Here is a 56,694-nt window from a genome sequence, read left to right as displayed (position 1 = left end):
GCATCATCACCCCAGGCCTTGGTCAGGGAGAACCACGTGTACATGGCAGCCCACGCGATGATCGCGGCGTAGTAGATGGCGATGACGAAGCAGATCAACACCTGCCACCAGCCAATTGGTTCGGCCGCGCGGTGCAGGCGCCGGTAGGCCAGCGGGGCCGACCCGCGGAAGCGGTGGCCAATTGAATAATCCAGGAAGAGCAGCGGGATGCCGGCACACAGCAGCGCCACGAGGTAGGGGATCAGGAACGCCCCGCCGCCGTTTTCATAGGCGATGTACGGGAAGCGCCAAATGTTGCCCAAGCCGACGGCGGAGCCGATCGCTGAGAGAATAAAGAGTTTTCGCGAGGAGAAAGTTTCTCGACGGGCCGGAGCAGCTGTTCCACCCCGGCCGGCGGGTGATGTTGTCATTAGGCCACATTAGCCAAACTGTCCAGCTAATGGAGAGCTTGTGCCATTATGTGGACGGCCACGCCGAGTTGCAAGCTGCAGGAATCCCTACCCCCTGCGGATACTTCTGCTTCTGCGCACCATTTGCCCTGAATGTGCCGCCACTGCCGCAGCTGCGGCACATCCGACCTTAACGGTGCGCAGAAGTCCACATGTGCATGCGCTACATGTGCACGTGCAGCCTGCGCGCAGCCTCGGAGATGGATCCCGACAGGGACGGGTACACGGTGAAGGTGTTCGCGACGTCGTCCACGTGCAGGTTGTGGGTCACAGCCAGGGCGATCGGGAAGATCAGCTCGCAGGCACCGGCGCCGACCACCACTCCGCCAATGACGGTTCCCGACCCCTTGCGGGCAATGATCTTGATGAAACCGTCGTCGTCGTTGCGCATCTTGGCCCGGGCGTTTGTCTTCAGCGAGAGCTTGATGACGTCGCCCTGGTACTTCCCGGTAGCCAGGTCAGCCTCGGATACTCCAACCGACGCAATTTGGGGGGAAGTGAAAATATTGGACGAGACCTGATGGAGCTTGAGCGGGTGGACGCCGTCCCCGCCCAGGTGGGCCACGGCGATGCGCCCCTGCATTGCTGCAACGGAGGCCAGCGCAAACACACCGGTGCAATCCCCTGCCGCATAAATGTTGGGGGCGCTGGTGCGGGAGACGCCGTCGACCTTAATGTGGCCGCTGGGGGTAACCTCGACGCCGGCCTTTTCCAGGCCAATGTCGGTGGTGTTCGGGATGGACCCCACACAGACCAGGCAGTGCGTGCCGGTGACGGTGCTGCCGTCGCTCAAGGTGACGATGACGCCGTTCTCCGTGCGCTTGACGGCCTCGGCGCGGGAACGGGAGAGCACGCGCAGGCCGCGGCGGGCAAAGACGTCCTCGAGCACGGCGGCGGCGTCGGAGTCTTCGCCGGGGAGCACCTGGTCGCGGCTGGAGATGAGGGTGACCTTGGAGCCGAGGCCGTTGTAGGCGGAGGCGAACTCGGCTCCGGTGACGCCCGAGCCCACCACGATGAGTTCTTCGGGCAGCTCGTCAAGATCGTAGATCTGCGTCCAGTTCAAGATGCGTTCGCCGTCGGGCTGGGCTGTTGCCAGCTCGCGCGGGTGGGCGCCGACGGCAATCAGGATGGCGTCGGCCTTGACGATTTCCGTGGATTCGCCGCGGTCCACTTCGATGGTGCGGCTGTCCAGCAGACGTCCCGTGCCGATGATAATTTTCACGCCCAGGGCTTCAAGGCCCCGGCGGATGTCGGTGGACTGTTCGCGGGCCAGATGCATGACGCGTTCGTTGATGTGCAACAAGTCGGCCTTCATGGCCTCCTTGGGGTTGCCGTCGGGGGCCTTGAAGTTCACGCCCAGCTCGGTGGAGTCGGCGCTGCGGTTCATGGCCTCGCTTGTGGCAATGAGCGTCTTGGACGGGACCACATCAGTCAGGACGGCGGCACCACCCACCCCGGAGCGTTCAACGATGGTCACCTGGGCGCCCATCGAGGCTGCCACGAGTGCGGCTTCATAACCGCCGGGGCCACCGCCGAGGATCGCAAGGCTGGGAAGGGCAAAGGGCTTGGAGGCATCTTGTTCGCTGGTCACAGTTGTTCATTCTTGCCTATCTATTACGGCACACCAAGTTCCAGCTGTTTCGCGGCCCCTGTGGAGCGCCTTGTGCGGGGCGGTTCCGGTGCGCACTTACCACGGGCAGGTATGTTGGTGGCATGAGCGATTTAAACACTTTTCCGGCCGGGGACCCCACCGCCCTGGCAGCGTCGGCGGCCGCATTCCTGGCCAAGGCAACCGGCGTCGCCCGGCACGACTTGGCCTTGGTGCTGGGATCAGGGTGGGGCGGTGCGGCAGGGCTGATCGGTGAAACCACGGCCGTGGTTCCGGCCGAGGACGTGCCCGGCTTCAGCGCGCCGTCGGTCCCGGGGCATGTGGCCACCATCAGCTCGGTGCGCACGCCCGACGGCAGGAACGTGCTGGTGTTGGGCGCCCGCACGCACTTTTACGAGGGCAAGGGCGTTCGGGCCGTGGCCCACGGCGTCCGCACGGCAGCTGCCGCCGGCGCCAAAACGGTGGTGCTGACCAATGGCTGCGGCGGCCTGAACCGGGACTGGGAACCGGGCACTCCCGTGCTGATCAGCGACCACATCAACTTGACGGCGGCCTCCCCGCTCGAGGGCGCCACCTTTGTGGACCTGACGGATTTGTATTCATCCCGGCTGCGGAATCTTGCCCTGGAGGTCGATCCCACGCTGGCGCAGGGCGTGTACGCGCAGTTCACCGGCCCGCATTATGAAACCCCGGCAGAGGTGCAGTACGCCAAGCGAATCGGCGCCGACCTGGTGGGCATGTCCACCGCCTTGGAAGCCATCGCCGCCCGGTCTGCCGGAATGGAGGTCTTTGGCATGTCGCTGGTGACGAACCTGGCCGCCGGCATCAGCGCCGAGCCGCTCTCGCACCAGGAGGTCCTGGCCGCCGGAGCCGCCGCGGGTCCGCGCATCTCGGCGCTGCTGGCGGACATCATCGCGAAGATCTAGCCGCCGCCGGGAATGCCCCAGTTTGGAGAAATCCGGGCTGGGGCATTCTTGTATCCGCACACATGTTCACTGACACCGTATGGTGGCATACTGGAGGCAGGAGGAGCCATGGCAGAGAAATTCATCGGAACAGCGGAACACGCCGGGCAGCGTGTGCGTGAACGCCGGGCCGAACTTGGCCTCAACCAGACACAACTAGGACAGCTGGCAGGGGTCAGTCGCAAATTTGTCTCCGATCTGGAGTTGGGACACCCGCGCGCGGAATTCGGCAAGGTTCTGGATGTGTTGCGTGCTGCGGGCTTGGAACTTTCAATGCTCACAACGCGACGGCCGCCGGAGAAGTACGTCGTCGATCTCAAGACCCATGTCAGCCGCGTCAACACCCACTCAAAGCTGAAGGAAATCAAGGCAATCCAGTCTGCAAGGAAGAGCGGAGAAGGAGCTCAGGGTCCTCTTCGATGAAGTGCCAATGGGCATTCTCACACAAACCTACGGCGGGCAGACTCAGTTCCAGTACAACTCCAGCTGGCTCGATGACACCACCTCGACACCCATGTCCCTGTCGCTGCCAATCGCAGAACAACCCTACAGAGGTGCCCGGCTGGAGAACTTCCTCTGGGCCTAGCTGCCCGACAACGACGACGTCATCCAGCGGTGGGCCAAGAACTTCCAGGTCTCTCCACGCAATACTTTCGGACTTCTTCAACACGTGCGCCGGGACGTCGCCGGTGCCATCAGCTTTGTCCCCATGCATGACGATGAGAACCGCTGGTCCGAAGGCAGCCTGGAAAACATAACGGATCAAGAAATCGGACTCCGTGTAGGATCCCAAGTTGTCTGTCACCGGCGGATCGCTCCGACCTGCGTCGATGCTCAACGCTGGATCTGCGGAATTCTCAAATTCGTGTCACTTTCCTACGAGGCGCATCATCGTTGGTGAAGACGCGCCATTCAGTTCCACGTGCGATAACCAAATCAACTGGGGTCAGGCGGTATTGGCGAGCATCGGGCCAACGCTTGTCGGAGTCAGAAGAACGGACCCGTGGAAGGCGGAAATTCTGTCCCGTATAAGGTTACCCAGCGGAACATGGCAGGCTGACATGGGTGCAAACCGAGTTTGCTCCCTAAACGCACCACCGACCGACCGGCTTACAGGACTCCCGTTGGACCCCCAGTTTGGACTGCTTTCTAACCCCGTCACGAAGATCCGTGAGGGCGCTGACCAGGGACCTCACCTCCGCGATCTTCACTTTGGGCCTAGAAAAGGCACGCCGTCCACTTATCGTTTTGGTAGCTTATACACGAGCGCCTCGTCTCAAGTACTCAACATGGTCTGAATATGGCTGCGACACACCGATTCGACCCATGAGAAAGCAACGCCGCATGTGCGTGTCTTTGTGGATGGCCCCCGTTGGCAGTCCAACATACCCAAGCAAGTTCGTGGTTAGCGCATCGGATATATCTAGCAATGGAAAGATCATTGAGGTCAGCAGTACTGGCCAGGGACCGTCCAGTCCGTTTGATAGCCACCTACATGAATGGGTAGCTCCGGAGTTCATTTTCCAACTGAAGTCGATATCAGGCGTGTACTTCAAGCTGAGATCGGTGGTCTTGAGATCTACATTCGAGATTTTGTCCTCGCAGCGAACGTTCTGAACCTGCCCGGTGCTGTCGTTTACCTTCACCGTTAAGCCAATGCTGCGGAACAGCGCAATGGCACCTTCACGCGACGTTCTAACTCTTTGTAGGTCCCCGGTGCTGTCTCCCAAAGCGTCTTTCAAAGTTAGAAGAACTGGGATTCCACCTTGGATGCCGGCCAGAAAGTCGGCCGCTGATCTCGCCAGACGTTCCTGAGATGAGATCTGCGGATCCACAAGGGAACAAACTCGCAGTGCCGCATCATGAATCGCTCTAACGCAGTTCATGGTGGGAAGGGCAAGCATCTGATCGCTCGATAAGAGCGCAAGGATTCCCTGGAGATACTCCTCGATGGACTGTAGAAGGGTGGCTACAGATTGGGCAGCAGCTGTATAAGCTCCTTGGGTTAGCTCTACATGTTCGGTTTGAGCGGCCCAGGTTCGATCCTTGGCTGCCGGCGAGTCCCCGAGCGGATTAGCGAAACTGGTAAGCACCTCACCAGATAGTTTTGCAAGGTCGTGACTCTGCTGGTTGAGTATTCGCTTTACGAGAAGGTCTACGTCAGGTACTTGGAATCGCATGATCCAAACCTACGTGAATGCGGGAGCGGCAAAGCCTATGGACAGTCACGGCAAATGCAGAGCCCTACCCGACTCCCCTGACCGTTCGGTAAAGAATCCTCCTGCCGGAAACCATAGGCTGCGCCAATCTGTAGCGTATGCCGTTACCCGGCTGGAACATCCACCAGGCCTTTTCTGTTTGTGCCCTCCATGCTCGCGTGATGGGCTCTGGTGACACGAAATTGAGAACGGTGACACGCTAGTGACACGAAACTGAGAATAGTGACATCCAAAACGAGAACCTACACCTCAAGGACCTGTTACGCGTCGCATAGTTTGGGGAGCATTGGTCATTGTGGGTGACGATGCAGGCTGCTGCGGTTCGTGCTTCGTTGGCGGCGTCAGCGTGACCACCAGATCCGCTATTCCCGCCGGCGCCTCGACTATTTCAGTAGCCAGGTTGGCACAGTGATTTTGCCCGTCTGGCCGGTGGCGGGCTGAAACTTCCGTTCCGGGTGCTGCCGGTTCCACACGAACTGGCCCCTTCCCCGTTGTGGGCATGGTAGGCAAGAGTCATTGACATGAGCTTTTGGCCGAGGAAATGGAGCGGACTCGATGCTGGTCGTGGGCAGCCCCGAGCAGACCGATACAGCTTTGCTGGCAGGCGAAATACCCTGCCCTCACTGTTCGGTTCCACTGCGCCCCCACGGGCACGCCCGGCAGCGGACCGTGCGTGGCTTGGGTCGGGAGCGGCTGACCGTGCGGCCGCGACGGGCCCGCTGTTCCGGCTGCAGACGCACCCAAGTCCTGTTGCCGGCCGCGTTGGCCCTACGACGGGCAGATGCTGTGGAGGTTATCGGAACCGCACTGGCCGCCAAGGCTGCCGGCAGCGGCCACCGCACGATCGCCGCGAACTTGGACCGGCCCGTCTCGACGGTGCGGCGCTGGCTGCGCCGGGTCCCGGAGAAGCACGTCCACTGGCTGCACAAGCAGGCAGTAAAGCACGCATTTAGCCTCAAGCCAGAGATGCTGGCTGGCCCGAAGCCGTGGCCGAGCCTGCTCGGCTGGAGCCTGAACATCCTGGCAGGCGCCGCACTGGCCTTCAACCATCGGGCAAGAATGGAGCTGCCACCGTGGACCGTGATCGGGTACTTCACACGAGGTAACCTACTCAGCCCACCCCTGCGCAACTAAAAAACGGAGCATTCCTGCTTTGCCATGCCCTGGACCAAACGTCACCATGACGACGACACTGAAATCTATTCACAAACACCCGCCAGCGTTGACGATCGCCACGTCACCATGACGACCAAACCTGCCAATCCCATCGTCACCCAAGGCGACGCTGCCATCGTCAAACACCGCGCTCCATAACAGGACCCCACGGAGAAGGCCTACTTCATCTGCCACACCCCCGAGAACGTCACCGTGATCGAGCTGGCACGGGTCGCCGGGGCCCGCTGGGCCATTGAGGAAACCTTCCAAACCTCCAAGGGCGAAACCGGCCTCGACCACTACCAGGTGCGCCAATACACCGGCTGGTACCGGCACATCACCCTGTCCATGTTCGCCCACGCCTTTCTCAGCGTCATCCGCTCTAAAAAGGGGGTCCAAACCCAGGTGCCCAGCAACTGGTAAGGCTCTCACTGCCCGAAATCAGGCACCTCATCACCCGAATCGCCTGGCACCGGCAGCCGGACCCACACCACGTGATCCGCTGCTCACTCTGGCGACGAAAACACCAACACCGCGCCCAACAATGCCATTACAAAGCCCGCGGCCACATCCTACAAAAACGACTGTAGTACTAGAAGCCACCCCCGCGTCCCACCTCGCTCCCGTGCTTGGTGCCGAACGAAACTAGAGGGATCCTGCCTGGACTGTGTCCTTGTCCTGGTCTCTGAGATATCCGGGAATGGGGGTTTTGTAGTCGCCCATAATCCTCCGGTATTCAGTCTGGCTATCGGGGCCTTCGCCGTCGCAGACGATCAATCGAATCCCGTCAAGGTCTTCGACACCCTTGGCGTTGAAGAAATCAACAGCGTTCTGATTGCAACGGCTGTAGCGGCCAGAGGCATCGTAGATCGAGGTGATTGCCTCGGTGGGAGTGAAGCGTCCGCCGCCTTCGCAGCGTCCCGCTATCGTGTCGATGCGACCCTCGCTCCAACGGGTGAAGGCTCGCTCCAAGGCAACAGATTGCTGCACCTCAATATCCAGAAGGGTTACCGCAGAGTAGTCATACAGGGCCAGCATCTTCGCATAGCGTGGCGGGAGCCCTTCCCACGACAAAGTTCCCTGAATGACCACATTCTCTTTGCGCTCCAGGCATCGCTTGATCATCAGATCAGCCAAGGCAACGCTCTCGTTGTGTACCAGGGATGAGAGCTCGTTCATCATGATGGGGTGGCCATCGGCAAGGTTGGCCGTGAGGAAATCGTCAAAGCGCCCGTCCCTGAGGGCAGCTTTCAGAAGCCTGATCTTGATCTCATCGGCGTCAATTTCTCTCCACCCGTCAGCAAGATGCATCTCATCAATGTGCGTTGACTTCCCCGCCCCGGGTGGCCCAGCCGTCACGACGACAGTGGCAAACCCCTCCTTTTGGATAAGCTTCTCTCCCTCGGAAAGTAGCTCATCCAGGAGTGCCCGTTGGAACCGGAGCCGTTCCCCCGGCAAATCCAGCGGTCGATCCGTTCGCTGGGTAGCTCGCGGAGAGTTTCCGTGGAGGGAACCGCCCTCTGAGGTCATCCAGGCTAGCTGGTCGTGAACATGCTGGAGCACTTCACGGTTCACGAAGAGGCTACGCTTCGCTGAACCGCCTGAAGGATCTCCTGGTAGTCCTCCATGTCAATGAGATCCCGGTGAAAAGCATCAACGATCTCATCCCAGCTTCCTCCAGTCAACGCGCCTTCAGGGTTGTTCGGCTCGGCATCTTGGGTGAAGGTGTATTGCCAGTTTTTGAGCTTTTCAAGCATCACATCGTGAGCGATCTTCTCGGCATGAAAATCAAGAATGACCTCCCGGGGCGTCTCATCAAGGAGCTCCGGAAAATTTTTGATCTTTCGAAGGATCCGTGAGACTTCCGCCTGTGAAATTTGAAGGCGTTGCGCGATCTCTTCCTGATACAAGCCGGCAGCACGTGCAGCTGCGCAACCGCGCAACAGATCGATCCGATTCAACTCCCGGTCAGCATAGATTCTGGCCAGCTCATCTTGAATGGTTTCCATTGTCATCTCCTCCTAACGCTTGCCATATACATTTCGTATATACGCCACGTTACTGCAGTCACACCCCACTGAACAGGGGTTAGGAACGACGGAAATCTCACACCAAAACTGGAGGCCGTCGCCCTCCCTGCCTCGACCTTCTAGAATTGAGCCGAGTAGACAGGAACCAGGTCCCGCGTGACCAAGATGTGCACTGGAACGGTGGCCCTCACATGAGGATTGCGAAGACCGACTCAATTGCAGGCTTGCCCGCCACCGTTGTCAGGGGCTTCCTCAGACGGGTCAAAAATGCGGACTTCGATGAAGAATGGGCACTCACGCTTCTGGACGCCCCTGACGAAGAACCTGCCGTGGTCGTCCTGGGGCTGCTCGAAGCCCAGGGATACATCGAGCGAACCGGCGCCTCACATAAGGGAACCCCCTGGTGGAGGACTACGATCCTTGGCAATGCCCTGGCCATGGCCAGCTTTGGGAGACCCATCTCCCGAAAGACCGCAGAGAGATTGGTGTCGAAAATGCTGGAGCGGGCCCGGCTCTACAACTCCGATCTCACCAGGCCGTACTACGTTCAACGGTTGAGGATCTTTGGCAGCTATCTGGACAAGACAATCGACCCGCTGGGTGATGTCGATGTTGAGCTCGTCATCGGACACCGTGTGACAGACCCCCAGACGCTCCTGCAGTACGCAGCGGACAGCGGTCGAACGTTCCCAACTTTCATGGACCAGCTGATGTGGCCTCAAAAGGAAATCGTGCAAACCTTGCGCAATCGCTCAGCTTCCATCAACATCACCCTGGAGGACATCGAACTGATCACTGATCGAGTTGAGACCTTCTACGAAGCCGGCTCCACCAGCTCGGGCCCATCGCCCCGCAGCGGGTCCACCGGATAGAACTCCAAGGCTTCCGCAATGGGCGTGGCTGCAGCCACCGCGGCATCGACCAGGGACTGACCTCCCTCTTCGTCCGAATCCAACCACTCATCCCAGAATGAGGGCGGCAACGTCACCGGAGTGCACTCATGCAGCTGACGAACATCACCCACAGCTTCACTGGTCAAAATCGTGGCCGTCAATGTCCAGTAGTCCGCGTGGTCTTCCGGCAAAGTCTTGTCCGGCCACCAGGTGTACAGGCCGGCGAATCGCATCAGCTCGTTGCCCGCGAGGTGGATCGCGTGCGGGGTTTTTGTCTTGCCTTCGGTCAATCATTTATAGTAGAAATCGGCCGGCATTAGGGCGCGTTTGCTCTTGACCGAGCCACGGAAGGTCGCCTTCTCGGCGGCCGTCTCCGCCCGGGCGTAGAAGGTCGCGAATTTCGTCTTCAGCTCCTTGGAGTACGAGGGCGTCAGCGACCACCGGGCAGGTTCCAGCCGGAGCACCGCAGCATCTACGCCCTTGGCTGGCGGATTCGAGTACCACGGGCACCCGGTTCGTGGGTTTGATGTTCCACCCCGCCCCCGGCAATCCCTCGCCCACCTCGAACAGGCCCACCAGATCAGCCGTGGCCCTCGCCATTACGTATCGTCCGCACGTGAGCCCATTGTGCACTGCCCGGACACTAGCGGGAAGCGCCGGATGATACGAGGCGGGAACCGGGTGCACTGCGGTGGACCAATGCGACCGTTCTTGTCAGACCCGAATCCGCGAGTAGCGGCTTTTTGGGCGACAATTTCTGGCGGGGCGAAAATTTCGGCGAGTATTGGGCCCATGGCGTGACAATGTCCCGGTTGTCGTGCCGGGTGGGCGGGGGTTCCATGCCTCGGGTCGTCTTTCTTTTGGTGGCGGGACAGGAGAGTCGGGTTGTCAGCCGGGGGCGGGCAGTCCCTGCAGGGTGGGCAGCACGGTGGCGAGCAGCTGTGGTCCCGGTGGCAGTCTCAACTGGATTTCACCGGCGCGGCGGGTGATGCGGGCCGGGATACGGATCAGTTCCCGCCGGAGGCGGGCCACGGTGCGTCTGCCACGCCCATTGCCATAGTCGATGCCGGTGATTTCCTGGATCCAGGCGCTGATGGCGCAGCCGAGCAGTCCGGCCCACATCCACACACTGTTCACCCGGTGGTCAGCGGAGGGCAGATGGCGCAGCGCGGTGCCGATCTTGGCGTTGCGGTTGAGTTCTTCAATGTCGGTGCGGTGCCGGTACCACCACTCCACCTGGGCAAGGCTTTCATCCGTGGAGACGTCCAGGTTGGTGAGGATGAAGGAGTAGCCGTAGACCTCGTCGATGCGGCCTTCCACGGCCAGGGCGAGCTGGTTCTTGTCGATCGTGCGGCGTTTCCGGGCCCGGGCGGTGGGAATGCGGTTCACTGGGATCCTGGTCCGCCGGGCAATGCAGGTGATGTGGGCGTCCTTGGGCCAGGGACCGGGGAGGTAATCAATGACAGCCAGCTCGGTATCCTCCATACCCACCGCCGGCACCCAGGTGTAGCGGCCCAGCCCTGCGGCGGCGGCCATGACCTTCGCGGTGCGCTTGACCCCGATCGCGAAATCGACCCCGCGCGCCACACAGGCTGCGGCGAGTTCGGCGGCGAAATAACCGGCGTCCCAGCGGCACTGGACCTTCTCCACGCCGGCCGGCAGGGCCGCGATCGAGCGGTCCAGGATATCCACGGCATTGGAGCGGGGGTCCTCGGTGCCGCCCATCAACTCCGCCGCCACCGGGATCCCGGCCTCGGCCCAAAACCCGATGTGGGAGCGCAATGTCAGCGCACCGGTGTACGCGTGTGCCGCTTTGTCCTTGGTGCGCCCGTACACCTCGATATCGGTCGCGTCCCCGTCGATCGTGGCGACCTTCAACAACGTGGCCCGTCGGACCAGGGGCAGCAGGGAGACCATGGTGGTGTTGACCGTCCCGATGCCTGTTTCGATCCCTTGGAGCTGGGCACCGCCGAAGCGCTGGGCGATCCCGGCCGCGGTGGTGGAGGGCGAGGTCGGCACCGGTTCCAGTTCCTGCCCGGCCGTGTCGGCCCGGCGCCGGTCCAGGCCCACCAAAAAGTCTTCCCCCGCCAGCTGGGCCGAGGCCATCGCGACCACCAGCTCGCCGCCGGTCAGGCCCCGGGCGCGTTTCTTCACCGCACCGATGCCCGCATCCAGGGCCGCCGTGACACCCAAGACCCGGTCCACCTCCCGGAGCGCCTCGACCCCGGCCGCCGGCGTCAGCCGCGCATCCGGGACGCCGATCCGCACCCGCCGTGCCCGGGCCCGCTTGCCCGCCCGCGTGCCTGATTTCTTGCCACGTTTCTTGCCGCGTAAACTTGCCACTGAACAGGTGTCCTTCTTTGTCTGGAAAATGTTGTGTAGTGACTACTATTTTCCCAGCAAAGACGGCACCTGTTCGGTTTAACACGCCCCCGTCAAAAAGTTCTTACTCGCGGATCCGGGTCTGAACTCCCTGTTGCCCTACGCCAAATTCGGCATGAAGGAGAAGCCGGTCAAGCTGGAGATGAGTGTCGGCGGAGAATTCAGGGTGGATCGAATCATGAAAAGGAACTGGGTCAATTTCGCCGCCAAGGCCGGCCTTGATCCCGATTATGTGACCGGCACGGTCCGCGACATGGTGGCCCAAGCGCCAGCAGCGTTCGAAGAAGTCTTGGCCGCTGAGCCCCTGCTCCGTGAAGCCTCCGCGCTCCCCGCGGCATTTCACGAAAAGCTGGCCAAACGTTGCGCCATCCAGCAAGGTGACGATGTGCGGCCCATGACGCGGCCACCAGCAGCGTGGCAGCCCCTCGGCAGTGATGTGCTGACACAACGAACCCCGAACAGATAGCCGGTTCGGGCGGGCGTACTGTCATTGTTGCCTCACCACTCCCGCTGTCATTCCGGCTCCCAGAGACATCGCGAAGATCTAGCCGCTGCCGCTCCTACCTGCTTTGGCAGTCTGCGGATACATTGGTCTGATGAAACACTCTTCGAGCAGTTCAGCAGCAAACGCGGCCCGTGAGTCCGCGGCCTTGGCCGGCATCGCCCTGCAGTGGGCCGGCACGGATCCCGAGCCGGAGATGGCTGCGCAGTTGCGCGGGCTGGTTGAGCAGTCCGCCACGGATCCCACGGCGGCGGCGGAACTCACCGACAGCTTCGCAGGCGAGCTGCAGTTCGGCACGGCGGGGCTGCGCGCCGCCATGGGTCCGGGCCCCAACCGGATGAACCGCACCGTGGTGCGTCGCGCTGCAGCGGGGGTGGCCGCGCACCTGCTCGATCTGGCTGCCACGCACGACGCCGGACCGTACAGTCCCCGTGCCGTCATCGGTTTCGATGCCCGTCGCCATTCCACCATCTTCGCCCAGGAAACGGCCGCCATCTTCACGGCGGCAGGCATTGAAACGTTCCTGCTGCCCACGGCGCTTCCCACCCCCGTGCTGGCGTTTGCGGTCAGGCACCTGAACTGCGAGGCCGGCGTCATGGTCACCGCCAGCCACAACCCCGCCGCGGACAACGGCTACAAGGTGTACCTGGGCGGCCGCGCCGTGGCACCGGAGGCCCGCGGCGTGCAGATTGTGGCACCCCATGACGCTCGGATTGCCGGGCACATTGCCGCCGTTTCCCGTTCGGCCCAGGCGGGCGACACCAGCAACATCCCGCTCGCAACAGAGGGCTGGACGGTGCTGGGCCCGGAGCTTGCAGACAGCTACAAGCGGGCCGTGGTGGCGCTGGCGGACACGGCCCGCTTCCCGTCCCGCAAGCTGCGCATTGTCCACACGTCCCTGCACGGTGTTGGCCACGAGACCGCGATGGCAGTGCTGACCGACGCCGGTTTCAACGACACCCACGCCGTCCCCGAACAGGCCCGCCCGGACCCGGACTTCCCCACCGTCTCCTTCCCCAACCCGGAGGAGCCCGGCGCCATGGATCTGGCCTTCGCCCTGGCTCAAAAGGTGGGGGCCGACGTGGTCCTGGCCAACGACCCCGACGCCGACCGTGCCGCCATCGGCGCCCCCGACCCGGCCACCGGCCAGTGGCGCAAGTTCCACGGCGACGAGGTGGGCGCCCTGCTCGGGGCGCACCTCGCGGCCCGCGGCGGCAGCGTTGAAACCGAGGTCGGTGCGGAGGCCGGCGTCAAGGTCCGGAACGGCTCCACGGCGGACACCCCCCGGAAGCCCGTGTTTGCCAATTCAATTGTTTCTTCGCGCCTGTTGGAGCGCATTGCCTCCAGCGCGGGGTACGGCCATGTCCAGACGCTGACGGGGTTCAAGTGGATTTCTCGCGTTCCCGGCCTGACCTTCGGTTACGAGGAGGCCTTGGGCTATTGCGTTGCCCCTGAAGTGGTGCGGGACAAAGACGGCATGTCCGCCGGGCTGCTGGTCGCCGAGATGGCGGCCGCCCTCAAAGCAGAAGGCAAAACACTCTTTGACGTCCTGGACCGCCTCGCCTTGGAGCATGGATTGCACGCCAGCGGGCAGCTCAGCATCCGGGTCGAGGACCTAGGGGAGATCTCCTCGATGATGGCCTTGTTGCGCGCGCAGGCGCCGGCCGTTCTTGGCGGCTCGCCCGTGGCCGAATCCATCGACCTCTCGGCGGGCACCCCGGACCTGCCGGCCACCAACGGGCTGCTGTATTTGACGGAGAACGGCACCCGGGTGATCGTGCGCCCCAGCGGCACCGAACCCAAGCTCAAGTGCTACCTGGAAGTCGTCATCGACGTTTCCAGCCGGGAGCAGCTACCCGCCGCCCGCCAGGAGGCAGCCCTCGCGCTGGCCGCCGTGGAGCGGGACGTCAAGGCTGCGTTGGGCGTGGATAATCCGTGAGCCAGAAACCCGAGTCAGATCCCGCCCCGCTGCCCGAATCTGCCCAGCCTTCAGTGGGCCAGCCTTCAGTGGGCCAAACGCTGCTCGGATTCCGGATCGGTGTCACGGCTCATCGACGGGCCGATGACTTGATTGAGGCGTTGCAGCGCCGAGGTGCGCAGGTGCTTCATGCGCCGGCGCTGAAGATCGCCCCCGTGGAAGACGACGAAGCGTTGCGTGCCGAAACAGCGGCCGTCATTGCTGCCGCGCCTGAGATTGTTTTGGTGACCACGGCTTATGGACTGCGGCGCTGGTTGGAGGCCGCCGATGGCTGCGGCCAAGGCACCGAACTGCAGAACATGCTGGCATCAGCCGCCATTTATGTCCGTGGCCCCAAGGCCCGTGGGGCTGTTCGGGCTGCCGGCTTGGATGATGCGGGCATTAGTGCCGATGAAACCACTGCCATGCTCATCGATCTGGTGATTGCCGCCGGCGTGCAGGGCAAAAGCGTGGCTGTTCAAGTCCATGGCTATACGGACGTCGTTGCGCTGGAGCGGCTGCGCGCGGCCGGCGCTACGGTCTGGACGGTGACACCCTACCGCTGGATCAATGCCGAAGAGGGGGACAAATTGCCGCAGCTGATCGACGCCGTCATCAACAAAGACATTGACGTGCTCACGTTCACCAGTGCCCCGGCCGTGGACGCAGTGCTGAGCACTGCGGATGCGTTGGGCCGCGGCAACGAGTTCCGCGATGCGCTGCGAGGACAAGGCCCGGATGCCGGTGGCTTGGGAGCGGTGGTCAGTGCCGCCGTCGGACCTGTCACGGCAGCGCCACTGCTCGATGCAGGGATCACACCGTTGGTCCCGGAGCGGTTCCGCATGGGTGCCCTGATCAAGCTGATATGTGAACATCTGGGCGCGACGGGTCCGCAGCGCACCTAGCGGTTGGAGTGGTAACCGGCGCGGGCCACGTTGACCAGCTCCCCTGCCGGTCCGGGCAAACCGCGACCGCCCTTCCAGACGGCTCGTATGCGGCGGGTGAGGGAAACGCCCGCCACGGGAACCTCCACCAGCTCCCCGCGCTCCACCTGGGCCCGGACGGCGAACTCGCTCAGCACGGCGGCCCCGGCCCCGGCGGCAACTGCCAAACAAACGGCGGCGTTGCTGCCCAGTTCCATGGCGGGTTTTGCCTGGGCGTGGCCCCGCAGGGCCCGGTCCAGGGCCGTTCGCGTCCCTGAGCCGGGCTCGCGAGCCACCAGTTCGGCCTGCGCCAGGTCCGGGGCGGCCAACGGTGTGTTGCGCCGCGCCCACTGATGCTTCGGCGCCACCACCACGGCCAGCCGGTCAGAGGCCACCACCAGTCGCCGCAAGCCCGTAGGCACGTTGGGCGATTCAACGAAGCCCACATCGATGTGACCGTGGGTGATTTCCTCGAAGACGTGGCGGGAATTATCCACCACCAAGGCGATCTTCAAATCGGGGTCGCGCTCCTTCAGCGCCGTCAGCCACCCGGGCATCAGGTATTCGGCCACTGTCCGGCTGGCTCCCACCGACAGCTGCCCGCGCGTCACCTCGCCCAGCCGCACGGAAGACAGCAGCAATCCGCGAGCGCCCTCCACCACCGCCGTGGCCGCTTTCAGGAGTTTCCCGCCGGCATCCGTCAACCGCGAGCCCGAGGTGCGGCGGTCAAAGAGTGGAACACCGAGCTCGCGTTCCAGTCGGGACATGGCACGGCCGGCATTGGGCTGGGCCATGCCCACGGCGCGGGCACCGGCACTGAGGCTTCCCTCCCGGGCAACGGCAACAAAGAGTTCAAGGGCGGCCAGGTCCGGCCAACGGGTGATCATATCAAGACGATATACCCTTGGGCACTATTGGCGTCTACCGCCGGGCTCGCTGCCGCGAAAGCATTGAAGCATGACCACCAAGGAACTCCCCCCACCCGTCCGCACCACCGACACCGCCTCACCGCTGGCCCGAGCCGGAAGCAGGCTTGGCACGTTTGCTGGTAGTTGGGGTCCGGCCCGGTGGAAGTCGCTGGCACCCGGACTCCTGGTGAGCGCCACGGCCGCCGCAGCAGCCATGACCATCAGCGCGCTGTGGCCCGGAGCCAGCACCCTGCTCATCGCCATTGTTTTCGGCGTCCTGTTGCGCAACCTGCTCCCCGTGCCGCAGAGTCTGCAGGCCGGGTTCAATTTCGCCGCCAAGACCCTGCTGCGCGCCGGCGTCGTGCTTCTTGGCTACCAGCTGCTGGTGGCAGATGTGCTCTCCCTGGGCGTGGGCATGATTCTTGTAGTGGTGTGCATTGTGGGCCTGGGCATCACCGGCACCATGCTGGTGGGCCGGTGGATGGGGGTGAGCCCCACGCAGCGGCTGTTGATCGGCTGCGGCTTTTCCATCTGCGGGGCCGCCGCCGTGGCCGCGGTGGACGGCGTCGTTGAAACCAAGGAACGCCGCGAGGTGATGACCGCCGTGGCACTGGTGGTGATCTTTGGAACGCTGATGATTCCGCTCCTCCCCGCGGCCGCTTCGATGCTGGGCCTCAGCGACTACCAAGCCGGTCTGTGGGCCGGCGGCTCCATCCACGAGGTCGCCCAAGTAGTGGCCGCCGGCGGCACCATCGGCGGAGCTGCCCTCGGTGTGGCAGTGATCGTCAAGCTGGCCAGGGTGTTGATGCTGGCACCCGTCATGGCGGTGGTCAGCGTCCGCCAGCGCCGCAACGCAGGCCAGTCCGAAACCAGCCGCAAGCCACCCATCATGCCCCTGTTCGTGTTCTCCTTCATCCTCATGATGGCCCTGCGTGCCACCGGCTGGCTGCCCGAGGCCGCACTGGATTTTTCCAAGAACGGCGAGAGCTTCCTGCTGGCCGCTGCCATGTTCGCCCTGGGCGCCGGAGTGCACGTGAAGTCGTTGCTCTCAGTGGGCATGAAACCCTTCATCCTGGCAACCATTTCCACTGTGTGGGTGGCCGGCCTGGCATTGGCGGGGCTGCTGCTCTTCGGCGCCACCGCATGAGCGCAACTGTGCGGCACTGTGGACCTTGTGCCCCACACCCGAGAGTGGCCCCTCCTCCAGTGCAGTGCTACGGCCCAGTTGTCGCTGGACGGAGCCGAAATCATCCCCGCAAGGCGGATGCCTCGCCTTGAGTGAAAGCCCACGGCACGAACTCAGCGACCGTTGCAACAGCCATATTTTGCCACCCCTGGATACGAATCAGACAGAGGAGTAAACTGTAGGAAACGTTCAAGAACAGGTGGGAACAATGGCAAGGAAAGTAAGCAACGACATCGGAAGTCCCACCGCCGGCAGGGCGACAGCTGCCGACCTGATGCCCCTGGAGATGGTATTCACTGAACTGGGCCTCGACCTGGAGTTGCCCGCCAAACTGAACCGCGGCCAGGTAGATGCCATCCTGCTCTTGGAATCAAAAAGCGGAACAGCAATGCGGGTGCTCGTTAATGAGAACTTGGCAGCAGAGGTGGCAAACCAACCCCGCCGCGGCCTTCCCCCAGCCGCCAAAGTTGGGCAACAAGGCCCTTCACAGACGGCAGTCCGCCTCGTCGAGGACATAGTGAACATGACCCGAAGCATCGCCGCCCTTGGGCCGGCCATCTCCTCCCTGGAGGTGCCAACCAGTCCTCCGCTGGCCGCTGCCATTCAGGCGACGGAAAACCTATGGGCCCGCATCGAAGACCGCTGGGGGTTGCTGAAGAGCACCGAGGTGGCGACGTTGCTCGGCGCGAAGACAGGAACAAGAAGCCTTCCCTCCACCCTGCGCCAGAAGAACCAGCTCATCGGGGTTAAGCGGCGCAACGCCTTCGTCTATCCCGGGTTTCAATTCGACCGAAAAACAGGGACCGTCCACCCGGTCATCCCTGAACTACTGGCTGCTGCCCGGACCATTGGCCTGGACCATGAGGACTTGGTGTATTGGCTGTGCTCACCATCCACATATTTTGACCACGAGCAACCGGTTGAGCACCTTTCCACCGACCCGGAACTTGCCGACAAGTTTTTACATGGCGAAACGGTGTCGTGGTAGCCGCGGTTCCCGAGCCGGGGAGTCCGTTCGAACCGCTGGAATATATCCTTGATTCCGGTACGGATTTCTACCGTGTGGCCAGCAACTCCCGAGATGTGGATGCCTTCAATGCAGGTCTCGGAGGCAGGACCCGCTTCGCCTTTTTTGGTTCCATCACACGGGCCGTGACAGTCGATTCACCTGCCGTGCCGATCCTGTATGGCGCCCAGAGCATCGAGGCCGCGATCTGTGAATCGATCCTCCACGACATTCCTCAAACGGGAGGTCTGCTGCGGCCGAATGCGTACTCCGACAAGATCGGTGCCCGTCTCGTCACAGGCAGGGATCTGCGCTTGGCGTCCTTCATGGGGCTCGGGCTAAAACACCTGCACATTGAACAAACCCAGCTGATCGACACCCCGGCCACCACCTACAAGCAGACGGTCGCTTGGGCTCATGCCGCCTATGTCGCCGGGTTCGATGGTGCCGTTTGGATGAGTCGGCGTTGCAACTCGGAACGGGCCTATGTGCTCTTTGGCGACCGGGTGGGACCCGCCGACTTGGCTATCGATCCTGGGTTCGGGCAGGTGTATTGCGCTGGCCCCGATCTGGATTGGCTGATCCGGTTCTGCGCCCCGCTGCACATCGACGTGCTGGTGCACAGTTGATTGCTGCGGTTTCTCGTGGTGGGCTTTGACGGTCACGCCGTGGTGCTCCCGTTAGCCAGTCTTTCCGTCCGGGTACCGCGCAGCATCCAAGCCTGGAACATCTTCTGGAAACTTCTTCTTTCGCGTGGCACTCCGAACTCGACGCATGATGGGGCGCTCTATCAAGAGCCAGCTGGCCGTGGCCAGCGGCACCGTCAGGATCGCTGCAACAACGCTAAACCACAGCAGGCCCCACTCATGGAGACCAAACACAACAAGCAACTGCTGAACGGCAAACGCGTAAATGTAAACACCGTAGGAAATATCATTCTTCGCGATCAACTGGGGCTGCTTGAAGACGGTGGAGAGCCAGATAATCCCATAGATGGCAAACAATGCCGAAGCTTGAACTCCCCATCCCGGCACCGTTGAAGAAACAACAAAAGCTGCCGCGAATGAAAGCACGCCGGGGATCCAATGGAAACCAAGTTTGTCCTTCCACATGAACACCACGGAACCTGCAAGGAAGAAAGGCAGCAGGCGAAGCAGCACCACAACGTTGTAATTATTGTGCGTCAGCCAGCCAATGAAGCCAATGTTCGCTTGGGCTATGACTGACAAAAGGAACGCCAGTGTCAATGGCCACCGGTAACGGCGTACAAACGCAAAGATCCCTACCGCGGCAATGATGAGGTAGCAAATGAACTCGTAGTAGAGACTCCAGAGCGACCCGTTCCACGCCCCCGGGTAGGGGACATTCACCGGAGTTCCTGCGATGTCATAGAAGTGCATCTTCAGAAAGAAGTTCGACATCAGAAAATTCAGGGGCGAGTGATCCGCTGTCAGATATCCGTGCAAGCTCCCGTGCGCCACGAGATAGCCAATGGGAGCAAAAAACGCCGCCATAGCCAGAAGACAGACCCAAAAGGCAGGCATGATTCGTGCAATGCGGTGAATAAGGTAGGTCCCAATCGAGTTTGACCACCGGCTGGCGGTGATCAAATACCCACTGATGCCGAAGAATCCTGCAACAGCCCACCCGCCCAAAGTGTCTCCGGCAAAATTGGGATCGCCAGGAATGCCGGCAAGCGGCCAACTGTGGTGGACCAAAACAGCGAAAGCCAAGAACAAACGGATCAGGTTGAGGCTGTTGTTTCGCGGGTCAAACAATGCACCAAACCATGTAGTCCCGGTCGCGTCGTTCACTAGCTTCCTGCTGCTCAAAGAGTTCCCCACCTTCCAACTTGCAAGCTACGGACTAGCCTTGCCGTCGATAAGTCTCCATTTACATGCTGGTAAACGGCATTGCCCACCCAATGTGGCACCGTGCTTGCGTTCCGCCAAAGCTCACGGCAAAACTTGCTCTTGGACCGGAATTACCCTTGCGGGCGAAAAGGCTCGAGACTGCATTTAGTGCCATAGTGTACCAGCAAACAACTGGTGCCGGTCTAGGAAAAACCCATGATCCACTACCCGCTTTCGGCCCTCATTCTTGCCCGAATTCACCGACGGAGTCGCCCAGGCATTCATTCTTGGCGAGGACCACATGGACACGGTATTCGCTGCCTTGATCCTCAGCGACAACATATTCCACGGCGGCAATATCCTGCACATGCAGGCGCTGCCCTTCGGCGCCACCGCGTGAGTGCAACCAAGTGGCACCCTGCTGTGTGGCACCATGGGGATACACATCCACACCAGGGAAGGCAAGCACCATGACATACGAGGACCCCTTCGTGGGCGAAAACGCCCCCAACGACCTGGCCCGCTACATCGACCACACGCTCCTTGCCCCCGAAGCCAGCCGTGCCGACATCCTGCGCCTGTGCAAGGAAGCCGCTGCACACCACTTCAAGGCGGTCTGCGTGAACCCGATCTGGGTTGAAACGGCCAAGAAGGCGCTGCTGGGCAGCGGCGTGCTGACGTGTACGGTGATCGGTTTCCCGCTAGGCACCCACAACACGGATGTGAAGGTTTTTGAAGCCCGCGGTGCCACCATGGACGGTGCAGACGAGGTTGACATGGTCATCAACATCGCCTCCGCCAGAGCCTTGGACCGCGAGGCCCTGGTCTCGGACATTTCCGCCGTGGCAGAAGTGGTGCACGGCGAGGATTCGCTGTTGAAGGTCATCATTGAAACGGCCCTGCTCAGCGACGATGAGAAAATCCTCGCCTGCGAAGCTGCAGTGGAGGCAGGCGCCGATTACGTGAAAACTTCAACGGGTTTCTCCACCGGCGGGGCCACGGCCCAGGACGTGGCCCTCATGCGCAAGGCGGTGGGCCCGGACATCGGTGTGAAGGCCTCCGGCGGCGTCCGCTCCCGCGAACAAGCGCTGGAAATGATCGCCGCAGGGGCCACCCGGCTCGGCACCAGCGGAGGAATTGCCATTGTCACAGGCGGCACGGGCAGCGCCAACTACTAAACAGGCAGTTCCGGCCGCCAAACCGTACTAAGATCATGGATAGATCAGCGTGCCGGGCAGCCGGCGCACCACCCAGCTCCCCACCTTGGGGTCAGGAGGAACCGTGTCCAGCAACAATTCCACCAGCAAGTACCAGGGCGAGAACAGCCTTGTGCAGTCCGTCGTTTTGTTTGTCATCTTCTTCGCCTTGTTCCTTGGCGGAATCTTTGCGTTCTCCTACTGGAGCCTCGAGAGCTTCGCACACGCCTTCGTCCCGGCAGGCCTAGGCATCGGCCTGTGCGCCCTGGCCATCTTCGTCCCCGTGACGATCATCGGCCGCTCCAACTCCGCTGGAGAGTAACGAGCCCGAGCATGGCCTGTGAAATGGTCATCCGCGCCTGATAAATTCAGCCGCGGATGGCCATTTTTGCGTCATGGGCTAGTTTTTGTTCAAGCACGACGGCGGCCGGCCGGCTTTGGTGCCCGGGTCAACCCAAGTTGAGTTGATTGACAACGGGGCTACTGATCGGCTTCTGGCACCAGTGTTGTTGCCGCTTCAAGGGCGTCGTCGACGACGATCAGGTAGTTCTCCCGTCCAGCGGAGAGCGGAATGGAGTGTTCGCCGTACTTGTCGTACGCGAGGTCGACGGCGTCGGCAGCGTCAGCAATATTGAGTTTGCGCAAGAGCCGGGCAATGTCGAGAATATCTTTGTCTCGTTCGGCAGCGATCTTCATCGCCAGGAGCGTTTCGCTATTAGCTGCCTGGATGGTTAGTCCATCCAGTTCTTCGAGTGTGATCCACACGGCGTTATCCGGAACGAAGGCCGCTGCGTTTGAATTGAGCCAGTCCGGGGCCAAGTCGTAGTCGTTCGCCATCTCGGCCACGATCGTATTGATGCTGGTCTTCTCGGCGTAGCTGGCGTCGATGTCTGCCGTGGGACGGTTGCCGACACCTTGCAGAATCAGTGCTGCACCGCCCACGAGCTTGATGTCCCCGTGGACACCGCGAGTCTTCAAACGACGGGCGAGTTCATGGAGCAGCGCCAGGATTTGATCACTAGAAAGCTCGCCGGCAATCATGTCGTGGCTAGGCTGCGTTCACGAATGAAGACGTTCAGGGCCGCAAGCTCGCGTGGTGTTTGCGAGCGGGTCAGCTGTTTCATGGGTTCGCGGATGCTTCGGTAAGATTCTGCCGGCAGCCATGCATCATCGAGAGGCAGGATGTGTTTGGTCCATGCCGGGGCGGGTTGGTCCAGGCGGTTCGCGGTGTAATTGGTAATCCCGGCCAAAGCTGCCGACCATCTGGGTTCGTTGAGCTGTGGGCTGCTTTGGAGTAGCGGGCGGCCAGCTTTCAGTGATGCACTAGCGTAGTCTGCGAGCATCTTAATGGCGAACTCAAAGTCATTCTTGGCCAGGAGTTGAGTGAAAGTTGCAGCGTAGTCACGTCTCTGCGGGTCGTGATCAATGCCGCGAGGGATAGGCGTCGCGGTTGTCAGCGAGAGTCCGAGCGCCGTCAGGACCTCCAGGGTTTTGCCAAGCTCGGCGCGTTCGTGGCCCCCTTCAAGGTCAATGAGAAACTTCCGCGAAACCCCTGCTGCATCGGCCAACGTCTGCTGCGTCAGTCCCTGATTCATGCGCTGGGCGCGAATCAGGGCACCGGCCGCGGCGGGTGTGTCTATATTGATGTTGGTTATCACGGCAGCGTCCCTTTCTCATTCCAGTGTGTCACCGAATGGTGACAATTGCACCTCACTTGTGGCGTCCACTTTTGGGGACGGGTCTTATTCGGCTTAAGTGTGAATGTCCTTCAGACCCGAATCCGCGGGTAGCGGTTTTTGGGGCTGAAATTTCTGGCGGGGCGAGAATTTCGGCGAAGATTGGCTCCGTGGCATGACAACGGCGCGGCTGTCGTGCCGGGTGGGCGGAGGTTCCAGGCCTCGGGTCGTCTTTCTTTTGGTGGCGGGACAGGAGAGTCGGGTTGTCAGCCGGGGGCGGGCAGTCCCTGCAGGGTGGGCAGCACGGTGGCGAGCAGCTGTGGTCCCGGTGGCAGTCTCAACTGGATTTCACCGGCGCGGCGGGTGATGCGGGCCGGGATACGGATCAGTTCCCGCCGGAGGCGGGCCACGGTCCGCCTCCCACGCCCATTGCCATAGTCCAGACCGGTGACTTCCTGGATCCACGCGCTGATGGCGCAGCCGAGCAGTCCCGCCCACATCCACACACTGTTCACCCGGTGGTCATCAGCGGCATCCTATGGTCTCGGGCTGAGGGCCGCATCAATAGGCGCGGGGCAATTCCTGACTTTCACGTTCAAGGGTGACCGGGCCAAGCTGCTCGGAACGAAAGCGCCGTCTGTTGGGCGATATAGCATTAGTCTGGACGGTGCAGCCGGAACAGTTGTCGATGGCTTCAACAGCGGGTCGCTGGCGTACAGCCAAGTCATTTGGGACTCAGGGGCAATAGCAAACAGCACGCACACGGTCACAGTAACCCGCGACGCAAGCACCACGGCTAACCCCGGCCTCACTTTCCCCGAGGGACTACTCACGTTCAACAGCGACCATGCGCAAGGAGTGAGGGATATAGACGGTGCGCGTCACGGTTCAACGTTGAGCGTATTCACAGGTTCAGCCGCATGGACCAAGGCAATCACAACAGCAGGCCCGTTCGGACTGCTCATAATGCCATGGGGCGAAAATGACGCCACGGGAGGACCCAGCGCCGCCACGTTCCGCACCCAACTTGAACTCAACATCACTCAGGCTCGAACCGCAGGATTCAATGGCTCAATCCTGCTGGTGGAAATGCCAAAGCGCGGAAACGCCACCGAGCCAATCTGGGAATCATTCAGGGCAGAGATTGAAGCAGTGGCCGCCGCAGACCCGGACATTACCGTGTTCGACCTGCGCCGCAGGACGCCCGACTACGGCACCGCCGAAGCTACAGAACTCGGACTGTATGCCGACGAGGCGCATTACAAAGACAAGGGGCAGGGTTGGGTCGCTGACCAAATCGCGTCCGCCATACTTCCCCGGTAGTGGTCAACATAGATCCGGTCAGGCGCGATCGAGAAGGGTCCTTACTGCGGACTCGAAACTGCCAGCGGCACTAAAGTCCGGCAAAAGAGTAACGTCCAGCGGAAGGGAGGCAAGGACGTCTCCATTTAGTCTAAGAACCACCCGGATCCGACCTTCGGCGACCAACACTAGTGGAAGTTCCATTACCCCGATATAAGGCATAATGCCGTTCGAATGATTCCGATGGCCCGTCTGCACTGGCTGAGTCCGGTCCAAAACCATATCGTTCTTGCCCGTGGCGAATACGGCAGGGTCTGTCCCTTGACTAACCGTGTGTAGCGAGGCGGTTATCTCTTGGATCTTATGAAGGTCAAATTTTCGCCATTTGATACGGAAAACAATATGCAACGGCATCGCATGGGGGATCCCCCCTAGGCTCACACCTGCAAGGTTGCAGTCAGACCCATTCCAGACGCCATTCTGCACCCCTTCCTCTGCATGCAAGGCAAGTACCGCGAAGTCAAGTAAATCCGAGGCTCGTTCCCGATTCTCTTTAAACCATTCGGCCGCTTGCGGGACTGAAAAAACGCCCGTCGCTACAGCCACGACGAAAGCTTCACGGCTAATCATCGGAGATATCCGCAAGGGGGATCCATTGGCCAACAGGAAGGCTGAGGCCGCCAGCCACCCTGTTCGCTTGTTGCCGTTAGTGAAATATTGGGTGCTGGCGATCCCATGAAGGAGTACTGCTGCCTTGGACCAAACATCTGGGTACTCTTCGTGACCCTCGAAACCGGTGAGCGGCCTCCCGCAAGCGCCTTCCACCCCACCTCGGTCGACTACGCCTGAGCTATCCGGGCAATGCCGGAGGTTGATCTGGATTACATCTTCAGCTGACAGGTAGTGAATCACTGTCTGGAAAGACGCTCTAGAAACTCAGCTTCTTCATCAGCCAGTTGGTCAATCAAAGTCATGAGGGAGTCCGAATCCAAGTACGAAACCCCACCAATTTGGTGTTTGGGCATGTTTGTCCAAGTAAGCGGCTCGCGCTGATCATGATCTGTGCGGGTAATCGTGGCCATAGATTCACTATACGGCCAAAGTAGAAGTGCACCCAACAGCTCCATAAATCCCACTATCTGCCCTACCTGAACGCGCCATAGGCCTCGTCCTCTCCTGACCCAAAGGCAGACGACTTTCCGGCGCAGAAAAGAATCTTCTTTGCAAATAGTGACAACCTTGCAGATGTTGGGCGGCTGACAGCAACTGTGAATCTTAGGCCGCCTCGGACCGCCTTACAGGCTGGCCGGGGTTGTGCCGAAGATGGCCTCCAACACTCCCTGGGCCCATTTGAGCACTTCCGCATCGGCCAAGTCGCGTCCGCCAATACGGGCAGTCTTGGGCTTGGGGATCAGCACAGAGTTCAACGCCGGCTTCACCCGCGATCTCGGGTACATGCGCGTTAGGCGCATCTCCTTGGACTCGGGCAACTCGGCCGGGGCAAACTTGATGAAGTTCCCCTGCAGCGCCACATCGGTGAGTCCCGCAGCCCTGGCCAGCACCTTGAAGTGCGCCACGGCAATAAGGTTCACGGCCGCCGGCGGCAGCTCCCCGTACCTGTCGATAAGTTCAGCCTCCACCTCGGCAATGCCGTCAAGCGTGTCCGCCGCGGCCAGCTTGCGGTAAGCCTCAAGTCGGAGCCGCTCCCCCGGCACATAGTCGTGCGGCAAGTGCGCGTTGATGGGCAGCTCGATCTTCATCTCCGCAGCCCGCTCCTCGCCGTCGCCCCGGAAATCGGCCACAGCCTCCCCCACCAAACGGATGTACAGGTCAAAACCAACGCCCTGGATGTGTCCCGACTGTTCCCCTCCGAGCATGTTTCCCGCCCCACGAATTTCAAGATCCTTCATGGCCAAGGCCATGCCCGCGCCCAACTCATTGTGGGCGGCCACCGCCTTCAGCCGCTCAAGCGCCACCTCACCCAACGGCTTGTCCGCCGGGTACAGGAAGTAGGCGTACGCGCGTTCGCGTCCGCGGCCCACGCGCCCGCGCGCCCGCGCAACTGGTGCAGCTGCGAGAGCCCGTAATTGTTGGCCTGCTCCACAATGAGCGTGTTGGCATTGGAAATGTCCAGCCCGGTTTCAATGATGGTGGTGCACACCAGCACGTCAAAACGCTTCTCCCAGAAATCAACAATGATCTGCTCCAACCGCGACTCGCTCATCTGACCATGAGCCACCGCCACACGAGCGTCAGGCACCAGCCGCTGGATGTGCGCCACCGTGCGATCAATCGACTTGACCCGGGCAGCCGACGCACCACCCAGCCCCCCACCTTGGGGTCAGGAGGAACCGTGTCCAGCAACAATTCCACCAGCAAGTACCAGGGCGAGAACAGCCTTGTGCAGTCCGTCGTTATGTTTGTCATCTTCTTCGCCTTGTTCCTTGGCGGAATCTTTGCGTTCTCCTACTGGAGCCTCGAGAGCTTCGCGCACGCCTTCGTGCCGGCAGGCCTTGGCATCGGCTTGTGCGCCCTGGCCATCTTCGTCCCCGTGACGATCATCGGCCGCTCCAACTCCGCTGGAGAGTAACGAGCCCGAGCATGGCCCGTGAAATGGCCATCCGCGCCTGATAAATTCAGCCGCGAATGGCCATTTTTGCGTCATGGACTGCTTCTTCTTCAAGCACGACGGCGGCCCTGGCGCTGGTCTTTCTGGCCACCCGCCTGCCGCCCGGCGTGGTCACCGACGCTCTGCTGGGGTGCCTGGTCGCCAACACGGAGCTGACCACCACGTTGCTGCTTGGCCCAAGGGACGTTTCACCTCTCTGTGCGGTTCAGGTGGAGGTGCGTGGAATGGTTTCCTCCCATTGCTTCCGTGCCACCAGTTCCTCTTCCCCGTCGCCGACGGTGGCCCACGCGCTGATGCTGTTGCTCAGTACGTAGTCGCCGGAAGTGGAGCCGAGCACCGATTCGGTTTCCAGGCGTGCGGACCATCCGGTGTTGGACAGCTCGATGAACCACGCCGAGCGCGCCTGCCCGCTGAGCGGGTCGCCCTCGCGGATCGTGTAAGTCTCCCGGCTGAATTCGGTGAAGACCAGTCCGTCGGGGTACCGCCGCGAGCCGCCATACCCCGGATCGACATCCAGCTTCCATTCCCCGGTTTCAATATCACGGTGGACACTGCGCTGGGATGTCGCCACGTACTTCGCATCGACCTCCACCCCTTCGTTGCTGAGGTAGTCCACGGGCAGCCGCGGGGCTTGCTCCGGCTCGCCCAGCTCGACCCCTGCCAACAAGCCGTGCGTGGTGCGGGCCTCCTCGATCGCGGCACGCAGGCCGGTTGCGGCCCCGTCCCCGGCTTGGTCCCCGAACAGCGGAAGTTCCAGGGAGCTGCGGGCGAGGTCAAGGGAAAGCGTCGGTTCAACTGCCGGGGGCCAAATCCATGGCCAGTAGTTCGAGGAGAGCGCCAGGCGCACGGTGTGCCCGGCGGGCACGATGTAGCCAACGGCCACCAGCTCGAAGTCCACCTCGACGAACTCGCCGGCGGGCAGCGGCACCGCTTTGTCGCGACCCTCCCGCTTGTTCAGGTTCAGCACCCCGCGGGTCACCAGCGTCGAGGAACCGTCGGGGGCGACGTCGCACAACCTCGCAATGATGTTGGCCTCGGGCTGGTCGGAGGCCAGCCGCAGGCTCACCCGGGCGTTGCCCAGAATCCCGGTGTCCTCGACGAGCGGGGCAAAGTCGATGCACGTGGATCGACCGTCCTCGCTGCGCTGGTCCGGGGGCAGGTCCGTGGCATTGCCGAAGGGAAAGAACCGTCCGGCATCGGCGCCTGTCTGCTGGGGACTGCGCACCGTTGCCAACCCGTTGACCACCGGTGTCGAACAGCTTCCCGCTGAGAGCTCCTGCAGCTGCCCGGCGATTTGGCGGGCGGGCCAGCCATCGAGGCCAAGCCACGCACCCCGGCGCTCTTCGTAGTATGTTGCCGGGGGGTCGCCCTCGGGCAGGTAGGCCAGAAGCGTGGGGCCCTCATCGGCGCCGTTGTCCACGTCCTTGAGCCACTTGTCCCACCAGGCAAGGGTCTCGGCCAAGAAGTTGATTCCCGGGCCCGGTGCATACCCGCGGTCGGGGTATTGGTGCGACCACGGTCCGATGATCCCGCGCACCGGGGATTCGAGGTTCGCCAGCAGGCGCAGCACCGTGTCACGATAGGGATCGTGCCAGCCGCCGACGGCCAGCACCGCCGCCTTGATGGAGGAGTAGTCCTCGCAGACGCTTCCCTGGCGCCAGTAGTCGTCGCGTTCCTGGTGCCGCAGCCATTCACCGGTCATCGCCTGGGTGTTTTCCAGCCGGTCGCGCCATTGCGCGATCCAGTCCTGACCCACAATCTCGGGCCGTGGCGGACGGGCGTTGAACGCGAACATGGTGCCGCCCCAAGAGGCCATGTCGATGCCCAGCATGGCCCCGCCCATGTAGTGCACGTCGTTGTCGTACCGGTCATCGGTCGAGCAGACGGTCACGATGGCCTTCAGCGCCTCCGGGGCGTGCCCGGCCATTTGCAGCGAGTTGAACCCGCCCCAGGAGATGCCGAACATTCCCAGGCTTCCGGTGCACCAGGGCTGGGCGGCGATCCAGGCAATGACCTCCAGCCCGTCGGCTTGTTCCTGTTCGGAGTATTCGTCGATAAACAGGCCGTCGGAGCTTCCCGTGCCGCGGATATCCACACGCACCGAGGCGTATCCATGCCCGGCGTAGTAGGGGTGGCGCTCGTTGTCCCGCGGAGCCGTCCAGTCATCGAGCCGGTACGGCAGGTATTCAAGCAGCCCCGGGACCGGCGTGGACCCCGAGTCCACCGGGCGCCAGATCCTGGCATGCAGCCGGGTCCCGTCCGATAGCTCGATCCATGCGTCCTCAGTCAAGATCTGTTGTGGCGAATCCACGTACTTCATCGCGTTTACGCGTCCTTCCATTTGCGGATGCGGTGCCCGTCGCCCGGCTCTTCCCAGCCGCCGTCGGGGTCATCCATCCAAGTCTGTTCCTCAGATAGGGCCGACGGCAAATCAAGGTCGCCGGGTTCGATCACCGAGGCTAGCAGGGAAGCCGAGTAGGGGTGGTTGGGCCCGGCAAGGACCGCCTCGACGGGTCCAACTTCCACCATCCGCCCGTTCTTCATGACCACCACGCGGTCCGCAACATCGGCAACCACCGCGAGGTCGTGGCTGATGAACAGCGTGCTCAGCCCGTGGGTGCGTTGCAGCCCGGCCAGCAGTTCGAGGATGTCGGCCTGCACCGAGACATCCAACGCGGTGGTGATCTCATCGGCAATGATCAAATCGGGGCCCGCCGCCAGGGCTCGGGCAATGCCCACGCGTTGGCGCTGGCCACCGGAGAGCTGGGACGGAAGCCGTTTGCCGAAGCTGGCCGGCAGGCCCACCTCGGTCAGCAGCTCCTCCACGCGTGCCTTTTCCTGCGAACGCGGGACGGTGCCGAAGAGGCGCAGCGGGCGCCTGATCGCGGCGGACACCGTGCGTCGCGGGTTCAGCGACGTGTCGGCGTTTTGGAAGATCAGCTGGACCATCCGGCGCAGTTCGCGGCTGCGGTTGGCCACCGGCTTCCCCAGGTCCCCGCCGGCACGTCCGGCGCTGCCGCCCTCGACCCGCAGGGTGCCGGAGGTTGCCCCCCTGAGCCCGGCCAAGGTCCACGCGAGGGTGGACTTGCCGCTTCCCGATTCCCCGACGATTGCCAAGGTCTCCCCCCGGTGAATCTGCAGGTTCACCGAATCCACCGCCGGCGGTCCGCCGGGGTTGTAGGAAATGGTGACGTCCTTGCATTCCACCAGGACCTCGCTCGTCGCCGCTTCGTCCTCGGGTCCTTCGTCCTCGGACGGGACGGCCGTGGCCGCGGGTGCGCTTCGCGTCCTGAGCTTGGGCACATCGCGCAGCAGTTCGCGGGTGTACTCGTTCTCGGGCGAGGTGAACAGTGCGGCCGTGGGTTGGTTCTCCAGAATCCTTCCGGTGCGCATAACCGCTACGTCATCGGCCATGCCCGAGACGACGCCGAGGTCGTGGCTGACGATCAGCGTTGCCGTCTGCAATTCCTGGCACAGGTCCTTGATCAGCCGCAGCACTGCGGCCTGGGTCACCACGTCCAGGGCGGTGGTCGGCTCGTCAAGAACCAGGACGTCGGGACGGGCGACAATGGCCATGGCGATGCTGACACGCTGCTGCTGGCCCCCGGAGAGCTCGTGGGGATAGCGCCTTGCCATGTCCTTGACGTTGGGCAGGCGCACTTGGTCAAGGGCCTGCAGCACCTGGGCCCGGCTGGCCGCCATGCCATGGCTGGTCAGCGCCTCGTGGACCTGGCCGCCGATCCGCATGGACGGGGTCAAGGCCTGCCCGGCGTTTTGGGCCACCAGGGCCACAGTTCCCCCGCGCAGGGCGCGCAGCCGGGGTGCGGGGAGCGAAAAGACTTCCTGGGCGCCCACCTTGACCGTGCCGCCCATGACCTTGGAGCCGGCCCGCAGCTGCGCCAACAGGGTTCGTGCCACCGTGGATTTTCCGCTGCCGGACTCCCCCACCAGCCCGAAGGTCTGGCCCGCGGCAATGCTGAAGGAAACCTCCTGCACCACCGGTACCAGGGCATCGCCGGCGGCATAGGAAATCGAGAGGTTCTCCACGGACACGGCCGCACCGGCAGGGGCCGGAGCCTGGACCGGACCACTCACACTTGCATCGATACTCATTGCACTCCTGTCATGGCACGGTCAACACCGAGTTTCTTGCCCAGTCCGTCGGCCGTGAGGTGCAGCCCGATCACGAATGTCGCCAGCGCCACAATGGGGCCCAGTGTGGCCAGCGGGACCACCGTCAGCGCCGTGCGGTTCTCGGCAACCATCAGCCCCCAGTCCGGGGCCGGCGGGTTGGCGCCGAAGCCCAGGAAGGACAGCGAGGAGATCAGCAGGACCACCCAGCTGGCGCGCATCGCGTACTCAACCAGGACGACGTCGAGCACGTTGGGAAGGATCTCGCGCACCACGATGGGTCCGGCACGCTCGCCGCGCGCCTTGGCCGCGGTCACGTAGTCAAGGGAGCTGACCGAACGGGCCGCGCCACGCACCACGCGGGTGACTGCCGGGGTGTAGACAACCACCACGGCCAGCACGATCACCCACATGCCGCTGCCGAAGACGGCAACCACAACCAGCAGTGCCAGGATTGTGGGTACCGAGAGGATCGCGTCGACAACGCGCATCACGACGTCGTCCACCCAGTTGTTCAGGAACGCGACCAGGCAGCCGAGGAGCGCCCCGATGGCCACGGCGATCGTTGTGGCCAGGAAGGTGACCAGCAGTGCGTAGCGCCCGCCGTTCAGCGTCCGGGAGAGCACGTCGCGCCCGTACATGTCCGTCCCCAGCCAGTGTGCCCCGGTGGGCCCCTGCAGGGCCGCCTCGGAATTGCTGGCGATGGGATCATAGGCGGAGATCCAGGGGGCAAGGAATGCCAGCAGCACGTTGATGGCGATCAGCGCGATGCCGATGATGAACATCGGCTCGGCGGAGCGGAGCACGGATTTCATGGTTGGATCCCTTCTCCGGTGGCTGTGGCTTGGGAACCGGCGGCCGTTGCCTTCGCCTTGCGCTTGGAACCCTTGGCCAGGCGCTGGCGCGGGTCAAGGAGCATTGCCGTGAGGTCGGCGAGCAGGTTGCAGGCAACATAGACGGTGGCCGAGACCACTGCCACAGCCTCGATGATCGGCAGGTCGCGGTTAAAAACGGCCTCCAGCATCAGGTTGCCCATTCCGGGGTAGTTGAAGATGTTCTCCACCACCACCACGCCACCGAGCATCCAGGCGATGTTGATGGCCACGACGTTCAGCGTGGGCAGCAGCGCCGTGGGCAGGGCGTGGCGCAGGACCACCCGTGATTCCCGAAGGCCCTTGAGCTGGGCGGTGGTGATGAAGTCGGAGGTCATCACGTCAATGGTCGAGGTACGCGTCATTCGGATCACATAGGCGGCCATCGCCAGGGAAAGCACGATCACCGGCAGCCAGATGCTGGGCAGCAGTTCGGCCACGGTGGCGTTGGGCCCGTCGAGCACCACGGCCGGAAACAGCGGGATCCCGATGGCGAAGGCGAGCACCAGCAGCGCACCCATCATGAACTCGGGGATGCTCATGGCAACCAGCGAGATCAAGGAGATGGAGTTGTCCTGCCACTTGTTCCGGCGCAGCCCGGCGAACACGCCAAGCAGGATAGAGAGCGTGACGGAGATCAGCACGGTGGGTATGGCGATCAGCAGCGTGTTGCGGAAGTGCAACAGCAAGGTCGGTCCTACGGGTTCACCGGAGACCAGGGACGTGCCGAAGTCCCCTTGCACCGCTCCGAAGAGCCACTGGAGATATCTCAGGACCACCGGGGTGTCCAGGCCCAGTTCCGAGCGCATCTTGGCAATGGATTCCTCGGTGGCATCCCGCCCGAGGATCTGTTGGGCCACATCGCCGGGGAGCGCCTGGATCGCCAGGAAGACCAGCAGCGAGGCCAACACAATGGTCAGCACTGCGGTGCCCAGCCTGCGGAGTATCAGCTGCGTCATGATTTCAGTCCGATCAACATGTAGTCGAACTCGAAGCCGAACTCCGAGTAGTTCACCACTTCCTTGGACAGCCCGACAAGCCGGTCGCCGAACATGGGTGTCATGTCCGCGCCGTCATCGATGATCACGCGTTGGGCATCCTGGTAGATGCCGCGTCGCTTGGCGTCGTTCATTTCACCGCGCGCCGAGACGAGCAGCTGGTCGAATGTCTTGTTCGACCATGCCGACTCGTTGTAGGAGGATCCGGAGCGGAAGACCTGGTTGAGCAGCTGGTCAACGGGCCGGCCGGTGAACCAGTAACTGACCGAGAGTGGTTTCTTCATCCAGATCTCGGTGTAGTAGGAGTCCGAGGAGGCACTGGTGACGGTGAGCTTGATGCCTGCAGCCTTCACCGCGTCGGCGTAGGCGACGGCCATCGGGGTGAACACCGAGTCGTAGGACGAGGTGTAGATGGGCAGCTGCAACCCCTCTGCACCGGCCTTCTTCAGCAGCGACCTTGCCTTCTCCGGATCGTATTCGCGGGTGAAGTCCAAGTGGTCTTCGTAACCCGGCGGCACTGGGTTGTCCCATCCGGTGCTGCCGTTGCCCTGCAGCGCGGTGGCGACGATGTCCTTCGGGTTGTAGGCCAGCTTCATGGCCTGGCGCACCAGCGGGTCGGAGAATTCCTTGGAAGTGGCAAGCATCGGGATCGTGTACCACTGGGCGTCCTTGGCCCGGGCCACCGTCGCGTTGGGCGAGGATGCCACGACGCGTGCGGTGGCGAAGTCCAGGTTGGTCTGGCTGATGAGGTCGATTTGGCCGGCCAGGAGGGCGTTGACCCTGGCGCCGGTGTCCTGCACCGAGTAGAAATCAATCCCCGCCAGTGCCGGCGGCCCGGCGAAGTGGTCAACGAAGGCTTCTACCGCACCGCGGCCGGCCGGTGTGTAGTCGCTGAGCTTGAAGGGGCCGGTGCCAATCCCGGTGGCGCCAATCGTTGCGGCCGAATCCACGGGGATGATGTAGCACTGGTAGGCGGTGAGCAGCGACGGGAATTCCGCGTTCGGCGAGGTCAGATTGAAGACCACGGTGTGAGGATCACTTGCGGTGACCCCCGAGGCCTCCAGGATCGGGGAAAGCACCCCGGCTTGTGGGGAACCCACATCGGGATCCAGGATGTGTCCAAGCGTGTAGACGACGTCGGCGGCCGTCAAGGGGCGCCTGTCGTGAAAGATGACCCCGCGGCGCAGGTTGAAAGTCCAGGTTTTGCCATCAGAGGTGGAAGACCATTCCGCTGCCAGATCAGGAACTGTGACGCCCTTGTCATCCAGCTTGACCAACCGGTTGTAGATGGCGCCGAGGTATTCGTAGGCCGAAAGGGAGCTGGCGGGATCAAGGGTTTCGGCTGCGGAGGCTGCGGGGCGGGCGATGCGCAGCCTGCGTCCGGGCGCAGGGACCCCCGTTGCGGCTGCCATCGGTATTTCGGCCACTTTCGAGCCGCTGCCGCAGCCCGTCAATCCTCCCAGCAGTAGGCCGGATCCGAGCAAAAGCCCGGTGGAAAGAACAGATCGACGGCCGATCGAGTGTGTTTCTGACATATATGCTCCTCGTCCGGGTGATCTTCGAACAGTAGTGCCCTGGATCATGAAACGAAGAAGTATTAAGGGGCCACCAGCTCTCCGGCGGGCGTGTCACCGGTGATGAGCGTATACTCCCGTCCGCGGTGTCATTCATGCCGATTCGAGGTTCCGCCGGCGTCCAGTTCTGCCCGGACGGTCAGCCCCGTGGTAGGTGCCCACCGACACCCAGCCTGTATTCGCGCCAACGTCATAGTCGCCGTCAGGGCGGGTTCCACCAAGACCAGCAGTGCAGGAAGCAGCCCTGGGTCCTTCCCGGCCAGCACCCGGCGGCGCATCCGAATCAAGTCTTCGCTCGCCTTCATCTCGGCCACGCCCAGCTGGGCGCGGGAGCGACTTGCACCCGAGGCCCGCCGGGCGACTGAGAATCAGTCGCAACGCACTGAGGTTCAGACAGTGTCGCTTGAGCGAATCTTCAGAGTAGCCCGCTAATTCGCCGGGCCCCACGAGACCGTTTATCAGTACACCACGTACGTGATGGAGATGTCTGTCGATGACATTTGGACCAACAAAGGCAAAAAGGCAGGTCCGTTGAATTACGGGTTCGCCCAGGCTGCGATAACTTTGACAACTTTCTGGGTGTGGATGGCGATACAGTTGCCGGCCATCATGCAGTGGAGCTTCTGAAAGAGAAAAATCCTCAGAGATCTTCGGATTGGTGGTATTTCTACGATCTACACCGTCGCGGAATCCCTGTCGCGTGGTTTCACGGCGAAGTTCCTCAGCGCCGGCCAGCGCTCCCAGTTCGCTGCGTTCAACCTGGGCAACCTTCTCCGCGGGAGGAAGATCGCCGTGCTCCTTACAGAATCAGCGCTGCACCGTCGACGAGTTTGATGTCCCCATGGACACCGCGAGTCTTCAAACAACGGCCGAGTTCATGGAGCAGGGCCAGGATTTGATCGCCAGAAAGCTCGCCGGCAGTCATGTCGTGGCCAGGCTGCGTTCACGAATAAAGACGTTCAGGGCCGCAAGCTCGCGTGGTGTTTGCGAGCGGGTCAGCTGTTTCATGGGTTCGCGGATGCTTCGGTAGGACTCTGCCGGTAGCCATGCCTCATCGAGAGGCTCGATGTGCTTGGTCCATGCCGGGGCGGGTTGGTCCAGGCGGTTCGCGACGTAATTGGTGATCCCGGCCAAAGCTGCCGACCATCTGGGGTCTTTGAGCTGTGGGCTGTGTTGGAGTAGCGGGTGGCCAGCTTTCAGTGATGCACTGGCGTAGTCTGCGAGCATCTTAATGGCGAACTCAAAGTCATTCTTGGCCAAGAGTTGAGTGAAAGTTGCAGCGTAGTCACGTCTCTGCGGATCGTGATCAATGCCGCGAGGCAAGGGAGGGCCGCTGATCAGCGCCCCGGCTACGGCGGGTGTGTCAATATTGATTTTTGTTGTCATGGCAGCGACCTCTCCTCATTCAAGCGTGTCATCGAATGGTGCCATTTACACCTTCGTGCGGTAGCAGTGTTCGCGACGAGTTGGTGGGCCGGTCAGATCCGGTGTGTTGTCGATTTCAACACCTATCCTGCCGAACTGGCCCGGATCACACCGAACTGAATCGGATTTTCGTGGAACGCCACGGCTTCCCCTTGGTTCCAAGGGTTGAAGCTGCCCTGTCACCCACGTTGGTTGCACAGAAAACCACGGTTGTTCGGGGCCACTAATTCCGGTACCCGCCGCACCCAATGTGCACCTATGCCCATCCACTTTTACGGACGGACTCTTTCCGGCGTAGGGTGTGAATCTCCGCGGAAGTGACTGCGTTCTGCCAGTGTTGGCCCACCGGCAGCAACTGTGAATCTTGGGCCGCCTCGGCCTTGGCTTTACAGGCTGGCCGGGGTTGTGTCGAAGATGGCCTCCAACACTCCCTGGGCCCATTTGAGCACTTCCGCATCGGCCAAGTCGCGTCCGCCAATACGGGCAGTCTTGGGCTTGGGGATCAGCACAGAGTTCAACGCCGGCTTCACCAAGGACCCCGGGTACATGCGCGTTAGGCGCATCTCCTTGGACTCGGGCAACTCGGCCGGGGCAAACTTGATGAAGTTCCCCTGCAGCGCCACATCGGTGAGTCCCGCAGCCCTGGCCAGCACCTTGAAGTGCGCCACAGCAATAAGGTTCACTGCCGCCGGCGGCAATTCCCCATACCTGTCGATGAGTTCAGCCTCCACCTCGGCAATGCCGTCAAGCGTGTCGGCCGCGGCCAGCTTGCGGTAGGCCTCAAGGCGCAGCCGCTCCCCCGGGACGTAGTCGTGCGGCAGGTGTGCGTTGATGGGCAGCTCGATCTTCATCTCCGCGGCCCGCTCCTCGCCGTCGCCGCGGAAATCGGCCACAGCCTCCCCCACCAAACGAATGTACAGGTCAAAACCCACACCCTGGATGTGTCCGGACTGTTCCCCGCCGAGCATGTTTCCCGCCCCGCGAATTTCAAGATCCTTCATGGCCAAGGCCATGCCTGCACCCAGCTCATTGTGAGCGGCCACCGCCTTCAGCCGCTCAAGCGCCACCTCACCCAACGGCTTGTCCGCCGGGTACAGGAAGTAGGCGTAAGCACGTTCGCGTCCGCGACCCACGCGCCCGCGCAACTGATGCAGCTGCGAGAGCCCGTAATTGTTGGCCTGTTCCACGATGAGCGTGTTGGCATTGGAAATGTCCAGCCCGGTTTCAATGATGGTGGTGCACACCAGCACGTCAAAACGCTTTTCCCAGAAATCAACAATGATCTGCTCCAGCCGCGACTCGCTCATCTGACCATGGGCCACGGCCACGCGGGCGTCGGGCACCAGCTGCTGAATGTGCGCCGCAGTGCGATCAATCGACTTGACCCGGTTGTGCACATAGAACACCTGGCCTTCACGCATCAACTCGCGTCGGATGGCCGCGCCCACCTGCTTGTCGCTGTGCGCGCCGACATAGGTCAGCACGGGGTGGCGTTCCTCGGGAGGGGTGGCCAGGGTGGAAGTCTCGCGGATGCCCGTCATGGACATTTCAAGGGTGCGGGGAATGGGGGTGGCACTCATGGCCAGCACGTCCACGTTGGTGCGCATCTTCTTCAGCGCTTCCTTGTGCTCCACGCCGAACCGCTGTTCTTCATCCACAATCACCAGGCCCAGGTCCTTGAACGCGAAGTCCTTGGAGAGCAGCCGGTGCGTGCCAATGACAACATCCACCGTCCCGTTTTTCACGCCCTCCACAATTTCCTTGGATTCCTTGCTGGTTTGGAAGCGCGACAGCGGGCTCACACGGATGGGGTATCCGGAAAAGCGTTCGTTGAACGTCTCATAGTGCTGCTGCGCCAGCAAGGTAGTCGGGACCAGGATGGCCACCTGCTTTCCGTCCTGCACAGCCTTGAAGGCGGCACGAACGGCGATCTCGGTTTTGCCATAGCCCACGTCCCCGGAGATCAGCCGGTCCATGGGGACCTCCTTCTCCATGTCCGCCTTGACCTCGTTGATAGCCACGAGCTGGTCGGGGGTTTCCACATACGGGAACGCCTCCTCCAGTTCGGCCTGCCACGGCGTGTCGGGCCCGAATGCGTGCCCGCGGCTCGCCATGCGGGCCGAGTACAGCCGGATGAGTTCCCCGGCAATCTCCTTCACGGCCTTGCGGGCCTTGCCCTTGGTGGCTGCCCAGTCGGAGCCGCCCATCTTGGACAGGGCCGGAGCGTCGCCGCCCACGTACGCTGTCACCTGGTCCAGCTGGTCGGTGGGCACAAACAGCCTGTCCCCGGGCGCACCGCGCTTGGAGGGGGCGTATTCAAGCACCAGGTACTCGCGCAGCCCGGCGCCGCCTGCAGAGCTGGCCGACCCTCCGGCCACCTTGCGCTGGATCAGCTCCACGAACTTGCCCACGCCGTGCTGCTCGTGGACCACGTAGTCCCCCGCCGTGAGCTGCAGCGGGTCCACCGCGTTGCGCCGTTTGGAGGGCATCTTGCGCATGTCCCTGGTGGACACCGCCGACGCACGCCCCAACAGGTCCGCCTCCGTCAGCAGCCCCAGCTTCAGCGAGTCGAAGACGAAGCCGCGGCCGGTGTCTGCCGTCGTCACTTCGATGATCCCCGGCTGCGGTTCATGGTCAAGTGTTTCCACGCGCGACGCCGGAATGTTGGCTTCGTGGAACAGCTCGGCCAGGCGCTGGGCCGGGCCGGGGCCTTCGGTGGCCACCACCACCCGCCATTGGTCCTTGATCCGGGAACCAAGGAATTCCATCATCTCCGCCACGTCGCCGCGGTAGCCGCGGGGTTCGCGGGCATGCAGGTTCAACACGTCGGTGCCGGTGTCGAGCTCTTCGTCCTGGGCCAGCGAACTCAACGTCCACCAGCTCACGCCGTCCTCCAACGCCCTTTCCCTCGTCTGGGCCAGGGACTTGAACCCTGCGGAAGACAAGTCGACGCCACCTTCCGTGTGGTGCGCCGAGGCCAAATCCAGCGGTGCGGTGCCACCCTCGGACGCGGTGGACCAGGCCGCCTCCAGGAATTCCTCGTTGGTGGATTCCAGGTCGTGGGCCCGGGCGCTGACCTTTTCCGGATCAAGCACCACGGCGATGGAGCCGGCAGGCAGCAGCGAGGTCATCGGCACCATCCCGTCCACCAGCGCCGGGGCCAGCGACTCCATGCCCTCCACGGCAATGCCGCCGGCAATCTTCTCCAGCATGCCGGCCGCGGCAGGCATGGCATCCTTCAGCTTCGCGGCCCGGCCCATGACGGTGGGAGTGATGAGGATTTCCCGGCATGGCGGTGCGTACAGTTCGGACGGGTGTGCAATGGGTCCGGAGACACTCGTCAGGGTGCGCTGGTCGGCGACGCTGAACCAGCGCATTGCCTCGACCTCGTCGCCAAAGAACTCAATGCGGACAGGGTGGCTTTCGGTCGGTGAAAACACGTCAAGAATGCCGCCGCGCACGGCGAATTCGCCGCGGTGCGTGACCATGTCAACACGGGCGTAGGCGGCATCGGACAGCTTCCTGATGAGATCGGTGAAGGGGATGTCCTCCCCGACCTTCACCCGCACCGGCACCAGTTCGCCCAGCCCGGCCACCAACGGCTGCACCACGGCACGGATGGGTGCTACCACGACGCGCAGGCCGCTCCCGGCATCGAACTCGGGATGGGCCAGCCGACGCAGCACGGCCAGGCGGCGGCCCACGGTGTCAGAGCGCGGCGAAAGGCGCTCGTGTGGGAGGGTTTCCCAGCTGGGGAACTCGGCCACGGCGTCGTCGGGCAGGTAGGAGCGCAGGGCTGCTACGGTATCTTCGGCTTCGCGGCCGGTCGCCGTCACCGCCAAAACCACTCCGGAACGGTCCAGGGAGGCGTTGACATCAGCTGCCAGTCGTTCGGCAGCCTCGGCCAAACCGTCGGCAGCTTCCGCCAACAGGACCGCGCGCATGCCGGCAGGAGCGGTGAAGGCGACGTCGGCACTTCGGCTGGCCGGGTCGGCGGCAGCAAAAGTGCGAACCCTGGCGAAGCTTGGATCCTGTGACAGCGCTGTCCGCAAACCTGCAAGACTCATGGGTGATTTTCTCCTTGGCCTGACGGTGGCCGCCGTTAGAGTACGTCGAATGCCGTGCCGGGTGCAGCACGAAGGCCCGGAATTCCACAAAAGTTCCAGGCACCATTCCAGCTTACTCGTGGCCGGCGGGCCTTGGTATCCTAGGAGCTGCCCCAAACACCCCCTGATCCTGGAGGAACCATGGCGCTTGCCGCCTCAACGACACTTTCGGCCCCGGCCCAGAACGTGACAGATGTCTTTACCAATGCCGATTTCGTCAAGCACGTGAGCGAAACTGTGGGCGGGGAGCTAATATCCTTCACCATCAGCGGACCCACTACGGCGGCTTTCACCACCCAGACTGTGCGCACGCTGCCCACGACGGGGATGCCTGACATTGTGAAGAAGTTTGTCGGTGCAACGCTGACCGTCACGCAGGACGAGTCCTGGAGCGCTCCGGCGGCCGACGGCTCCCGCACCAACGCCCTTACGCTCACGGTTGCCAAAGCCCCGGTTGATATCTCCGCCGTGCAAAAGTTGAGCGCCGACGGAGCCTCCACCTTGGTGGAGCTCACGGGCGAGGTCACTTCGGGAGTGCCCTTCCTCGGCGCGAAGATCGCCTCCGCCGCAGAGCCCGTCATTGGCCGCGCGTTGAACCTGCAGGCGACGCTCGCCCAGGAATGGCTGAATACGCACGCTTAGAGGACTCTACCGCCTGGTGCAGCAAGGCTCAGTGCACCAGGCGGTAGCCCACCCCTCGAACTGTTTTAATCCAGCGTGGATCCCGCGGGTTGTCCCCCATTTTGCGGCGCAGGTTGGCCATGTGCACTTCTATGGTCCGTTCGTCGGCGTCGCTGATGTAGCTGCCCACGTCGTATTCCTCCCCGCGGAGCCGGCGCACAAGATCCGACTTGGTGCGCACCTGCTTGCCGCTGTCCACGAGTGCATGGAGCAGGTCAAATTCGGTGCGGGTCAATTCGAGTTCGTTGCCGTCCACCTCCGCTGTGCGGTCGCCGCTGTTCAGCATCAGGCCGTTGAGGCTTTGCGGTTGGGGGGCCGCAACAACCGCTGCCGGGGCATGCTCCGGCGCGCCAACGGACCCTGTTTCCGCACTGTTGTGTGCTGGCGAGGCGTTTTCCCCGGCTGCTGGAGTTCCTTCAGCGGAAATCCGCGGGCGACGCATCATGGCGCTGATGCGCGCGCGTAGTTCACGGGGCCGGAACGGTTTGGTGAGATAGTCGTCCGCGCCTGTTTCCAGGCCCAACAAGGTGTCCATCTCATCGGCGCGCCCGGTCAGCATGATGATGTACGCGTCGCTGAAGAGCCGGACGCGCCTGGCAACTTCGAAACCGTCAATGTCCGGCAGACCCAGGTCAAGGGTGACAATGGCCGGACGGTGCGCTTGGATTGCAGCCACGCCGTCCGCACCATTGGAGGCGGTGTGCACCTCAAAACCTGACTGGTGCAGGATCACACTGACAAGTTCCCGAATATCCGCATCGTCTTCAACGACGACTGCCACACGAGAGTTGTCCATTTTTCCCCCAATAGAATTGCCAAGACCACTAAAAACGCGCCTGTTACGACCGTTTGGAACCCCCAGGTTCATTTGTAATTACAGTATGGCATCATCGTTAGCATTGGCTGTGCACGTTCCCACGTATGTGGCGGTGCACCTTGTGAGTTGCACCGCACCAGGAATATCGAGCCACAGACCCACGGTGTCAAGTACATCGAAATTGCCAGCAATCAATGAGTGACGGAAATTACTTTGCCTTACACATCCGCAGTACTGTTGGAAACTCTTGGAACCCCGTTGATCCAGCGTCATTTTCACGAACGCACTGTGCGGACGCGGATTTTTCTGGCCCAGCTTCCCTTCACACTGACTGTGGCTTTGGCAACCACCCTCGTTGCATTCCTGCAGCCGTCACTTTTTGCTGAACCGCAACTCATCACGGCCCTGGCCCTGAGCGCGGTATTGCTCGCCGCTTCCGTGGCCGTTCCTTGGGGCAAGATGCCGCGCGGTTCGTTTCTGCTCATTCCCTATCTTGATTTTGTTGCCGTGTCATTCTTTCGCGAGGGGAGCACGGAGCTGTTGTCCTCTGTGGGCCTGTTGGCGCTGTTTCCGGTGTTTTGGCTCTGCGCATCCGGGTACGCGCCCAAAACGGCCATCGCTTCCAGCGCGGTAGCCAGTCTTCTGATTGTCTGGATTCCGGTGATGCTGGAGCCCGGCCCAGCCTCGGTGGAACAATTGGTCAGGCCCTTGCTGTTTCCGTTCATGATGTTTGCCTTTTCCATTGCGGCCGTGGCCCTGACCACCAGCATGGACAAACAGCGCGATGCCTTGATGACACAGGATGTGCAACTGCGGGCAGCCTTGGAGGAGAGCCAGCGCCGCGAGCGGCTCATGGAGACCATTGTGGACACTGTGGGTGTTGGCGTTGTAGCGGTGGATTCCAATGGCCATGACATCCTGATGAACTCCACCCAGGAAGCCATCCATGCCTTGGGCGTCCCGGCAGACATCCCCGACCCTGAAGAGAAGGAACTTCTGGTCTTTGGCACTGACAGGGTTTCACTGGCGGCCGATGCCCGGCCCGTTCGCCGCGCGGTGAGAGGCGAGTCCTTCACCAATTATCAAATCTGGATTGGCGTCGGCGAGCAAGCCAGGGCGCTGTCAACCACGGCCCGCTCCATCATCCAAGATGACGGCGTCGCGGACGGCGCTGTCATTGCCTTCCACGACGTCACCGACATGGTTAACGCCTTGGCCGCCAAGGATGACTTTGTGGCGAACGTTTCCCACGAGTTCCGCACTCCTCTGACGGCCATCCAGTCATATCTGGCCATGGTGCTCGATGAGCCCGGGTTGCCGCCAAAGGAAGTTGAAAAGTATCTGAGAATTGCGGATCGGAACGCGGAACGGCTCAATGGCCTGGTCTCGGATTTGTTGACCACCACCACCATGTCCGTGGACCGGTCCCCCAGCGACGTTGCCTTGCTGCTTGCCGATTCCCTGGCTTCTGCTGCTCCGGCTGCGGCAGCCAACGCCGTCAGCGTGGAGCTGCTGTGCCCGCAGCCGCTGCTGGCCATGGTCGACGGCGTGCGCATCAGCCAGGTGCTGGACAACCTCGTCTCAAACGCCGTGAAATACTCCCCCGACGGCGGCACGCTCACCGTGAGCGCATGGGTGGACGGCACCGATCTGCACTGCCAGGTCAAGGACACTGGACTTGGGATGAGTAATTTGGAACAAGCCGGACTTTTTCAGAAGTTCTTCAGGGCTGGAACTGCTGTGGAGCGTGGAATCCCCGGCATTGGCTTGGGGTTGATGATCTCCAAGACCATCATTGAAACTCATGGTGGTTCTTTGACCGTCGAGAGCCTGCAAGGTGCGGGAACCACCATGAGCTTCGTCATTCCTGCCTGCATCCTCAGCCTTGAGCCTGCCATTTGATGATCACCAAACGGTGAAGTCGTTTGGACCGTATTGAACGGTCTTGTACACCGGATCACCGGCCTGGGTCCCATTCATGGGTTGGATGCGAAGTGAATATTTTCCGAAGTAGTGGTTGCCCCGCGTCACGGTATTTCCCCATTGGTCCAGGACTCGTGGCGGGAAAGTTAGCGAAGATCCAAGCGTGGTGGTGGCGAACTCTGCCCCGTAACCACCTTCGCCCGATTGCTCGATGCTCACCACGTAGCCCGTGGCCTTGGCTGCCGTCCATGTGAGGTTGAGAACGTTGTCATGCGTGGCTGCATTGACGGTGAAGGCACCCAGTGGGGACGGACCCGTCCGGCGGTAGTCATAGCAGTTGGCGCGCAGCCCTGCCGAGTAAAGGAAGGTTAAGTAGACCGGGTCTCCGGCAACATCGCCATTCATGGGCTGGACCCGAAGGATGTATTCGCCGTAGTCTGCGGGCTTGTTCTCAAGGTTGAAAGTGGTTTCGTCGTCCTTCACGATTTGGGTCTGGCTGTAGGTCTTTCCTGCGGCAATGGCCGTCAAAGTCACCACGTAGCGAGTGGTGTTCTCCCCGTCATCGTCCCACTCGAATTTGAAGCGGGCGGTTCCGCCTTTTCCGGACCCCTTGTTTTTGCATCCGAGTTCTTCAAGGTCCATCTGCGCTGGCCGCTTGGCGATCATTGGATTGGCAACTATGTTCCCGGAGCCCTCCGGAACTGGGGCTGGAGTCGTGGGAGCAACGGTCGGGGCGGGCGTTGGGCTTGGCGAAGCACTGGGTGCCTGCGTTGGGACCGGAGTTGGAGCAGACGTTGGTGCCGCGCCAGCCGTGATGTTGATCGTCGCCGTAGCGCTTTGGTTCCATTTGGCGATGGCGATTCCGCCGCCGCCCAGCAACAGGACCATGGCGAACGCAACGGCTGCAGTGGTGAAACCCGGCAGATTGCGAAGGCTCTGTCCACGGCGTACCGCCGGTTCGTTCACTTTTTGGCTGTGTTCCTGAGGTTCCTGCGGGCTCATTGAGTCCTTCTCCGTCTCCTAAGCGAGATCAGCACGTAAGCGCTTGCACTGAGCGTCAAGAGCCACGGCCATGGGCTGCGGCTGTTGGCAACAACATTACTGTGGGGTAGCTCGGCCACGAGCCAGGCGTCCCGCGAATTGGCCCTGAGCCGCGGGGCTCTACCATGGTCGGTGGCTGCGTATGAAGCCACCATGCCGGATTCAGCATCGTGAATGAGCGCGCCGGTTTCAGCGTCGGTCAGCAAATTCGGGAGTTTCGAGTTTGCTTCTGCTGTGCCTCCGGCGACGGGGAGAATGCCAATTGAAGCACTCTCCAGGGTGGCCATGGGTAGAGCAGTGCACGGTGATACGGGCTGTCCCCCGTCAATGCCCTGCAATACGAAAACAAGATCAAAAGTTGAATCTTGTTTTCGCGTTGAATTCGGTGCCTGCAAAGCCAGGTCCAAGTCCAAGGTCAGGAGCAGTACGTGGCCTGCGGCCAGCGTCCAACCATTGACGACCGGAGTGCAGCCACGCTTGGAAGGAAGGGCGGCCAGTGCTTCTTCATGTCCTGGAGCGCTGGCTTGCAGGCGCATGTATCCGGGCAGGGTATCCCCTGTTGCTTGGCCTGTGCTTCGCACCCCAAAGGAGAAGTGCGCTGTATCTCTTCCGCCGTTGCGTACCCAAATGGTGTCACGCCTTGATTCGCCTGGAACGTAGGCATTGGTGCTCCTAAAAAGAGTTGGTGCCAAAGTGGTGTTGTAGTTCATGCCGTCGTTGCTGAGTTGTAGAAAGTCGTTCTTGTTTTCGGTGCCTGCCGCGGGGGCAGCCAACAGCAGTCCCGTGACAACGCTTGCCACCGTCGCCGCCATGACCAACCGCGCGGGACCGCCAAGTCGGTTTGGCGGCATGCTTGTGCTCATTTGGCGCGTCGGCCCGTCTGTATGCCGCGCTTCTTCTCCAACGTCCCCTTGACCATGCTCAACGCACCAAATCCGATGAATGCGGCAGCAATGACGGGCAAAATAATGTCCCTGTCCTGGCCCACGGCGTTGGCAACAAAACCCACATACGGAACCGCATAGAGCATCTTGCCCATGACCTGCACTTCTTGGACAGGGGCGGAATCCTCCAGCGAATTGTTGTCGCCCTTGGTGGTCAGCACCCGTTCCCCGCTTTGGGTGGCTCCCACGGCCGTGATTCGGTGGGAAATGACCCCTTGTTTGCCGGACTCAATCTGGTAGGTGATGATGTCGCCCACCTGAAGGCTGGCGAAAGGAGCTGGCTTGACCACCAGGAAAGTTCCGGGAGCATACTTCGGCGCCATGGAACTGGTCAGCACCGTGTAAGTCTGTGAGCCAGTGGCCAAGGGAACAACAATCATCGCCAATGCACCAAGGGCGGCGATGAGCAGCAGCACATAGGCCACTCCGCGTCCCAGCATGCGCAAGGGCCCGCCCTGACGGGATTCATTGGCAATTGCCGCGCTGTTGAGATCAACAGGAGCCTTGGCGTGGCTGATGACAGACATGGTGTTCCCTTTTAGAGTTGATTGACGGTGATCGGAATGGCGACTGTGGCGCTCTGTCCGCTGAGGCTTGCTGGCATGTTGTCTGCGAGGCTGACTTGGAAGCAGAACACCCCGGTGTCCTGCTTGGGGATGTCTGTTTCGGCCGTCTCGGAGGCGTCCTCGTACAGTGCAGCTGAGCTACATTGGGGCAACGAATTCGCGGCGACCACCTTGAGGGTCAAGTACGGTGCCAAGGGTGAGCCGGCATTGTTGTCGACGACGGGGGTGGAGGTGCTTGCCCGGACCGTGAACAGCCCGCCGGCGTTGGTTTCATTGCCCAGTTCCACGCCCGCGTATGTGCTTTGTCCTGGGATGACCACTCCTGCGGGTGTGGTGCTCAGCGAAAGTGTCGCAGCTGTCCCGTCGGCCAACGTCATGTCAGTCACCACGCTGGTGATGGTGTCTGTGAGGCTGATCCGAAAATCAGCTGCCTGAATTGTCCCCGCAGCGGCAATGGCCGCTTTGTTCCAAAGTGCGTAACTTCCTTGGACGGTGAGCAGTCCCAACACCACGGCAATCAGCACAAGGCCGGTTGCTTTCAGTGCTCGGGTGCTTTTCATGGCTGCTTCTGTCGGAGGGGTGGTGGCGTGCCGGGCTGGGCCCCGCACGCCACCGGGGTCTTGTTGGTGAGAGTTACGGCTGGAGGGTACTTGCCGGCGCCTGCTGCTCTAGCTTGTAGCTGATCTCGCCAAGGTCAGCGGAAGCGTTCGTGCCAATCCGATCCGGGGTATCCACATTGAACGTAAACGTTGTGGAGGCGTTGACCTTTCCGGCGTTCGCCGGCTTCAGAATCTCCGGCAAAACCTCTGCGCTTCCAGCTTTGGTCAACGTTGTTGCCGAGACAGTGCCGTATTCCGCATACTGGGCGTAGCTGTCAGGGAGGGCCACTGTTAGCTTGGCGGCCATCAAGTCGCCCTTGAGCGAAACGTTCAGAGGCTGCGTATACGTCAGGGCATCCCCGGGAACCACCTTGTACTGGCTAATTACAGGAATCTCGGTCCCTGCGGCGTTTGTCCACACACCTGCGCCGGGTTCCAGGTTCAAATCACCGGAGACAACCTCGCCCATGGAAACATTGCTTGCTTGGTTCCAGGTAGCCAGCGTTCCGCCGCCACCCACCAGCAGGATAACGCCAACACCGGTTGCAATTGCGCCTTTAGCCATCTTGTTCATTCTGAGACCCCTTGTTCGTGTTCTTCCCAGCAAGCTTTCCTGCCGGTAAGAACAACAATGCCGCTCCCAGCTCAAGAAATAGCACTAAAAATCCGGAAGATCGGCCTAAGAAAAACCGAAGAAAAACCCGATATCCCAAATACTCAAGAACAACGCAAGACCACCCTTGGGAGCCCCAAAGAAACGCGCAAGAACTCTGCCACGGCTGCACAAACACACGGTATTGTTGCAGGCAGATCCCCAAGGCCGAGCAGTCACCAATTGTTCCGAGAGGAGTTGGAGCCGCGATGGCGCACACAGAGTTGCCTTTGGTAGATACGGAAGCGCTGCAGGCACTGGAAGACTCCTTACAAGGTCAAAAGCCGCCGGCGCTCGAATTTGTGCGCAGCTTCGCAAAGATGTGGCCTCAGCGTTTTGAACGGATCCGTGGTGCCGTCGACAGCTGTGAGTGGGCGAAAGCCGTTGACGCAGCAATCAGTCTTTACTCTTCCAGTTCCATGGCCGGTGTGCCACGGCTGAGTCGGCTGGCGGCAGAACTTGTCCAGCTGCTGAAAAGAGGGCACTACATCAAGGCAGCCACGATGCTTGACCAGTTGCATCGCTGCGGAGACCAAACGGTCGCCCAACTCGTTGCCTCATACCTGCGGCAAGGTTAGAGACACTGGGGCCTCCCCCAGCCAAAGCGGTCCGTCATGAGAGCTTCATGCAGGAACCACCATGGAAAACATCAGATAATCTGTGGCAATGACTTCTGCAAAGCATGTACGCAAGGCGGTTATACCCGCAGCCGGTATGGGAACGCGTTTTTTGCCCGCGACCAAGGCGATGCCCAAGGAAATGCTGCCGGTAGTTGACAAACCTGCCATTCAATATGTGGTTCAGGAAGCGGTCAGTGCAGGCCTCACCGACGTCTTGATGATCACAGGGCGCAACAAACGCGCTTTGGAGGACCACTTTGACCGTGTCCCCGTCACCGAGCAGTTGCTGGAGGCCAAGGGCGACACCGAGCGTCTCGCCGCCATTCAACACGCCACCGCCTTGGGCGAAATCCACTACGTTCGCCAGGGCGACCCGAAGGGACTGGGGCACGCAGTGCTGCGGGCCAAGACTCACGTGGGCGACGAACCCTTCGCCGTGCTCCTTGGCGACGACCTGATCGATGAGCGCGATGAGCTCCTGACCACCATGATTGAAGTTCAGGAACGCACCGGTGGTTCAGTGGTGGCCTTGATCGAGGTTCCGCAGGACAAGATTTCCGCCTACGGCTGCGCCGACATGAGCGTCATTGAGGGCGAGGACTACGTTCGTGTCAACCACTTGGTGGAGAAGCCCTCGGTGGAGGATGCGCCGTCGAACTTGGCCGTGATTGGCCGCTACGTGCTGCACCCGGCCGTGTTCGACGTGCTCGAGAAGACCCCTCCAGGACGCGGGGATGAAATTCAACTTACCGACGCCCTGCAGACACTCGCCGTCAGTGAAGGCGAAGGTGGGGGCGTGTACGGTGTGGTGTTCCGTGGTCGCCGCTACGACACCGGAGACAAGCTCAGCTACCTCAAGGCCGTGGTGACCTTGGCCTGCGACAGCGAAGACCTGGGCCCCGACCTGCGTGAGTGGCTCGGTGAATTCGCCAACGGCCTGCAGCCGGAAACGCCCAGAATGGCCCTCAGCCGGTAAAGTATTCATCAGGTGTGCCGGGAAGTCTGGTCGGCAATGACATTGTCGAACCCAATTGTTCCCACAGAACATCACCCAAAGCTAGAAGTTACAACTCGATGACCCTTCCTTCCCCGCTCAATATATTCTCCCGCGGCAGCTAAGGCGAGTCCGTGCGCATCAGCCAGATTCTGCGATCCGAAACTGTTGGTGGAGCACTGCTGCTGGCGGCGACGGTCGTGGCGCTAGTCTGGGCAAACTCCCCTCTTGCAGATGGCTACTTCGCCTTGCGAGATTTCCAAATCAGCCCGGAATCCCTCCACCTGAACCTGAGCTTGGGCACGTGGGCGGCGGACTGTCTGCTGGCGATCTTCTTCTTTTGTTGCCGGGCTTGAGCTCAAACGTGAATTTGTGGCCGGCGACCTGCGCAACCCGGCACGGGCCGTGGTGCCCATTGCCGCGGCTGTGGGCGGCGTCATTGTCCCTGCCTTGATCTTTGTGGCTGTGAACATTTCCGCCGGTCCGGAAATCCTCAAGGGTTGGGCCATCCCCGCCGCCACCGACATTGCCTTCGCCTTGGCCGTTCTGGCCGTCATCAGCACGCACCTGCCCAGCGCCCTGCGCACCTTCCGGTTGACATTGGCCGTAGTGGACGACCTCATTGCCATCGCCATCATCGCCGTGTTCTACCCCGGCGAAATGCACTTCCAGCACCTCGCCTTGGCCGTTTTGCCCTTGCTGCTCTTCATCTGGCTGGTGCAAAAACGCATCCGTTCCTGATACCTGCTCATTCCGCTCGCAGCCGCCACGTGGGCACTTGTGTACTCCTCCCGAGTCCACGCCACGGTGGCCGGCGTGCTCTTGGGCTTTGCGGTGCCCGTGCTCCGCAGTACCAAGCATGGCGGTCCGAAAGCGGGCCCCGGACTGGCTGAGCATTTTGAACACCGCATGCGCCCAATATCGGCGGGGCTTGCCGTACCGCTCTTCGCGTTCTTCTCAGCCGGCGTAGCCGTCGGTGGGTTGGCAGGGTTGAAGAGCGCCCTCACCGACACCGTCGCCATTGGCATTGTCCTGGCGCTGGTGGTGGGCAAGTTCATCGGTGGTCTTCGGTTCCACCTGGATTGTCACCAAGACCACCAAGGCCAAGCTCGACGACGGACTGGCATGGGTGGATGTCGCCGGCTTGGCGCTTTTGGCCGGTGTGGGTTTCACCGTCTCCTTGCTGATCAGCGAACTCAGTTTCGGCGATGACGCCCCGCACTACAACCACGCCAAGGTGGCCATCCTCGTCGGATCGCTCGTCGCGGCCCTGCTGGCAGCCGTTGTGCTGCGCCTGCGCAACAAGCACTACCGTAAGCTGGCGGAGATCGAAACCGAAGATGCGGACGGCGACGGCATTCCGGACGTCTACCAACAGTAGCGTCGACACAAGCAACTGGTCCGCATATATTCCACGATGAAAGCAACCATGACTCAGACCGGTTCAAAAGATGTAGCTGCTGCTCAGCCCTATCGGCCTCGAAGCCTGCGGAAACGGGTATTTCTTACCCAACTGCCGTTGTCGGTGATCATGCTCGCGGTTGTCTTCATTGCGCTGGCTTTTTATCCGCAGTCGTTTCATCAGCCGTTGTTCTTGGCTGCCTTGGCGTTGCATGTGCTGCTTCTCCTGGCGGCCTTCTCGGTGCCTTGAGGCAGCCTGCCCCGTGGAACGGTCCTCATCATTCCGTACCTTGATATTCTTGCCATTGGCCTGTTCCGCGGAGTGAACCAGCAGTTTCTCACCGCTATTGGTTTGCTAATATTTTTCCCGGTCTTTTGGCTGGCTTCAGCAGGACTGGCCAGGCGCACCGCCGTTGTGGTCAGTGTTGCAGCCGCTTCGCTTATCGTGTGGTTGCCTGTCCACACCTCTCCCAGCGGGTTTACGCCGGCGTTGCTGGTCAAGCCGTTGCTTTTCCCGTTGGTGGTCCTTGCCTTCGCCATCACCGTGGTCGCAGTGACGGACACCGTCAACGCGCAACGGAAGTCGCTCGAAGCCAAGGACCTCCAGCTGCGGACGGCACTGGAGGCAAGCCAACAGCGTGAGCGGCTCCTGGAAACGGTGTTGGATACTGTTGCCGTTGGGGTGGTGGCTGTGGATTCGGACGGCAATGACCTGCTGATGAATGCTGCCCAATCCGTTCTCCACGGCCACGCAGTGCCTTCTGACATTGCCGACCCGGAAGAGAAGGAGCTGCTCGTTTTCGCTATGGACACCTCCACCCCGGTGGCTGGGGAAGACCGTCCCGTTCGCCGGGCCATCAAGGGCGAAGAATTCACCAACTATCAGGTGTGGCTTGGATCTGGGGAGACGGCAAGGGCTGTTTCCACCGCGGCACGCCCCATGCGCGACTCGGAAGGGAACTTCGACGGCGCCGTGATCGCCTTTCACGACATCACTGACATGACGGCTGCCCTTGAGGCGAAAAATGACTTCGTTTCCAATGTTTCACACGAGTTCCGCACCCCGCTGACATCGATCCGGGGCTATCTTGAGATGGTGTTGGACGAGCCTGCCGATTTGCCGCCGGATGTGCGCAAATATCTGACCATTGCTTCACGGAGCGTGGATCGGCTCAGTTCCTTGGTTGCAGACCTGCTCACCACCGATTCCGTGACGCTCACGGTGGCACGGACGGGCGTTGCCCAGCTGGTCGCGGACAGCCTGGGATCGGCAGCTCCTGCGGCTGCCACTAACAACGTTGCGCTGTCCGCCAATGTTCAGCCCGCCTTGGAAGCGTTCATCGACCCCCGCCGCGTGGGCCAAGTGTTGGACAATCTGGTCTCCAATGCCGTCAAGTACTCCCCCGACGGCGGAACGGTCACCGTGCGGGCCTGGGCGCAAGGGCCTGATCTGTGGTGCGAGGTTAAGGACACCGGGATGGGCATGAACAGCGCGGAACAAGCTGAGGCTTTCACCAAGTTCTTCCGCGCCCAGCCCGCAGTCCAGCGTTCCATTCCGGGCATCGGTTTGGGGTTGATGATTTCAAGGACCATCGTGGCAAAACATGGCGGCACCATCAACTTGCGCAGTGCTCGAGGGGCAGGGACCACCATTACTTTCGTGCTGCCGCAGTGTTTGGCCACAGTCGACTCAACACTCGGAAACCGCGTCAGCGCCGTGCCTGCGTTGGAAGATGCTCCCTAAGCTCAAGATCACCTCAAGACCTGCCTCTGGATGCCACAATTGGCTGTCCCTTCGGATCAAAAGACTGTCCATTTGGACAACAAAAAGACGCTATGCCGCCCCGTTTCTTAAGGTTTAGTCAGGTTCGTTCCAATCCCGGAAAAACTAGTCATTGTCGGGCGCGCGGCAGATACTGTTAAGGCAGGCCTGAACAGGGGCAACGGGATACACGGGCAGGAGGCAGGCGAAGATTTTGACACATACCAAATTGCCGCTCGTCTGCAACGAAACCCTGCATTCCTTGGAAGATTCCCTCTTCGGTGAACGTGCCCTGTGCCGTAATTTTGTGCACCGATACGTTGACATGTGGCCGGGACGTTTTGAGCGCATTCAAGCTGCTCTGGCAGCAGGCAACAACGAGAACGCCATGGACGCGGCACTGAGCCTGCGCAGCTCCAGCATGATGGTCGGCGCAGCTCGATTGGGAGACCTGACCACTAATCTGATCCACCTCCTCGAAATCGGCCGCCATGCGGCCGCAGCCAAGAAGCTCACTGCGCTGCTCGTCTGTGGCAACCAAACCACGTGCCAATTGACCATGTCCTACATCAACGTGGCGTAACGTTGTGCTGTGACACCCACAAACCGGAGACTCCACCGCATATCCCTGTGCCTCATGGCTGCCTACCTTGTGGCCTTGGTTCTCATCGTCTTTTGGCCCACCCCCGTTGACCGCCCGGCAGCAGGGAGCCTGAACCACTTTATTGCGTGGATACATCGCCGCAGCGTGCCAACGTTCATTGGTTACGGCAAGATCGAATTTTCCGCCAACATCGCAATGTTCATACCCATGGGCATCATTGCCTCCGCTTGGACCAAGCAAGCATGGGCCGGTTTGCTCGTGGGGTTCATGGCATCAGTATGCATTGAGTTGGCCCAGGCCCTGTTTCTGGCGGAAAGGTTCGCTTCCGGTCTTGACGTGCTGGCAAATACTCTGGGAGCCGGTATTGGCGCGACGCTCTACTTCGTTGGCCATAGACACCACCAGAATCGCCACGTAGTGCTCGCTGGTGATGGGAATCACGGCCACTAATGTCCAGTGTTACACCCTTGGGTGATGCACAGTCCGGAGATGCGGACCTCGTGCCTGTAGGTTGGGATTCATGACAACAACTCTCCCGTTCAGGGTTCTCACCGTCTGCACGGGAAACATCTGCCGCTCCCCCATGGCGGAGCGGCTACTGCAAAGCGAGCTCGACATCGCGGCCCCGAATGTCTTCGCAGTGGAAAGTGCCGGCACGGCCGCAATGGTCGGATCCGATATGGAACCCCACATTGAGGGTTTCGTCCGGGTGTTGGGGGCATCTTCGGAAGGATTTGCCGCCCGCCAGCTCACCCGGGAAATCTTGGACAAGCAGGACTTGGTGCTCGCCCTGACCCGTGAGCACCGCAGCCGTATAGTTGAGATACATCCGGGCTTGCTGAAAAAGACATTCACCTTGCGTGAGCTGGCCAGGGTCCTGCCCCACATTGACGGGGCCCGCGGTGTCCACCCCGCCGAACGCTGGGAATTGGCCATTCCATTGGCCATGCGCTCCCGCACACTCCACAGGGCCGCTGCCGAAGATGACGATGTGGTGGACCCCTACCGCCGCGGGGACAAGGTCTTTGAAGAGATGCGCCAACAACTGGTCCCGGCCGTGCAGGCACTTGTCGCTTGGGAGAAGGCGCACGCATAGTCCCTGATCCAGCCTTCGAAACTACAGCTCTGCTCTGCGTCACAAACAAGTGGTGGACAATCAAATTCACTAATTGGGACATCATTCACTAAAGTTGCGGTAATGCACACTAATACTTTTCGGGATTCTCCTGCGCCCAACGTTAATGACCTGGACAGGTTTTATGCAGTGATCCCGGCGGGCGGGGTGGGTACCAGGCTGTGGCCGTTGTCGCGGGCTGCGGCGCCGAAGTTCCTGCATGACCTCACCGGCAGCGGCAGCACCCTGATTCGTGCCACCTATGACCGGCTGGAGCCGATCAGTGGCAGCAGGGTCCTGTTGGTGACGGGGGACGCGCACCGGGAAGCGGTGTGCCGTCAGCTTCCCGAGGTTGCCGATGAGAACCTGGTGTTGGAGACCGAGCCGAAAGATTCCGGTGCGGCGATTGGTTTGGCGGCGGCGATTCTGTTCCTGCGCGACCCGGACACCATTATGGGTTCCTTTGCCGCGGATCAGGTCATTAGCCCGGTGGAAAAGTTTCAGGACGCGGTCCGTGAGGCCATTTACACGGCAGCTACCGGGAAGATTGTCACGATCGGCATCAAGCCCACCCATCCCTCGACTGGTTTTGGTTACATTCGCACCGGGGAGCCTCTGGTGGTGGCTGGCGCTCCGAGCGCGCATTCGGTGGTGAAATTTGTGGAGAAGCCGAGCCGGGAAGTCGCCGAAACGTACCTTGCCAGCGGTGAGTACAACTGGAATGCGGGCATGTTCGTGGCGCCGGTGGAATTGATGCTGCGCCACTTGAAGGCGAATGAGCCCGAACTCTACGAGGGCCTGATGGAAATTGCGTTGGCCTGGGACACTCCGGAACGGGTGGCCGTGAAGAAGCGGGTGTGGCCCACCTTGCCGAAGATCGCCATTGACTATGCCGTGGCGGAACCGGCGGCCGATGCCGGTGACGTGGCAGTGATTCCGGCGGACTTCAGCTGGGACGACGTGGGCGACTTCGCCGCGATCGCCCGGCTCAGCAGCGCCAAGGAAGTCAAGGACGTGAAGGTCATTGGCGAAGGCGCCCGAGTCTTCACCGAGGACAGCACCGGGATCGTGGTCTCCGACACCAAACGCGTCATCGCGCTGATCGGCATCCAGGACGTCGTCGTGGTGGACACCCCCGACGCCCTTCTTGTCACCACGCGCGCCCACTCCCAACTGGTGAAAAACGCCGTCGCCGGACTCAAGGAACAAGGCGACACCGACGTTCTGTAACCTCTGCCCTACTGATGGTATGACTACATCACTCGGCACAAACTGGACGGCAGGGACATGCGTTCCTCCTCCCTTGAGTTCTGCCACGCCTTCGCCGAAGGAGCCGCCGGGCGCGGCGCCAACGTCACCCTGCTGGGCCCGCTCTCCTCCGAAACCGGCCTCACCGAAATCCGCGACCTCGCCCAGTCCTACCTGACCAACGGCATCCCGGACGGCCTGGTCTTCGGCACTGCCGGGGAAATCGACGAAGACGACATCCTGAAGCAATACGCCCAGTACCTGCGCAACCTCGTTGGCCTCTCCGACTCCCCGCCAACCCGCTCGAACCGGCCAACCCGCTGGAACCGGCCAACCTGCTCGACCTGCAGGCCGCCGTCGTGGCGCACGGGGCGGACATAGGCCTGGCCTTCGACGGCGACGCCGACCGCTGCTTCGTGATCGATGAAACCGGCGCCCCGCTCTCCCCCTCGGCCGTCACGGCACTGGTGGCGCGGCGCGAAATCGCCCGCGCCCAAGCCCTCGGCGAGGACCACCCCACCGTCATCCACAACCTCATCACCTCCCGCGCGGTCCCGGAACTGATCACCCACGACGGCGGCCGCGCCGTCCGCACCCGCGTGGGCCACTCCTTCATCAAGGCCACCATGGCCGCCGAAGGCGCCGTCTTCGGCGGAGAAGAGCGTGTCAGATGGAGTGTGTAAGTGGCTTTGCCACCATCTGATTTGGAGATAATTGTGACTGTGATTGAAGACAAGGATTTTGCTGGGAAAGTGGATGCGTCGGATGCGGCTGAGCGGATGGCTGCTGTGGGGAACATGGAAGCGCTGAAGGCCTCGGGTGCTTTTGATGAATTGATGGGGCAGATTGACCGGGGTGAGATCGAGCTCGATGGCAAGGACGGGTTTATTCAGCACTTGATCCGGGCCGGGCTGGAACGGGGGCTGAAGACAGAATTGACAGAGCACCTTGGTTATGAAAAGCATGAGTACGCTGGCCGTGAGGTCGCGAACTCCCGCAACGGGGCCTACCCTAAAACGGTGTCCACCAGTGCCGGGGATATTGATCTGGCGATCCCGCGAGACCGTGCCGGGACCTTCGTCCCACGGCTGGTTCCCAAGGGCTCACGGCATACCGGGCAGCTGGCGGACATGATCGTGAGCCTCTACGCAGGGGGGCATGACGGTGCGGGACATCGAGCACCATCTAGCCACTACCATTGGCACCGAACTCTCTCGAGAAACGATCTCGAAGATCACCGATGAGATCCTCGATGAGGTGATCGCATGGCAGAGGCGCCCGTTGGATCCGATCTATCCGATCATGTATTTGGATGCGATCGTGATCGAGGTTCGTGACGGCGCGCATGTGAAAAACAAGGCCGCGCATATCGCGGTTGGTGTTGACATGGACGGGATCAAGCATGTGCTGGGGATCTGGATTGCTCAGACTGAAGGTGCAAAGTTTTGGGCGCAGGTCTGCTCAGAGCTGGCCAACCGTGGCGTCAAGGACGTGCTGATCGTGTGTTGCGACGGACTCACCGGATTCCCCGAAGCCATCGAAGCCACTTGGCCCTACGCCACCGTGCAGACGTGCGTGGTGCACCTGATCCGTTCCTCCATGCGTTTCGTTTCCTACAGTGACCGCAAGAAGGTCGCCGCCGAGCTGCGCCTGATCTCAGGACTCCGGATATAGCGAGTTAATTGTTTCGAGATGATGTTTTGTCTTTGACTTCGTAGCGCAGGATCTGGTTGGTTCCGGGGTAGCGGGTTTTCGTGGCGGTCAGGTGCTGGCAGAGTTCGG

Annotated in this window: 55 protein-coding genes and 7 pseudogenes (1 of these 62 only partly in view); 33 read left to right on the top strand and 29 right to left on the bottom strand. The window is 61.7% G+C overall.

Features of this window, described 5'->3' with window-relative positions; genetic code table 11:
- Positions 1-410: the 5' portion of a sodium-dependent transporter gene (locus tag QMG25_RS12420; protein ID WP_283460630.1), read on the bottom strand. Its footprint begins 1,195 nt before the window's first position; the window shows 410 of its 1,605 coding nt (coding positions 1-410); the start codon lies at positions 408-410; its stop codon lies off the left edge, out of view.
- Between the two features lie 202 nt (positions 411-612).
- Positions 613-2,040 (bottom strand): NAD(P)H-quinone dehydrogenase, encoded by a 1,428-nt coding sequence (locus tag QMG25_RS12415; RefSeq protein ID WP_283460628.1) that lies wholly within the window; start codon positions 2,038-2,040, stop codon positions 613-615.
- A gap of 122 nt (positions 2,041-2,162) precedes the next feature.
- Here QMG25_RS12415 and QMG25_RS12410 point away from each other — a divergent pair, with 122 nt between their 5' ends.
- The 3 genes and pseudogenes from QMG25_RS12410 (at position 2,163) to QMG25_RS12400 (ending at position 3,924) form a co-directional block, all read left to right on the top strand.
- Complete coding sequence (locus QMG25_RS12410; protein ID WP_283460626.1) at positions 2,163-2,984, top strand: purine-nucleoside phosphorylase; 822 nt, start codon at positions 2,163-2,165, stop codon at positions 2,982-2,984.
- 108 nt (positions 2,985-3,092) lie between these two features.
- On the top strand, positions 3,093-3,446 hold the full coding sequence (locus QMG25_RS12405; protein WP_283460624.1) for a helix-turn-helix domain-containing protein: 354 nt from the start codon (positions 3,093-3,095) through the stop codon (positions 3,444-3,446).
- Positions 3,447-3,453: 7 nt separating this feature from the next.
- Positions 3,454-3,924: pseudogene (locus tag QMG25_RS12400) on the top strand (HipA N-terminal domain-containing protein).
- Between the two features lie 355 nt (positions 3,925-4,279).
- Here the strand turns inward: QMG25_RS12400 and QMG25_RS12395 are convergent.
- A complete protein-coding gene (locus QMG25_RS12395) occupies positions 4,280-5,203 on the bottom strand; it encodes a hypothetical protein (protein WP_283460621.1) in 924 nt (307 codons plus the stop codon).
- A gap of 594 nt (positions 5,204-5,797) precedes the next feature.
- On the opposite strand from QMG25_RS12395, the gene QMG25_RS12390 reads away from it, so the two are divergent.
- The 3 genes and pseudogenes from QMG25_RS12390 to QMG25_RS12380 all read left to right on the top strand — a co-directional run.
- Complete coding sequence (locus tag QMG25_RS12390) at positions 5,798-6,376, top strand: DUF6431 domain-containing protein (RefSeq protein WP_283460619.1); 579 nt, start codon at positions 5,798-5,800, stop codon at positions 6,374-6,376.
- 24 nt (positions 6,377-6,400) lie between these two features.
- Positions 6,401-6,556, top strand: coding sequence for a hypothetical protein (locus tag QMG25_RS12385; protein WP_283460617.1), 156 nt, complete (start codon positions 6,401-6,403; stop codon positions 6,554-6,556).
- Between the two features lie 3 nt (positions 6,557-6,559).
- Positions 6,560-6,820: pseudogene (locus tag QMG25_RS12380) on the top strand (IS701 family transposase); the annotation flags it as partial.
- Positions 6,821-7,042: 222 nt separating this feature from the next.
- Here the strand turns inward: QMG25_RS12380 and QMG25_RS12375 are convergent.
- Positions 7,043-7,708 carry a hypothetical protein gene (locus tag QMG25_RS12375; protein WP_283460614.1) on the bottom strand — a complete coding sequence of 222 codons (666 nt, stop codon included), beginning with the start codon at positions 7,706-7,708 and terminating at the stop codon, positions 7,043-7,045.
- 260 nt (positions 7,709-7,968) lie between these two features.
- The gene (locus QMG25_RS12370; RefSeq protein WP_283460613.1) at positions 7,969-8,406 is read right to left on the bottom strand and encodes a hypothetical protein; all 438 of its coding nucleotides are present in this window, start codon (positions 8,404-8,406) and stop codon (positions 7,969-7,971) included.
- A gap of 212 nt (positions 8,407-8,618) precedes the next feature.
- On the opposite strand from QMG25_RS12370, the gene QMG25_RS12365 reads away from it, so the two are divergent.
- Positions 8,619-9,299: a hypothetical protein gene (locus tag QMG25_RS12365; RefSeq protein ID WP_283460611.1), complete on the top strand. Its 681-nt coding sequence runs from the start codon at positions 8,619-8,621 to the stop codon at positions 9,297-9,299.
- Here the strand turns inward: QMG25_RS12365 and QMG25_RS12360 are convergent.
- Both QMG25_RS12360 and QMG25_RS12355 read right to left on the bottom strand, forming a co-directional pair.
- A pseudogene (locus QMG25_RS12360) lies at positions 9,242-9,784 on the bottom strand (SOS response-associated peptidase). The gene QMG25_RS12365 and the pseudogene QMG25_RS12360 overlap by 58 nt on opposite strands.
- A gap of 424 nt (positions 9,785-10,208) precedes the next feature.
- Positions 10,209-11,663, bottom strand: coding sequence for a transposase (locus QMG25_RS12355; RefSeq protein ID WP_283460608.1), 1,455 nt, complete (start codon positions 11,661-11,663; stop codon positions 10,209-10,211).
- Between the two features lie 154 nt (positions 11,664-11,817).
- On the opposite strand from QMG25_RS12355, the gene QMG25_RS12350 reads away from it, so the two are divergent.
- From QMG25_RS12350 to QMG25_RS12340, 3 genes are all read left to right on the top strand, one after another.
- The gene (locus tag QMG25_RS12350) at positions 11,818-12,168 is read left to right on the top strand and encodes a hypothetical protein (RefSeq protein ID WP_283460606.1); all 351 of its coding nucleotides are present in this window, start codon (positions 11,818-11,820) and stop codon (positions 12,166-12,168) included.
- 130 nt (positions 12,169-12,298) lie between these two features.
- The gene (locus tag QMG25_RS12345) at positions 12,299-14,143 is read left to right on the top strand and encodes a phospho-sugar mutase (protein WP_283460604.1); all 1,845 of its coding nucleotides are present in this window, start codon (positions 12,299-12,301) and stop codon (positions 14,141-14,143) included.
- Complete coding sequence (locus QMG25_RS12340; protein WP_502866394.1) at positions 14,140-15,066, top strand: uroporphyrinogen-III synthase; 927 nt, start codon at positions 14,140-14,142, stop codon at positions 15,064-15,066. Before QMG25_RS12345 ends, QMG25_RS12340 begins: the two co-directional genes overlap by 4 nt.
- On the opposite strand, the gene QMG25_RS12335 is transcribed toward QMG25_RS12340, so the two are convergent.
- The gene (locus QMG25_RS12335; protein WP_283460602.1) at positions 15,063-15,971 is read right to left on the bottom strand and encodes a LysR family transcriptional regulator; all 909 of its coding nucleotides are present in this window, start codon (positions 15,969-15,971) and stop codon (positions 15,063-15,065) included. The genes QMG25_RS12340 and QMG25_RS12335 overlap by 4 nt on opposite strands.
- A gap of 70 nt (positions 15,972-16,041) precedes the next feature.
- Here QMG25_RS12335 and QMG25_RS12330 point away from each other — a divergent pair, with 70 nt between their 5' ends.
- The 3 genes from QMG25_RS12330 (at position 16,042) to QMG25_RS12320 (ending at position 18,813) form a co-directional block, all read left to right on the top strand.
- Positions 16,042-17,139, top strand: coding sequence for a YeiH family protein (locus QMG25_RS12330; protein WP_283460599.1), 1,098 nt, complete (start codon positions 16,042-16,044; stop codon positions 17,137-17,139).
- A gap of 247 nt (positions 17,140-17,386) precedes the next feature.
- Positions 17,387-18,166: a hypothetical protein gene (locus QMG25_RS12325; protein WP_283460597.1), complete on the top strand. Its 780-nt coding sequence runs from the start codon at positions 17,387-17,389 to the stop codon at positions 18,164-18,166.
- Positions 18,160-18,813: an RES family NAD+ phosphorylase gene (locus QMG25_RS12320; protein WP_283460595.1), complete on the top strand. Its 654-nt coding sequence runs from the start codon at positions 18,160-18,162 to the stop codon at positions 18,811-18,813. Before QMG25_RS12325 ends, QMG25_RS12320 begins: the two co-directional genes overlap by 7 nt.
- Positions 18,814-18,864: 51 nt before the next feature.
- Here the strand turns inward: QMG25_RS12320 and QMG25_RS12315 are convergent, their stop codons facing one another.
- Positions 18,865-19,998, bottom strand: coding sequence for an acyltransferase family protein (locus tag QMG25_RS12315; RefSeq protein ID WP_283460594.1), 1,134 nt, complete (start codon positions 19,996-19,998; stop codon positions 18,865-18,867).
- Positions 19,999-20,284: 286 nt separating this feature from the next.
- Between QMG25_RS12315 and QMG25_RS20440 the strand changes: the two genes are divergently transcribed.
- From QMG25_RS20440 to QMG25_RS12300, 3 genes are all read left to right on the top strand, one after another.
- Positions 20,285-20,437: a hypothetical protein gene (locus QMG25_RS20440; RefSeq protein ID WP_349307134.1), complete on the top strand. Its 153-nt coding sequence runs from the start codon at positions 20,285-20,287 to the stop codon at positions 20,435-20,437.
- A gap of 70 nt (positions 20,438-20,507) precedes the next feature.
- Positions 20,508-21,215, top strand: coding sequence for a deoxyribose-phosphate aldolase (gene deoC, locus QMG25_RS12305; protein WP_283460592.1), 708 nt, complete (start codon positions 20,508-20,510; stop codon positions 21,213-21,215).
- Between the two features lie 103 nt (positions 21,216-21,318).
- The gene (locus QMG25_RS12300; RefSeq protein WP_283460590.1) at positions 21,319-21,555 is read left to right on the top strand and encodes a hypothetical protein; all 237 of its coding nucleotides are present in this window, start codon (positions 21,319-21,321) and stop codon (positions 21,553-21,555) included.
- 158 nt (positions 21,556-21,713) lie between these two features.
- On the opposite strand, the gene QMG25_RS12295 is transcribed toward QMG25_RS12300, so the two are convergent.
- From QMG25_RS12295 to QMG25_RS12285, 3 genes are all read right to left on the bottom strand, one after another.
- The gene (locus QMG25_RS12295; RefSeq protein WP_283460588.1) at positions 21,714-22,274 is read right to left on the bottom strand and encodes a DUF6036 family nucleotidyltransferase; all 561 of its coding nucleotides are present in this window, start codon (positions 22,272-22,274) and stop codon (positions 21,714-21,716) included.
- Positions 22,271-22,891, bottom strand: a complete 621-nt coding sequence (locus QMG25_RS12290; protein ID WP_283460586.1) for a helix-turn-helix transcriptional regulator — start codon at positions 22,889-22,891, stop codon at positions 22,271-22,273. The genes QMG25_RS12295 and QMG25_RS12290 overlap by 4 nt, the downstream gene beginning before the upstream one ends.
- A 284-nt stretch (positions 22,892-23,175) precedes the next feature.
- Positions 23,176-23,409: a hypothetical protein gene (locus tag QMG25_RS12285; RefSeq protein WP_283460584.1), complete on the bottom strand. Its 234-nt coding sequence runs from the start codon at positions 23,407-23,409 to the stop codon at positions 23,176-23,178.
- Between the two features lie 394 nt (positions 23,410-23,803).
- On the opposite strand from QMG25_RS12285, the gene QMG25_RS12280 reads away from it, so the two are divergent.
- Entirely contained in the window at positions 23,804-24,232 is a 429-nt protein-coding gene (locus QMG25_RS12280) for an SGNH/GDSL hydrolase family protein (protein ID WP_283460583.1), read from the top strand.
- An 18-nt stretch (positions 24,233-24,250) separates the two neighbouring features.
- Here QMG25_RS12280 and QMG25_RS12275 read toward each other — a convergent pair whose 3' ends face one another.
- The 3 genes and pseudogenes from QMG25_RS12275 to QMG25_RS12265 all read right to left on the bottom strand — a co-directional run.
- Positions 24,251-25,123, bottom strand: coding sequence for a type II toxin-antitoxin system death-on-curing family toxin (locus QMG25_RS12275; RefSeq protein ID WP_283460581.1), 873 nt, complete (start codon positions 25,121-25,123; stop codon positions 24,251-24,253).
- Positions 25,120-25,293: a hypothetical protein gene (locus tag QMG25_RS12270; protein WP_283460579.1), complete on the bottom strand. Its 174-nt coding sequence runs from the start codon at positions 25,291-25,293 to the stop codon at positions 25,120-25,122. The genes QMG25_RS12275 and QMG25_RS12270 overlap by 4 nt, the downstream gene beginning before the upstream one ends.
- A gap of 213 nt (positions 25,294-25,506) precedes the next feature.
- Positions 25,507-26,516: pseudogene (locus QMG25_RS12265) on the bottom strand (TRCF domain-containing protein); the annotation flags it as partial.
- Positions 26,517-26,564: 48 nt separating this feature from the next.
- Here QMG25_RS12265 and QMG25_RS12260 point away from each other — a divergent pair.
- The gene (locus QMG25_RS12260) at positions 26,565-26,801 is read left to right on the top strand and encodes a hypothetical protein (RefSeq protein WP_283460576.1); all 237 of its coding nucleotides are present in this window, start codon (positions 26,565-26,567) and stop codon (positions 26,799-26,801) included.
- Positions 26,802-27,045: 244 nt separating this feature from the next.
- On the opposite strand, the gene QMG25_RS12255 is transcribed toward QMG25_RS12260, so the two are convergent.
- The 8 genes from QMG25_RS12255 to mfd form a co-directional block, all read right to left on the bottom strand.
- Positions 27,046-29,181, bottom strand: coding sequence for a CocE/NonD family hydrolase (locus QMG25_RS12255; protein WP_283460574.1), 2,136 nt, complete (start codon positions 29,179-29,181; stop codon positions 27,046-27,048).
- The gene (locus tag QMG25_RS12250) at positions 29,166-30,953 is read right to left on the bottom strand and encodes an ABC transporter ATP-binding protein (RefSeq protein WP_283460572.1); all 1,788 of its coding nucleotides are present in this window, start codon (positions 30,951-30,953) and stop codon (positions 29,166-29,168) included. Before QMG25_RS12250 ends, QMG25_RS12255 begins: the two co-directional genes overlap by 16 nt.
- Complete coding sequence (locus QMG25_RS12245) at positions 30,950-31,786, bottom strand: ABC transporter permease (RefSeq protein WP_283460570.1); 837 nt, start codon at positions 31,784-31,786, stop codon at positions 30,950-30,952. Before QMG25_RS12245 ends, QMG25_RS12250 begins: the two co-directional genes overlap by 4 nt.
- Positions 31,783-32,802 carry an ABC transporter permease gene (locus tag QMG25_RS12240; protein WP_283460567.1) on the bottom strand — a complete coding sequence of 340 codons (1,020 nt, stop codon included), beginning with the start codon at positions 32,800-32,802 and terminating at the stop codon, positions 31,783-31,785. The genes QMG25_RS12245 and QMG25_RS12240 overlap by 4 nt, the downstream gene beginning before the upstream one ends.
- A complete protein-coding gene (locus QMG25_RS12235) occupies positions 32,799-34,376 on the bottom strand; it encodes an ABC transporter substrate-binding protein (protein ID WP_283460565.1) in 1,578 nt (525 codons plus the stop codon). Before QMG25_RS12235 ends, QMG25_RS12240 begins: the two co-directional genes overlap by 4 nt.
- A gap of 838 nt (positions 34,377-35,214) precedes the next feature.
- Entirely contained in the window at positions 35,215-35,340 is a 126-nt protein-coding gene (locus QMG25_RS12230; RefSeq protein ID WP_283460563.1) for a hypothetical protein, read from the bottom strand.
- Positions 35,337-35,801, bottom strand: a complete 465-nt coding sequence (locus QMG25_RS12225) for a class III extradiol ring-cleavage dioxygenase family protein (RefSeq protein ID WP_283460560.1) — start codon at positions 35,799-35,801, stop codon at positions 35,337-35,339. Before QMG25_RS12225 ends, QMG25_RS12230 begins: the two co-directional genes overlap by 4 nt.
- Before the next feature lie 425 nt (positions 35,802-36,226).
- Entirely contained in the window at positions 36,227-39,907 is a 3,681-nt protein-coding gene (gene mfd / locus QMG25_RS12220) for a transcription-repair coupling factor (protein ID WP_283460558.1), read from the bottom strand.
- Between the two features lie 180 nt (positions 39,908-40,087).
- Between mfd and QMG25_RS12215 the strand changes: the two genes are divergently transcribed.
- On the top strand, positions 40,088-40,588 hold the full coding sequence (locus QMG25_RS12215) for a DUF2505 domain-containing protein (RefSeq protein ID WP_283460556.1): 501 nt from the start codon (positions 40,088-40,090) through the stop codon (positions 40,586-40,588).
- 28 nt (positions 40,589-40,616) lie between these two features.
- On the opposite strand, the gene QMG25_RS12210 is transcribed toward QMG25_RS12215, so the two are convergent.
- On the bottom strand, positions 40,617-41,423 hold the full coding sequence (locus tag QMG25_RS12210; RefSeq protein WP_283460553.1) for a response regulator transcription factor: 807 nt from the start codon (positions 41,421-41,423) through the stop codon (positions 40,617-40,619).
- Positions 41,424-41,642: 219 nt separating this feature from the next.
- Between QMG25_RS12210 and QMG25_RS12205 the strand changes: the two genes are divergently transcribed.
- Positions 41,643-43,346 carry a sensor histidine kinase gene (locus QMG25_RS12205; RefSeq protein ID WP_283460551.1) on the top strand — a complete coding sequence of 568 codons (1,704 nt, stop codon included), beginning with the start codon at positions 41,643-41,645 and terminating at the stop codon, positions 43,344-43,346.
- Positions 43,347-43,349: 3 nt separating this feature from the next.
- On the opposite strand, the gene QMG25_RS12200 is transcribed toward QMG25_RS12205, so the two are convergent.
- From QMG25_RS12200 to QMG25_RS12180, 5 genes are all read right to left on the bottom strand, one after another.
- Positions 43,350-44,369: a hypothetical protein gene (locus QMG25_RS12200; RefSeq protein ID WP_283460548.1), complete on the bottom strand. Its 1,020-nt coding sequence runs from the start codon at positions 44,367-44,369 to the stop codon at positions 43,350-43,352.
- Positions 44,366-45,259 carry a hypothetical protein gene (locus QMG25_RS12195; RefSeq protein WP_283460546.1) on the bottom strand — a complete coding sequence of 298 codons (894 nt, stop codon included), beginning with the start codon at positions 45,257-45,259 and terminating at the stop codon, positions 44,366-44,368. The genes QMG25_RS12200 and QMG25_RS12195 overlap by 4 nt, the downstream gene beginning before the upstream one ends.
- An 8-nt stretch (positions 45,260-45,267) precedes the next feature.
- A complete protein-coding gene (locus QMG25_RS12190) occupies positions 45,268-45,879 on the bottom strand; it encodes a signal peptidase I (RefSeq protein WP_283460544.1) in 612 nt (203 codons plus the stop codon).
- Positions 45,880-45,890: 11 nt separating this feature from the next.
- Positions 45,891-46,478, bottom strand: a complete 588-nt coding sequence (locus QMG25_RS12185; RefSeq protein WP_283460542.1) for a hypothetical protein — start codon at positions 46,476-46,478, stop codon at positions 45,891-45,893.
- Between the two features lie 73 nt (positions 46,479-46,551).
- Positions 46,552-47,082, bottom strand: coding sequence for an alternate-type signal peptide domain-containing protein (locus QMG25_RS12180; protein ID WP_283460540.1), 531 nt, complete (start codon positions 47,080-47,082; stop codon positions 46,552-46,554).
- 296 nt (positions 47,083-47,378) lie between these two features.
- On the opposite strand from QMG25_RS12180, the gene QMG25_RS12175 reads away from it, so the two are divergent.
- From QMG25_RS12175 to QMG25_RS12125, 13 genes and pseudogenes are all read left to right on the top strand, one after another.
- Positions 47,379-47,747, top strand: coding sequence for an Hpt domain-containing protein (locus QMG25_RS12175; protein WP_283460538.1), 369 nt, complete (start codon positions 47,379-47,381; stop codon positions 47,745-47,747).
- An 88-nt stretch (positions 47,748-47,835) separates the two neighbouring features.
- Positions 47,836-48,765, top strand: coding sequence for a UTP--glucose-1-phosphate uridylyltransferase GalU (gene galU / locus QMG25_RS12170; RefSeq protein WP_283460536.1), 930 nt, complete (start codon positions 47,836-47,838; stop codon positions 48,763-48,765).
- Between the two features lie 152 nt (positions 48,766-48,917).
- Positions 48,918-49,139 carry a Na+/H+ antiporter NhaA gene (locus tag QMG25_RS20435; RefSeq protein WP_349307133.1) on the top strand — a complete coding sequence of 74 codons (222 nt, stop codon included), beginning with the start codon at positions 48,918-48,920 and terminating at the stop codon, positions 49,137-49,139.
- Positions 49,140-49,155: 16 nt separating this feature from the next.
- Positions 49,156-49,995: pseudogene (locus tag QMG25_RS12165) on the top strand (Na+/H+ antiporter NhaA).
- Entirely contained in the window at positions 49,913-50,164 is a 252-nt protein-coding gene (locus QMG25_RS20430) for a Na+/H+ antiporter NhaA (protein WP_502866393.1), read from the top strand. Before QMG25_RS12165 ends, QMG25_RS20430 begins: the two are co-directional and overlap by 83 nt.
- A 36-nt stretch (positions 50,165-50,200) precedes the next feature.
- Positions 50,201-50,434, top strand: a complete 234-nt coding sequence (locus QMG25_RS12160) for a hypothetical protein (protein WP_283460534.1) — start codon at positions 50,201-50,203, stop codon at positions 50,432-50,434.
- A gap of 72 nt (positions 50,435-50,506) precedes the next feature.
- Positions 50,507-51,928: a sensor histidine kinase gene (locus QMG25_RS12155; RefSeq protein WP_283460532.1), complete on the top strand. Its 1,422-nt coding sequence runs from the start codon at positions 50,507-50,509 to the stop codon at positions 51,926-51,928.
- 232 nt (positions 51,929-52,160) lie between these two features.
- A complete protein-coding gene (locus QMG25_RS12150) occupies positions 52,161-52,529 on the top strand; it encodes an Hpt domain-containing protein (protein ID WP_283460529.1) in 369 nt (122 codons plus the stop codon).
- Between the two features lie 9 nt (positions 52,530-52,538).
- Complete coding sequence (locus QMG25_RS12145) at positions 52,539-53,000, top strand: VanZ family protein (RefSeq protein WP_283460527.1); 462 nt, start codon at positions 52,539-52,541, stop codon at positions 52,998-53,000.
- A 70-nt stretch (positions 53,001-53,070) separates the two neighbouring features.
- Positions 53,071-53,646 carry an arsenate reductase/protein-tyrosine-phosphatase family protein gene (locus tag QMG25_RS12140; RefSeq protein ID WP_283460525.1) on the top strand — a complete coding sequence of 192 codons (576 nt, stop codon included), beginning with the start codon at positions 53,071-53,073 and terminating at the stop codon, positions 53,644-53,646.
- 102 nt (positions 53,647-53,748) lie between these two features.
- Entirely contained in the window at positions 53,749-54,894 is a 1,146-nt protein-coding gene (locus tag QMG25_RS12135; protein WP_283460523.1) for a mannose-1-phosphate guanylyltransferase, read from the top strand.
- Positions 54,895-54,936: 42 nt separating this feature from the next.
- Positions 54,937-55,586: pseudogene (locus tag QMG25_RS12130) on the top strand (phosphohexomutase domain-containing protein); the annotation flags it as partial.
- A gap of 105 nt (positions 55,587-55,691) precedes the next feature.
- A pseudogene (locus QMG25_RS12125) lies at positions 55,692-56,568 on the top strand (IS256 family transposase); the annotation flags it as partial.
- Positions 56,569-56,694 lie beyond the last annotated feature (126 nt).

The sequence above is a fragment of the Arthrobacter sp. H35-D1 genome, from assembly GCF_030063185.1.
Classification (GTDB): Bacteria; Actinomycetota; Actinomycetes; order Actinomycetales; family Micrococcaceae; genus Specibacter.
The sequence above is the reverse complement of the archived record's forward strand: the minus strand, read 5'-3'. Positions and strand labels throughout refer to the sequence as shown.

Coding starts and splice junctions, on each gene's coding strand:
- QMG25_RS12410 (WP_283460626.1), top strand. CDS start 2,163: ATGAGCGATTTAAACACTTTTCCGGCCGGGGACCCCACCGCCCTGGCA.
- QMG25_RS12405 (WP_283460624.1), top strand. CDS start 3,093: ATGGCAGAGAAATTCATCGGAACAGCGGAACACGCCGGGCAGCGTGTG.
- QMG25_RS12395 (WP_283460621.1), bottom strand. CDS start 5,203: ATGCGATTCCAAGTACCTGACGTAGACCTTCTCGTAAAGCGAATACTC.
- QMG25_RS12390 (WP_283460619.1), top strand. CDS start 5,798: ATGCTGGTCGTGGGCAGCCCCGAGCAGACCGATACAGCTTTGCTGGCA.
- QMG25_RS12385 (WP_283460617.1), top strand. CDS start 6,401: ATGCCCTGGACCAAACGTCACCATGACGACGACACTGAAATCTATTCA.
- QMG25_RS12375 (WP_283460614.1), bottom strand. CDS start 7,708: ATGCATCTTGCTGACGGGTGGAGAGAAATTGACGCCGATGAGATCAAG.
- QMG25_RS12370 (WP_283460613.1), bottom strand. CDS start 8,406: ATGGAAACCATTCAAGATGAGCTGGCCAGAATCTATGCTGACCGGGAG.
- QMG25_RS12365 (WP_283460611.1), top strand. CDS start 8,619: ATGAGGATTGCGAAGACCGACTCAATTGCAGGCTTGCCCGCCACCGTT.
- QMG25_RS12350 (WP_283460606.1), top strand. CDS start 11,818: ATGAAGGAGAAGCCGGTCAAGCTGGAGATGAGTGTCGGCGGAGAATTC.
- QMG25_RS12345 (WP_283460604.1), top strand. CDS start 12,299: ATGAAACACTCTTCGAGCAGTTCAGCAGCAAACGCGGCCCGTGAGTCC.
- QMG25_RS12335 (WP_283460602.1), bottom strand. CDS start 15,971: ATGATCACCCGTTGGCCGGACCTGGCCGCCCTTGAACTCTTTGTTGCC.
- QMG25_RS12330 (WP_283460599.1), top strand. CDS start 16,042: ATGACCACCAAGGAACTCCCCCCACCCGTCCGCACCACCGACACCGCC.
- QMG25_RS12325 (WP_283460597.1), top strand. CDS start 17,387: ATGGCAAGGAAAGTAAGCAACGACATCGGAAGTCCCACCGCCGGCAGG.
- deoC (WP_283460592.1), top strand. CDS start 20,508: ATGACATACGAGGACCCCTTCGTGGGCGAAAACGCCCCCAACGACCTG.
- QMG25_RS12295 (WP_283460588.1), bottom strand. CDS start 22,274: ATGATTGCCGGCGAGCTTTCTAGTGATCAAATCCTGGCGCTGCTCCAT.
- QMG25_RS12285 (WP_283460584.1), bottom strand. CDS start 23,409: ATGTGGGCGGGACTGCTCGGCTGCGCCATCAGCGCGTGGATCCAGGAA.
- QMG25_RS12270 (WP_283460579.1), bottom strand. CDS start 25,293: ATGGCCACGATTACCCGCACAGATCATGATCAGCGCGAGCCGCTTACT.
- QMG25_RS12255 (WP_283460574.1), bottom strand. CDS start 29,181: ATGGAAGGACGCGTAAACGCGATGAAGTACGTGGATTCGCCACAACAG.
- QMG25_RS12250 (WP_283460572.1), bottom strand. CDS start 30,953: ATGAGTATCGATGCAAGTGTGAGTGGTCCGGTCCAGGCTCCGGCCCCT.
- QMG25_RS12245 (WP_283460570.1), bottom strand. CDS start 31,786: ATGAAATCCGTGCTCCGCTCCGCCGAGCCGATGTTCATCATCGGCATC.
- QMG25_RS12240 (WP_283460567.1), bottom strand. CDS start 32,802: ATGACGCAGCTGATACTCCGCAGGCTGGGCACCGCAGTGCTGACCATT.
- QMG25_RS12235 (WP_283460565.1), bottom strand. CDS start 34,376: ATGTCAGAAACACACTCGATCGGCCGTCGATCTGTTCTTTCCACCGGG.
- QMG25_RS12230 (WP_283460563.1), bottom strand. CDS start 35,340: ATGACTGCCGGCGAGCTTTCTGGCGATCAAATCCTGGCCCTGCTCCAT.
- QMG25_RS12225 (WP_283460560.1), bottom strand. CDS start 35,801: ATGACAACAAAAATCAATATTGACACACCCGCCGTAGCCGGGGCGCTG.
- mfd (WP_283460558.1), bottom strand. CDS start 39,907: ATGAGTCTTGCAGGTTTGCGGACAGCGCTGTCACAGGATCCAAGCTTC.
- QMG25_RS12215 (WP_283460556.1), top strand. CDS start 40,088: ATGGCGCTTGCCGCCTCAACGACACTTTCGGCCCCGGCCCAGAACGTG.
- QMG25_RS12210 (WP_283460553.1), bottom strand. CDS start 41,423: ATGGACAACTCTCGTGTGGCAGTCGTCGTTGAAGACGATGCGGATATT.
- QMG25_RS12200 (WP_283460548.1), bottom strand. CDS start 44,369: ATGAGCCCGCAGGAACCTCAGGAACACAGCCAAAAAGTGAACGAACCG.
- QMG25_RS12195 (WP_283460546.1), bottom strand. CDS start 45,259: ATGCCGCCAAACCGACTTGGCGGTCCCGCGCGGTTGGTCATGGCGGCG.
- QMG25_RS12190 (WP_283460544.1), bottom strand. CDS start 45,879: ATGTCTGTCATCAGCCACGCCAAGGCTCCTGTTGATCTCAACAGCGCG.
- QMG25_RS12185 (WP_283460542.1), bottom strand. CDS start 46,478: ATGAAAAGCACCCGAGCACTGAAAGCAACCGGCCTTGTGCTGATTGCC.
- QMG25_RS12180 (WP_283460540.1), bottom strand. CDS start 47,082: ATGGCTAAAGGCGCAATTGCAACCGGTGTTGGCGTTATCCTGCTGGTG.
- QMG25_RS12175 (WP_283460538.1), top strand. CDS start 47,379: ATGGCGCACACAGAGTTGCCTTTGGTAGATACGGAAGCGCTGCAGGCA.
- galU (WP_283460536.1), top strand. CDS start 47,836: ATGACTTCTGCAAAGCATGTACGCAAGGCGGTTATACCCGCAGCCGGT.
- QMG25_RS12160 (WP_283460534.1), top strand. CDS start 50,201: ATGAAAGCAACCATGACTCAGACCGGTTCAAAAGATGTAGCTGCTGCT.
- QMG25_RS12140 (WP_283460525.1), top strand. CDS start 53,071: ATGACAACAACTCTCCCGTTCAGGGTTCTCACCGTCTGCACGGGAAAC.
- QMG25_RS12135 (WP_283460523.1), top strand. CDS start 53,749: ATGCACACTAATACTTTTCGGGATTCTCCTGCGCCCAACGTTAATGAC.